We start from the raw sequence: 54,751 nt of genomic DNA on the forward strand, positions 1-54,751 counted from the left end.
GGTGCCCGTAGCCGCAGCGCCTGCGCCTGCCGCCAAGCCGGCCGCAACGGCCGAAACGGCCAAGGCTGCGCCCGTCCCAGCCGCCGCACCGGCAGCCAGGCCGGCAGCCGCCCCCGCCAAGCCGGCCGAGAAGGTCGCCGAGAAGGTGGCCAGCAAGATTGTTGCCGACAAGCCCGCCGTGAAAGCGGCCGAAGCCAAGCCGGCAGCCAAGGGGGAAGCGGCCAAGCCGGCACCGGCGCCCGCCGCCGCGCCGGCGAAAGCGGCCGCCCCCGCACCGGCCAAGTCATTTCCTGCAAGCAAACCAGCTGCCAAGCCGGCCAGCGCCGCCGGCAAGACCGTGGCCAAGGTTGCCGTGAAGCCAGCCGCCAAGCCAGCGCCCAAGGGCGCGCCATCGAAGCAGCTCGACATGCTGGGCGGCGGCAAAGGCAGCAGCCGCAAGTAAGCCGGCAGTCAAGCCTGCAGTTCCAGGCAGCGGCGCCGCATCGCGCAAAACAACGGGCTACGGCCCGTTTTTTGCGTGCCCGTCCACAGCGCGCTTTTCCGCCTTGTTGTATCCTACGCGTACTTTCCGTCCGCGTGCCCGTCCTTCCGCCCCGCGACACCCCATTATTCAAAACAAAAGGTAACCATGAGTTTGTCGAGGCTCATCGCCGGCTTCGTGCGTCAGCATTGGCCGGCGTATGCCGCCGCTGCCGTCATGCTGACAGGCGTGGCAACACTGACCGTCTGGATCCCGCGCCGCGTGGGCGCCATCGTCGACGCGCTGGCCGCGCACCGCATGACGGCGGCAGAACTGTGGCTGGAGCTGCTGACCCTGCTCGCCGTCGGCGTCGTCATCTACTTCCTGCGCGTGGGCTGGCGCATCACCCTGTTCAAGGCCGCCTACCAGCTGGGCGTGATGCTGCGCACGCGCTTCTACACGCGCATGTCGCAGCAGGGCGCGTCGTTTTACCAGAACCAGCGCACGGGCGACCTGATGGCGCTGGCGACGAACGACATCGACGCCATCGAAATGGCCGCCGGCGAAGCCATGCTGGCCGGCTTCGACGGCACCTTGACCCTGCTGATGGTGCTGGGCATCATGCTGCTGGGCGTGGACTGGCGCCTGGCCTGCATCGCCCTCCTGCCCTTCCCCCTGATGGGACTGGCCTTCTGGCGCATCTCCAGCCATATCCATACGGCGTCGACGGATTCGCTGAAACGCTTTTCCGCGCTGAACGACCATGTGCAGGAATCGCTGTCGGGCGTGCGCACCCTGCGCGCGCTGGGCCTGGAAGAGCGCAGCAGCACCCAGTTTTCCACCCTGGCCGGCCACGCGGCCAATGCCAGCCTGACGGCGCAGCGCTGGGAAGCGGCGTACGAACCGGCCGTCGGCCTGACCCTGACGGCCGCCACGGCGCTGACCCTGGGCCTGGGCGGCTACCTCGTGTGGCAGGACCAGCTGACCATCGGCGCGCTGACGAGCTTTTCCATGTACCTGGGCCAGCTGATCTGGCCCATGTTCGCCGCCGGCTGGGTACTCTCCCTGATCGAACGGGGCCGCGCCGCCTGGCAGCGGCTGCAGCCGATGCTCGACGCGCCGCTGGCCATCGACGACCATGGCAGCATCGACACCCTCACGCCCGGCCCCTTGCAATTGCAGGACATCGGCTTTGCCTACGCAGGCCAGACGGCGCCCGCGCTGTCCGGCATCTCGCTGCGCCTGCAGCCGGGCCAGACCCTGGGCCTGGTGGGTCCCACGGGTAGCGGCAAGTCGACCCTGCTGCGCGTGCTGCTGCGCCAGGTCACGCCGCAATCGGGCACGGCCACGTGGAATGGCCAGCCGCTCGACGCCTACACCCTGCATGCGCTGCGCGCGGCCATCAGCTGGGTGCCGCAGGAGTCCTTCCTGTTCTCCGCCACCATCGCCGACAATATCGCGCTGGCCCGTCCCGGCGCCACGCGCGAGGAAGTGGAACGGGCGGCGCAGCTGGCCGACATCCATGCGGACATCCTGCAATTCCCCGACGGCTACCAGACCCACGTGGGCGAAAAGGGCATCACCCTGTCCGGCGGCCAGCGCCAGCGCGTGGCGATTGCCCGCGCCCTGCTGGCCGACAACGGCTTGCTGCTCCTGGATGATGCGCTGTCGGCCGTCGACACGGGCACGGAAACGCGCATCCTGCAGCACCTGGAAGAACTGCGCCGCAAGCGCCCCGAGCGCAGCGCCATCATCGCCAGCCACCGCCTGAGCGCCGTCGTCAACGCGGACCTGATCCTGGTGCTGCGCGACGGCCACGTGACGGAAACGGGCAACCATGACGCGCTGATGCAGCGCGACGGCTGGTACGCCAGCCAGTGGCGCTATCAACAACTGGAGGCCAGCCTCGATGCCATCTAAGAAGAACGAACAAGCCGCCTCCGCCACGCAATCCGTGCGCCGCCAGGCCGCGCAAGCCATCGGCCTGCTGCGCCGCGCCGCCGCGCCCGACCTGCGCCACCTGTACTGGGCCACGTTCTGGCTGATCCTCGCCGCCGCCCTGGAAGTGACGGGGCCGATCCTGGGCAAGGCCCTGATCGACCAGCATCTGCTGCCGCGCAACCTGGACTGGACGCGCATGTCCCTGCTGCTGGGCGGCTGCCTGCTGACGGGCTGGGTCGCGTCCGGCCTGCGCTACCTGCAGCTGGTGCGCCTGTCCGGCCTGGCCATGCGCTCGGTGCAGCGCCTGCGCGAAACCGTCTACCAGCACGTGCTGCGCCTGCCCATGGCCTTCTTCGACCGCGCCATCACGGGCCAGCTGGTCAGCCGCGTCACGAACGACACGGAAGCGGTGAAATCGCTGTATGTGCAGGTGCTGTTCGTCATCCTCGACAGCTCCATCGTGCTGGTCGGCACCATGGCCGCCATGGCCTTCCTCGACTGGCGGCTGATGCTGATCGTGCTGGCCCTGCTGCCGGCCGTGCTGGTCATCGTCTTCCTGTACCAGCGCTGGAGCGCGCCGGCCGTCACGCGCGCGCGCGCCCTGCGCAGCGAAATCAACGGACAGATCGCCGAATCGATCGGCGGCATGAGCGTGCTGCAGGCGAACAACGCGGAAAAGCGCTTCGGCGCGCGCTTCACGGGCATCAACCAGGACCACTACACGGCGCGCATGCAGGAATTGCGCGCCAACGCCTGGCTGCTGCGCCCCGCGCTCGACATGCTCAACATCGTGCTGCTGGCCGTCGTCATCTTCGGCTTCGGCCGGCGCGAGATGGGCGCCGTGGAAGTGGGCGTGCTGTATGCGTTCATCAGCTACATCGCGCGCGTGATCGAGCCGCTGATCCAGATCACCATGCAGTTCAGCCAGCTGCAGCAGTCGGTGGTGGCCACGGCCCGCGTCTCGGCCCTGCTGGACGAAGCGCAGGCGCTCGAACATGCACCGAAAAAGCAAACACCGGCCCTGCGGCATGCGGCGGCAGGAACCGACTCGCCCGCCGTGGACATCGCGCACCTGACCTTCGCCTACGTGGAAAACCAGCCCGTGCTGCACGACCTGTCGCTGACCATCCCGCAGGGCGCGTTCTTCGGCATCGTCGGCCACACGGGCAGCGGCAAGTCGACTTTGCTGTCCCTGCTGCTGCGCTTTTATCCCGTCGCCCAGGGCAGCATCGCCATCAACGGCGTCGCCCTCGACAGCATAGCCAACGAGCGCTTCCGCGCCGACGTGGGCCTGGTGCCGCAAGACCCCTTCCTGCTGGCCGCCTCGGCGCGCGAAAACATCGACATGGGCCGCGGCTACACGCAGGCGCAGATCGAGGCGGCCGCGCGCGCCGCGCATGCGCACGACTTCATCGCCGCGCTGGAACACGGCTACGACACGCCGCTGGGCGAAGGCGGCTCGCGCCTGTCGTCGGGGCAGAAGCAGCTGATCGCCATTGCCCGCGCGCTGGCCGGCCAGCCGCGCATCCTGCTGCTGGACGAAGCGACGTCGCGCATCGATAGCCAGACGGAGCAGATCGTGCAGCTGGCCCTCAATGAATTGCGCGGCAAGGTGACCATCATCGCCATCGCCCACCGCCTGTCGACCATCCGCGAAGCCGACCGGATCATCGTGCTCAACCACGGCCGCATCACGGAAGCGGGGCCGCACGACGCGCTGATGCAGATCGAAGGCGGCCTGTACCAGCGCCTGTATCTGCTGCAGCAGCTGGCGCAATAATATTGTTTTGTCAATGCCGGCAGTGTGCACTTTCGCAAATTTCTGCGCCCCGCATGATATTTCTTGATTGCAACAGAATATAATCAGTTGCAGACAGTGGGTCATTGCGGGGGCGGGAAGTTGGCAGGCAGACAGAGACGGGCATCGTGGCGAAAGGCGCATTGGCTGCTGGTACTGGCCTGCCTGCTGCCGCCTGCCATCCATGCCCAGGTGGGCAACCTTGAACAGCATATCGCCGCCGTGCGCGAGGATGGCCGCTTCGTGCCCGCGCGCGCCCTGCAGCGCCTGCAAGAGGTGGAAACGCAGGCGCGCGGCGCGCCCCTGCCCGTGCGCGCGGAATTCCTTACCCAGCTGAGCACCGTCCGCATGCGCCTGGGACAGAACGACCTCGCCATGCAGCTGGCCGAGGAGCTGATCGCCTACGCCCGCCTGAACAAGAACGATGTGGCGCTGGCGAAAGGCATGCTGTGCAAGGCCTACATCACGTTTGCCCTGAACGAGCGCCGCGCCTCGCACCTGCTGGCCTTTGAAGCGGAACGCATCGCCAACCGCACGGACGACCTGCCCGTGCGCGTGCAGGCGACCATCAGTGCGGGCCAGTCGTGGGCCGAGGAAGGCAATTTCCCGTTTGCGCTGGCCAAGCTGCAGGCGGCCGTCGACCTGGCGCGCCAGAGCAGCTCCCCCACCAGCCTGGCAGCGGCCCTGAATGCCCTCACCCTGCTGTACACGCAGATGCGCGAATACGACAAGGGTTTCGAGGTGCTCGATGAATTGCTGGCCGTGTCCAGCACCCTGGCGTCGCCGGGCCGCATGGCGCAGGCGAAGAATACGGAATACGGGCTGGCGCTCGACGCGCAGCAGCCGCAGCGGGGCCAGCGCGCCCTGCTGGCGGCCCTGGCGCTGGAACGCCAGCTGGACGCCCGCGGCATGGTGGCCGTTACCCTCGTCAACCTGTCGGACAGCTACCTGAAGGAAGGCGACTACGCGCGCGCGCTGCGCTATGCGAATGAAGCCATCACGGCGGGGCGCCTCGTCAACAATGCGCAGGTGGAAGCGACGGCGCGCCTGAACATCGGCCAGGCGCTGATCGGCCAGGGCCGCCTGCAGGAGGGCAAGCAAAGCGTGGCCACGGGCCTGGCCTACTACGAACGCACGGCCAACCAGCCGGACATGCAGGCCGTGCTGCTGGAGTACGGCACGGCGCTGGAAAAGGCGGGCGACCTGCGCGGCGCCGTCACCGCGTACCACCGCGAGCGCGACATTTCCAACCAGCTGTTCGAGAAGCAGCGGCAGAAGGCCGTGTACGAATTGCAGGAAAAATATGAGGCAGAGAAGAAGCAGCGCCAGATCGAGCTGCTGAGCCGCGAAAACCAGCTCAAGAGCACGGAAATCGACAACCGCCGCCTGCAGCAGCGCGTATGGTGGCTGCTGGCGCTGGTACTGGCCATGGCGTCCGTCATCGTCGGCTTGCTGTACCGCAAGGTGCGCCACGCGAACGTGCAGCTGAAAGTCAAGAACCAGGAACTCAAGCGCCAGAGCTCGCGCGATCCGCTGACGGCCCTGTACAACCGCCGCCACTTTCAGGAATTCATGCGCAGCCATGCAGGCAAACCCCAGCAGGCCTACGGCGGCGCCGATGTCGTGGGCGCGCTGTTCCTGCTCGATGTCGACCATTTCAAGCACATCAACGACCGCTACGGCCATGCGGCGGGCGACCTGGTGCTCACCACCATCGCCGAAACCCTGCATGACGTGCTGCGCGAAACGGACATGATCGTGCGCTGGGGCGGCGAGGAATTCCTCGCCTTCCTGCCGGCCGTCGCGCGCGACGGACTCGACGATATCGCACGGCGCATCCTCAACGGCATGGCCGCGCAGGACGTCCACTACCAGGGGCAGGCCATCAAGGTGCACGTGTCCGTGGGATTTGCGCCCTATCCGCTGGCGCCGCTGGGACGGCCGCTCACGTGGGAACGCAGCGTCAACCTCATCGACATGGCGCTGTACCTGGCCAAGGCGCACGGACGCAACCGGGCGTACGGCTTGCGTGGTTTTCAGCAGGTGGAAAGAACGACCCTGGAAGCCGTGGAGCAAGACCTGGAACGCGCGTGGCGCGACGGCTTTGTCGATTTGAGCGTGGTGCTGGGGGGACCGGACGGCTTGGATGATGCAAGCACAGCGACGACGGCGCATGGCAGCCCGGCTGGCGCCAGCGGCGGCGTGGCCGCAGCTGCCATCAGCTGACGGCAGCTGCGGAGGCCGGACCGGCAGCGGCCGGCCCTGGCACGGTCAGTGCGATGATTACTTGTGCGCGGCGTCCTGCATCTTTTCGCCCGCTTTTTCCACTTTCTTGCCCACGGCATCGGCCGCTTCGCTCATTTTCTTGTCGGCGTCAGCGGCGACCTGGTCCATCTTGGCGCCCGTATCGGAAGCGGCCTGGCTCACGGCGGCGTCGGCCTTGCTGGCGGCGGCCTTGATGTCGGCTTCAGCCTTGGCGGCGGCCGCATCGATCTTCTGGCCCGCTTGCTCGGCTGGACCGGCAGCGACATCGTCCTTCTTGTGGCAGGCAGCCAGCGCCACGACCATCATCCCGGCGGCGCACACGGTCATCCAATTTTTGCTTACTTTCATGATATTCCCTTTCATTGTTATCAAAAGACACAGATCAGTTCGCAATATACACCGGCCTAAATTTTTCCAGCGTGCGCTAACGCACATAAAAACACGCTTTGACGACGCATTTGTAAGCAATGGTATCTTGATATCTTTTCAATGTCCCGCTCAATGTGCGGCAGGGGCCGGCCGATAGCCATCCGTCAGGGTGTGCAGGAAAGCGATCACGTCGGCGATCTCGCGCTCGTTCAGGGCGGGCGCCTGGCCCGGCTGGCGGTCGAACGGCGCCTCCACGTTCACGTTTGCTTCCATTCCCGGCGGCATATCGTTGTATTTGCGCACCTTGCCATTTTTATCCTTTGGATACCATTTCTGCGGCGCCGTGTCGCGCTGCACGTAAAAACGCAACACCTGCTCCAGGCTGTCAAAGCTGCCGTTGTGGAAAAACACCTTGCGCAGGGCCACGTTGCGCAAGGACGGCGTCTTGAAGCTGCCGCAGTATTCCTTGTGCTCCGTCAAGTCGGTTCGGTCCGGGCCGCACAGTCCCAGGTCAAAGTACGCGGGGTCCCCATTCGCCGGCAGCTTGCCATTGCGCGGCACGCCGATATTGATCAAGCCATAATCAGTGAATTGGGGGAAGGCGCCGCCGGGGCTGATCCGGCTGATGTGGCAGGACGCGCAATTGCCCTTGTTTTCATCGTTGAACAGGGCCAGGCCGCGCGCTTCCTGCGGACTCAGGCTGGCCTGCTTGCGCAGGAAGGCGTCGTACTTGCTCGTGTACGGATAGAAATCGGCAGGGCTTTCCTGGAACACTTCCAGCGACATCAGCGCCCAGCGCAGGGCCTGATCAGGCTGCTCGAAGATATCCTCGCCATACGTCTGGCGGAACTGCGCCGCCAGGGGGCCGGCCCGCAGCCTGGCGACCACGGCGGCTCCGTCGCGGTTGCCCATCTCGCGCGGCGACAGCAGGGGCGCCAGCGCCTGTTCGTGGCCGGACTGGGCGCGGCCATCCCAGTTGCGCCCGCCCGTGGGGCCCGCGTCGACGCTGTCGTCGCCATCGTCGTCGTGATAGTGCTCGGTAAACGCCGGCGCGTTCTGGATGTAGCGCAGCGACGGCGCGGCGCGCGTGCCCGCGTCCTTCAATTCCGGGCCGCCCAGCTGCACGGCCAGCGCATTCGGCGGACCGTACGCATGTTCGGGACTGTGGCAGCTGGCGCAGGCCAGCTTGCCCGACACGGACAGGCTGGGTTCGAAAAACATGGCGCGCCCCATCGCCGTCATGGCCATCACCGAAGGCTGGCGTTTCAGGGTGGGCGCATACGCGCCCGCCAGGTAGGCGGCCGGTGCGGCGGGCGCGTCTTTCTGCGACGCGGGCCGGCAGGCGGCCAGCAGGCAGGCGGCGCTGATCGCGCCGAGCGTGGCGAGCAGCAGGGAGGGCATCGGTTTCTTCATGGGCTGGCAGCGTAGCAACGGCATATGACAGCTGCGTGACAAGCCCCTGCAAAAAGTAATGTATCAAGTCCGTACATTACGTCATGTAACAGGCCCCGACATGTCACGCAGCTGACATATTGCCTGCCTAGCATGCGACGTTTTCCACCCAGAAGGCATGAACATGAACTTGCACGCAAAAACCTCTTTACGGCCCCTGCCGTTGTTACTGTCGCTGGGCCTGGCCGCCTGCGGCAGCGACTACGCAATCACGCCCGGCACCCAGGGCCAGGTCATCGGCAGCTACTATGAAAACGCCCAGGTGTGCCTGGAGAGCGCCACGAACAAGCTGACGTGCGACAGCGCCTCCGCCGCCGTGCGCACGGCCGCCGACGGCAGCTACACGCTCGACGGCCAGGGCGCCGTGCTGGTGACCATCGGCACGGACGCCATCCGCCACGAAGCCATCGGCGACGCGGGCAGCAAGGTCACGCAAAAACTGCTGCTGCGCGCCCCCAGCGGCCACAGCGCCTTCGTCAGCGCCCTGTCGACGGAACTGGCGCAGATCATGGACAGCAACGGCGGCGACTTCGCGGCCGCCAGCAGCAAGCTGGCCGCGCGCCTGGGCGTGTCGGAAGCGGGCCTGGCGTCCGACTTCAACAAGGCCGCCGGCGACGAACTGGCCAAACTGAAGGCGGAAAACGCCAGCGTGACGGCATTGATCGCCAGCGCCAGCGCCCAGGCGGCGCCCGCCGACGCCCTGGCCGCCCTGAATGGCAGCCTGGCGCTGAACAACATCCAGACCATCGTCGTCATCTACGCGGAAAACCGCGGCTTCGACAATCTGTACGGCCTGTTCCCGGGCGCGAACGGCGTGCCGGGCGTGAACCCCACCTCGACCTCTTCCTATGTGGCGCAGAAGGACATCGACGGCAGCACCCTGCCCGTGCTGCCACCCACCTGGGGCGGCATGGCGGCGGCCGGCCAGAGCACCGTCATCACGCAGGCGCAGTCGGCCAACCTGCCGAACAAGCCGTTCCAGATCGACGACGCCAGCAGCCCCCTGTACATGCCGCAATCGGTGATCACGCGCGACCTGGTGCACCGCTTCTATAACAACCAGATGCAGATCAACGGCGGCGCCAACGACAAGTTCGCGGCGTATTCCGACGCGGGCGGCCTGTCCATGGGCTATTACGACGGCAGCAAGATGCAGCTGTGGGACATCGCCAAGCAATATGCGCTGGCCGACAACCTGTTCATCGGCGCGTTTGGCGGCTCCTTCCTCACGCACCAGTACCTGATCTGCGCCTGCGCGCCCACCTATCCGAACGCCGACACCTCGGTGGCCAAGGGCTCGATTGCCAAGATCGACGTCGATGCCAACGGTAACTTCGTGCGCCTGACGCCGTCCGCCACGGCGCCTGCCACGGTGCTGAACGGCGCGCCCGGCTATGCCAACGACGGCGCGCTGACGCCGGCCGACAGCACCGGCATGTTCTATGCCGTGAACACCATGCAGCCGCCGTTCCAGCCCAGCAGCAATGCCCCGGCCTCGGGCGACAGCAGCAAGCTGTATGCGGACACGGGCAAGGCCACCACCCTGCCGCAGCAGACGCAGACGAATATCGGCGACCTGTTGTCGGGCAAGAACATCGACTGGGCCTGGTATGCGGGCGCCTGGAAGGACACGACGGCCCTGGCCACGGCCAGCGCGCGCGGCAGCAGCTTCCCCAGTCCGCCGAACTTTCAGTTCCACCACCAGCCGTTCAATTACTTTGCCAACATGGACCCCGTGAAGGCACCCGCCTACCGCGCCGCCCATTTGCGCGACTTCGACAGCCAGTTCCTGGCCGATGCCAGCGCCGGCAAGCTGCCGCCCGTGGCCTTCTACAAGCCGCAGGGCAATCTGAACCAGCACGCGGGCTATGCCAGCGTGGCCGACGGCGACGCGCACATCGCCGGCGTCATCGCCCAGCTGAAAAAGAGTCCGCAGTGGAAGAACATGCTGGTCATCGTCACCTACGATGAAAACGGCGGCTTCTACGACCATGCGGCGCCGCCGAAGGGCGACCGCTGGGGTCCGGGCACGCGCGTGCCGGCCATCCTCGTCTCGCCCTACGTGAAGAAGGGATTGGTCGATCACACGCAATACGATTCGGCCTCGATCCTGCGCGCCATCACGCACCGCTTCTCGCTGCCCGTGCTGGACGGCCTGACCACGCGCGACAAGGCGCTGGTGGCCAACGGCGGCAAGCCGATGGGCGACTTCAGCGCCGCGCTGGCGCTGGTGCCGCAAGAGTAATCGCGCCCGCCGGCAGGCGCGACGCCCGCCCGGCTTGGCCGCGGCGGGCGTTTTTCATGCCGGTGCTATTGGCCCGCTCCCGGGGCCGCATCGAGCAGCGAATGCTCGAGCAATTGCGACAAGGCGGCGCGCAGCGCCTGCGTGCGCGCCGCCAGTTCCGGGCGCTTGTAGCGTTCGGCTGCGATCAGGCTGCTTTCCAGGCACACCCGGTCCGACCTGGCCAGGCAGGCGTCGGCCGCATCGAGCTGGGCGCTGGCCTGCGCCACTTTCACCTTGGCGTCGAGTTCCAGGGTATCGGGATCGTCGCCCCAGCGCTTGACATGCGCGGCCAGGCGCGTGGCGGCCAGATCCGGCTTGCCCCCATCGAGGGCCTGGCTGACGCTGTCCTGCAGCGCCGTCCACGCCTGCGCCCGCTGCTGTTGCCTGTCGCAGGCGGCGGCGGACTTGGTGATGCTTGCCTGCAGGCGCTTGATGTGCGCCGCGGGCGCCTTGGCGCTTTTCAGCACGGCCAGCGCGCTGCGCGCCCCGTCCAGGTCGCACCGCGCCGCCAGCGCCGTGGCGGCCTCGACCTGTTCCAGCACGCTGGCCGGCTTGTCGGCGGGCTTGTTAAAGAACCAGATGCCCGTCAGCACCAGCGCCGCCGCGATCCAGGTGCGCAAGCGCACGGGCGGGCGCGGCGGCGGCACCGAACCCCGAGCGGCCGGTTTCGCGGGCGGCGCCTTGGCTGGCGCGGCAGGCGGCGGAGCGGGCTGCGGAGCGGGTGCGGGCTGCGGCACGGGCTGCGGCGTGGCAATGGGAGCAGGCGCAGGAATCGGTGGGGCGACGGGTACCGGCGGCGGCATGCGCGGGACCGGCGGAGGTGGTGGCGCCGCCGCTATTTTCTCGAGCACGGGTGCGGCAGCCCCCTGGCGCGCGCCGCAAAACGGGCAATGCGCCACGCGCAGCAGCAGGGTCCGGCCGCAAGCGGCGTTGATGCAAACTTCATTCACTTTTTCAGACACGTTCCAACCTTTGCTGCTCATGCGGCAAGACAGGGCATACGATCATATCGAGTGCCCTGTCCATTGTGCGAGCTCTGCTTATCTCTGCTGGCGGAGATAGCGCAGTCTTAACGCTCCGCCTTCACCAGCCCTAATGCTCGTTCCTTTTCTAATATTACCTCACGATCACGGTTCAGCAGCTTCGCACGAGCTAACCACTTGGCAGCAGCCCCAAGATCATTCGACGCGGCACTTTTATCAGCCAGTTTGATGTAGTGATCAACTATCTTGCTGGCAAGCCCCTTGACCTCTTCGCCACGGTATTGTCCCTCAGGGTCAATCTGCCGAATTTGATCGAGTGAAGCCTTCGCAGAACTCTCCGGCGGATCGGTGTACTGAGCCTTCTCGATGTATAAAGAGGCACGACGTAACTGATCATCGATGTCAGAACGATCGTTTTCATTGAGCTTAATCGCCTTCGTATCCACAGATCGACTATCACTGACTTGCGCTACTGTACTAGGGGCCGCGTCTTTCGACGGGCGTGTCGCGAAGAAGATGGCTGCACCAATAACAGCAACGGCAACAAGTACCAGTCCCATCTGAGAACCAAGCCATTTTTTTGTATCTGTTGAACGCGATGCTCCGTTTGCTTTGCAAAAACTAGTCACATACTCCTCTGCCACACGCGGATCCAGTCCAACACGTTTGCCAGATGCCGCATTCACTACTTTACTCATTGCCAGACGCTCTTCCTTTTGATCCAGCTTCTTGTCGTTGTCAGTGAACTGATGCAGCAGCCTATCCAGCTCTTCCACGAGCGCACGCTCGGACACTGCGGAATACTCATCTAACTGTTCACGTACTACCAACTCTATTTCTCTGCTCACGATACCGCGTGCAGCGGCTTCTTCTTTAATACGTCTTTCTTCGCCACGATCCAGATAAAAATCATCATCTACAGCTGCAGCCACACGGTTCTTCAACCAGTCCAGATCGGATTGATTCATATATTCCTCGGTGTTTTAAAAATTTTAATTTAAACGATCAAACCAGATCATGCCTTCACTCCCTCACCACTCTACAAAATTTTCCAGCCCCAAATACCTGATCTCTGAGCCACATTATTATTCCGGCAAAAATCGGTGATATATTTTTCCGCGATCTCTGGATCCATACCTTTCACCGCACCTAGACGTGGTTTACAGACACTTTGCAGAGCATCGACACGGCTCTTTTTGTCTAATTTTTTTTCAATGTCGGTAAAAGCGTGCAGCAGTGCACCAAGGTCATCTAGCAACTCTTTTTCATTGACGACATTCAACCGTTGCAAAGTCAATGATAAAATCGACTCCGCCCGCTTGACATCGCCCCCCAAGACACTTTTCCCATACCGCAGCAAAACACCAAAAGTGACGCTATCGCAGTATGAATTTGAAATACTGTCAGCGATGTGAACATTGAATTTCTTCGGCCCATCGTCCAACAAAGCAGGATTTGACAATACTCGTTCCTTCGGTACGCTATGGTTCTGAACTTCGGAATCGGCAATCCTTACCTGCTCAGTTAGAGGTGACGACATATCCTTGTCAACGTTTTGCGCAACGACTACAGGTGCAATTATTTTCACCTTGATAGCAGTTTGCTTCACTCCGCAAAATGGACAAAAACGCACGGACCAAGGAAATGTCGACTGGCAAGTCGACTCCTGGCATTGGTATTCAATTTCCTGATTCACAAAATACCTCTTCATACGTCACCCATGCGCCACAGGGGAGACTACCCAACGATGGCGTTGAAATCCGCATCCATAAAAATGACAATCAAAAACCTTGAATTATCTTTCAAATAATAACGTATTCTTCTCCATCAACACTACTTATTTCCAGCACAGAAAATTTTAGAAACACTGATCCACTTCGCCTGTTTATGAAAATTTCCTATCGCGCTCTGCACAAACGCGCACCATCACAGGCTTGACACTGATCAATCTCCGCTTCGCCGCCCCGGCCTAAGCTACAAGCTCCGGCCAAGGACAAGGAGAACGCCATGCCAGCCCACCTGATCATCGAAGACGGCCAGCCATGGTGGTGGGACAGCGCCGATATCTGGGTCGTGCCGGGCAATGATCCGAATGGCCCGCCGGGCGCCCCCATTGCCGGCACCAGCAATTACCTGTGGGGCCGCGTACACAACACGGGCAACAGCGCCTCGAACGGCGTGCGCGTGGACTTTTACTGGGCCGATCCGTCCGGCCAGATCGCCGTCGGCGCCGCCACGCAGATCGGTTCCGCATTTGCCGACCTGCCGCCCGGCGCCACGCAGGAAGTGCTGTGCCTGGTGCCCTGGGTGCCCGTCATCGTCAACGGCGGCCACGAATGCCTGCTGGCCGTGGCGCACGGGGCCGGCGACATCAACCCGCTGCCCGACCCCTTGCCCAACGGCTTACCCTTCCAGCCCACCTTGCACGAGCAGATCGCCCAGCGCAATGTCACCGTGGTGCTGGCGGCGCGGCGCGCGCAACTGCTGGCCATCGCGGTGGCGGCCCTGCCCCGCGCAGCCAGGAAGGTGGAATTGCTCATCGAACAGGGCGGCGAACTGCCTGCCCGCCTGCTGGCCACCCTGGGCCTGGACAGATGGCAGCCGGCCAGGGAAGCGCAGCTGATAACGGGGCTGGCGCGCACGCCGCACTGCAATGGCGACGCGCCCGGCGAGCAAAAGCTGGCGTTCGAGGTGCCGCGGGGCCAGGCGCAGGCCGCGTACCTGAGCGTGCGCGCCGAGGCCTTGCCGCCACGCCAATATGCGCTGCTGCGCGTGCTCGAGACCCAGGAAGGCAAGGTCATGGGCGGCATCACGTATATCGTCATTAATCTGGAGAAAGATCAAGCGCAAGCGACGCACAGCCCCGAGGAGCAGGCATCATGAGCGACACCCCCATGCAGGTGCTGACGCGGCCGTTCGCAATCGAGCCCGTCACCAATATCATGCTGCCCGATGGCATCTTCGACAATGCCATCTATGGCTTGCGCATCGCCGCCCACGTCACCAACATGTCCAGCAGCGCATTGAGCAATGTCACGGTGTACCTGGAAAGCGTGGGCGATCCCGGCATCGTGCCCGTGGCGCGCACCTTTTTCTTTGCCAGCGTTCCCGCCGGCGCGGCCATGCTGGTGACGTGGGATGCCGACTTCCAGCATGCGGCGCCCGGCAAGCGCCTGGTCAGCTTTGTCGCCAAGGCGGACGGCTACACGCCGCGCCGCTCGATCCAGCAAATCTTCGTCTCGCAGACGCGCTTCGACAGCGCCACCAACACCTACACCTGCACAGTCGAGGAAGGCACCCTGGAACTGTCCAAGCCGCAGGGTCACCTGCCCGGCAAGCGCTGGGGCAGCGCGGGCGGCGACGGAAAAGACTGCCGCTGCCCGCCCGGCCTGGGGCCCATCGTGCCGACCGGCATGACCCTCGTCTGGACGCCGAATCCCGCCTATGCGGGCACGCACGGCGAACTGCCGTTTTCCGACCCGTGGTGGAAGATACTCGCCATCATCATCGCCATCATCGCCGCGCTGGTGGCCATCATTTCCGCCGCGCTCGGCTCCGGCAAGGCCAGCTTCAGCGTGGGCGGCAGCTTCGAGGAAACGGAACCCAGCGTGCATTGCTGTTCGCTGGAAGGGGCCGGGTCGGGCCAGCCCGAGTTCACGGTGGCGGGCGTGGCATCGGCCATCGCCTCGGGCGCCATCGCCGTCGCCTGCTCCGATTTCGCGGACCCGTTCTGGCGTGGCCAGGAAGCCACACCGCCGGCCGTCAGCGAACTGAGCCTGGCCGAGCGCGTCGTGGCGACATGGGTGTTGCCCGAAGCGCCCAATGCGGGCCTGCCCTACACGGCCGACATCAGCTGGCAATACGAGCGCTTTACCACGGGCGCCACCTACCAGCATGCCGTCACCGAAACGCAGGTCAACATCCATGTGGCAGGGCCCGTAGAAACGGATACGCCCGCCGTCGTGCAGGCCTACGAACCGCTGTGGATACGCGCCAGCTTCAAGCGCGACAATGGCATGGTCTTCCGCGGCACGGATCTGTATGCCTTCGTGCTGTTCCAGGCGCCGCAAGGCCTGTATTTCGTGGAATTGCTGACCGACGACGGCCTGGGCTTCGACCTGGGCGCCAACGATGGCGTGTATGCGGGCAGCCTGGACTTGAAGCGGGCTTACCGGACCCTGCTGCAATATGGACAAAAGGTCTTCGGCACCTGGCGCGTGTTTGTCTTCGCGCAAGACGTCAACCTGACCAAGCCCGGTACGCCGCCGGAAATCGCCGCCCAGCACATCGGCGGCATGTTTGTCGCCAGCGCCATCGAAATCACCTTCGACGACAGCCTGCCCTGCCCGCTCAAGGCGCAGGCAAATATCGTCGTGGTGTGATGGGACCAGGCGAGGTCGGATCAGCGGGGCAACGCCACGCGTAATCCGACAATACTGTTGGCGCCGCCTGCACGCCAGGAGCGGCCGAGAAAATGCCCAGGGCCAGGCGCCGCCCCGAAGACAGTACGATTGGTACGGCGAGAGATAGGCTCCCAGCCATGGCATTGCATATGGCTTACTCATACGGCTGTTCGTAGGCATGCCAAGAGCGGCTGAGAAAATGCTCAGGGCTAGGCGCCGCCCCGAAGACAGTACTTTAGTACGGCGAGGGGCAGGCAACAACGCCCTGGGCGTTTTATCAGCCGCTCTTAGACCTTGACAGCGTCAACCTTGGCAATCACCGTGCGGGGGATGATGTCGGTCTCCGGACACGAAGCCATCGCATCCGAATACGCGAGCCAGCGCTGCAGGCTTTCCATGCGGCGGATGGTGATGCCCTTGCCGTTGATGTAGCCGATCTGCTCGAAATTGGCGGGACTGGTGGTCAGCTTCGACACGGTGGGCGCATTGTCGACGAGGCGGTCGTAGGCCTTGCGCGCCTTGTGCTCCCACTTGGCCAGCACGGGATCGTCAAAGCGGTTGCTTTCAAAATACACGGTAATGGTGCGGTCGTGGTTGGCAAAGCCGACGATGGCCGCTCCCTTGCGTATAGTCAACAAGACATCTTCCTTGACGCCCGTGACGGGAACGAACACGGCGGCGCGTCCATCCGCATCAGGCCGCTCCATGGGAATATCTTGTCCGATTATGCTCATCACATCACACTCTTCATCATCGCCTGTTGGCTTGTTGTCCCTGCATCACTGAAAGCGTACCGTGCACATGCGTGCCATTGCCGCTGCGGCTGGCCGCTTCCAGGCTCGCTGCCATACCCGCTGCCATACCATGTATCAAATAATACATTGCCGTAAAGCACTACACAAGATAATCAGGGGCGCGGCAGCGCCGTGTCCTCCGCCGGATGGGGAATGGTGTGCCCAGTGGCAATCACCTTATAATGCTGCGATTACTTCACGCCAGACACCTCCGCACCATGACGCTTCCCGAGAATGACACCAGCCGGCTCGACGCCATCAGCGCCGCCGCCACCGAAGTGGCCGCGCAAAACGTGGCCGACCTGCTGGCCATGGCCATCTGTCACCGCCCGGACGAACCGGCCCTGATCGTCTGCGACAAGCGCAGCTGGCTCAATGTCGTGCTGACGGAAGCGTACCGCCAGGCCTTGCCGGACGCCACCTTCATCGATTTCGACGACGTCACGCCGGACGCCGTACTGGCCGCGTTTGCCGAACTGCCGGCCGGCAGCCTGGTCGTGCTGATCCAGTCGACCAGCTTCCGCCTGGAAGCGTTCCGCATCCGCATCGAGCTGTTCAAACGTGGCCTGAAAGTGATCGAACACGTGCACCTGTCGCGCATGCCCGGCGTGCAGGGACTGCACTACATCGCTTCGCTGGCCTACGACCCCGTCTATTACCGCGGCGTGGGCCATGCACTGAAGGCGCGCATCGACGGCGCCCGCCACGGCATGGTCGACAGCGGCGGCGAACAGCTGGTCTTCGCTTCGCCGTTCGAATCGGCCAAGCTCAATATCGGCGACTACCGCGGCATGAACAATATCGGCGGCCAGTTCCCGCTGGGCGAAGTGTTTACGGAAGCGCAGGACCTGGAAGCGGTGAACGGGCGCGTGCGCATCTTCGTCTTTGGCGACACGCACTTCATGGTCAACCGTCCCGACACGCCGATCACCCTGATCATCGAAAAAGGCAGAGTGACGGGCACGGAAAACGCCACGCCGGAATTTGCCGCCATGCTGGAGATCATCCGCGCCCACGAAGGCGAAGTGTGGGTGCGCGAACTGGGCTTCGGCATGAACCGCGCCTTTTCGCGCGAGCAGCTGGTCAACGACATCGGCACGTATGAACGCATGTGCGGCATCCATCTGTCGCTGGGCGCCAAGCACGGCGTCTATACAAAACCCCAGTTCAAGCGCAAGGATGCGCGCTACCACGTCGACATCTTCGCCGTCACGCAAGCCGTCTACCTGGACGACGAGCGCGTGTATGCGGATGGCGCGTGGACGGTGGAAGCCGTCGCGCTCAACTGAACCTCCATTGAACCTTGGCTGAGACCCTCAGCTGAAAAATCCGGCCGCTGCCAGTTCGCGGTCCCACGGCGGCACGGGCTGGTATTCGGCCACCAGGAAATCGATCAGCGCGCGCACCTTGGGCGATGGCTGGCGGCTGGCCGGGTACAGGGCGCTCAAGTGATTCAGGGGCAGCTCCCAGCCGGACAGCACGGGCACCAGGCTGCCATCGAGCAGATTGCGCCAGGCCAGGAACGTGGTGCTGTAGACGATGCCCAATCCCCGCTGCGCCGCCTGGTGCAGCACCAGCCCGTTATTTGCCGTGAAGCCCGCCTGCACGCGCACGCTGACCTCCTCGCGCCGCTCCCCTTCCCCACGCTGGAAATGCCAGTTCGTGCCATCGGTCAGGTGGCTGAAATGCAGGCACTGATGCTTCAACAGATCCTGCGGCGCCTGCGGCACGCCCCATTGCGCCAGATAGGCGGGGCTGGCGCACAGCACGGCGCGGCAAGGCGCCAGCGGGCGCATGGCCAGCGCGCTGCTGTCCGGGATGCCGCCCACGCGGATGGTCAAATCAAAACCGTGGCGTATGGGGTCGAGCAGGGCGTCGTCGACAAACAGTTCGGCCTGCACCTGCGGGTGCAGCAGGCTGAAACGGGCGACGGCATCGGCCAGCCACGCGCTGCCGAAACTCGATGGCGCCTGGATGCGCAGCGGCCCGGCCAAACCGGCTCCCGCCTGCGCCACGTGCGCCACCATGCGCGCCGCTTCCTGCGCCTGGCTGACGGTGGCCATGCACGGCGCCAGATAGGCGCGGCCCGCGTCCGTCAGGCTCACTTCGCGCGTGGAGCGGTGCAGCAGGCGCGCATCGAGGCGCTCTTCCAGCTGCATGATGGTCTTGCTGACCATGGCACGCGTCAGGCCCAGGCGCTGCCCGGCCACGGTAAAGCTGCGCTGGCGCGCCACTTCGACAAAGATTTCCATCGCTTTTAGTTGATCCATGTCAAAGATTGTCTTCGTTTTGACGACAATCTGTCAACCGTTGGGCGATTGTTTGCGCCCATCGTCCAACCTACAATGACGCCTTCTACCTACTTACGGAGCCGCCGCCATGCTAACGATCGAACAACAAGCACAATACCAACGCGACGGCTACATCATCCTGCCCGGCTTCAAGGGAGCGGACGACATCGCCGCCCTGCGCGCGCGCGCCGAGCAGATTGTCAACGAATTCGATCCCAGCCAGAGTCAATCCATTTTCACCACGCGCGACCAGGCGAAGAACACCAACGATTATTTTCTCGCTTCCGACAACACCATCCGCTGCTTCTTCGAGGAAGAGGCGTTCGGCGCGGACGGCCAGCTGAAGCAGGCCAAGTCCCTGTCGATCAACAAGATCGGCCACGCCATGCATGACCTGGACCCCGTCTTCCGCAGCTTTTCCAGCGACCCGAAACTGGCCGAAGTGGCGCGCGACCTGGGCCTGGCGGACGCGCAGGTGTGGCAATCGATGTACATTTTCAAGCAGCCCGGCATCGGCGGCGAAGTGCGCTGGCACCAGGACGCCACGTACTTCGAGACCACGCCCATCAGCGTGACCACGTTCTGGTTCGCGCTGGAAGACGCGACCCTGGAAAACGGCTGCCTGTGGGCGGAGCCGGGCGGCCACCGCGGCCCCCTGCGCGAGCGCTTCATCCGCAACGGCGACCAGGTGCGCGTGGAAAAACTCGATACCACGCCCTGGCCCGACGACAGCACGGCCGTGCCGTTGGAAGTCAAGGCCGGCGCCCTGGTCTGCTTCCATGGCCTGCTGCCCCATTACAGCGCGCCGAACCGCTCGCCCGTCTCGCGCCACGCCTACACCCTGCACGCGACGGACGGCCAGACCGAGTACGCGGCCCACAACTGGATACAGCGCGACGCAGCGTTCCCCGTGCGGGGCTTCGTCTGATGCGCATCGAAGTCTACGCCGCCCACTGGGGCAATAACGAGCTGGCGCCCGAGGTCTTCATCGACAAGGTGCTGGCGGCCGGTTTCGACGGCATCGAAATGTCGCTGCCGCTGGACGCAGCCCTGCGCGGGGAATGGACGGAGCGCATCGCCAGGGCGGGACTGCAGCTGATCGCCGCGCAGTGGGAAACCGTGTTCCACAGCGACTTCGAGCGGCACCGCGCGGCCCTGGCGGAACTGCTGGAGAACGCCTGTTTGGCGCGCCCCGTGCTGGTCAACACGCACACGGGCAAGGATTTCTATACACCGGCGCAAAACGCGCAGCTGCTCGACCTGGCCGCCGCCATCTCGGAAAAGCACGGCGTGCCCATCGTGCATGAAATCCATCGCAGCCGTTTCAGCGGCCATCCGATGCTGCTGCTGCCCTACCTGGCGCAGTATCCTGCATTGCCATTGACGGCCGACCTGTCGCACTGGTGCTGCGCCTGCGAGTCCCTGCTGGAAGACCAGCCGCACACCCTGGCGCAAGTGCTGCCGCTGGTGCGCCACGTGCATGCGCGCGTGGGCCATGCGCAGGGACCGCAGGTGGCCGACTTCCGCGCGCCGGAAGCGAAGGCGGCGCTCGACGCCCACCTGGCCTGGTGGGATGCCATCGTTGCACTGCGCCGCGCGGCCGGCGCCGAGCGCATGACGTTCACGCCCGAATTCGGCCCCGCGCCGTATTTGCAAACGCTGCCTTACACGCAGCAGCCGGTGGCCGATGCCTGGGAACAGAACGTCGCCATGCTGCAGCTGCTGCGCCAGCGCTATCCTGCGGACTGAGGAAGCTGCGCAAAATTGGCCTGCACGAAATCGATGAAGGCGCGCAGCGGCGCTGGCAGGTGTCGCCGGCCCGCATAGTATAAGAACGGGCCGGGAAAGGACATCGCCCAGTCTTCCAGCACCGGCTGCAGCTGGCCCGCATCGACATACGGCTGCAGCCACTCTTCAAACAGATACACCAGTCCATGGCCGGCGACGGCCATGCTGACCGCGAGGTCGGCCGCCGTCGGCGTGACGATCAATGGGCCGTCCGGCTCCACGCTCACTTTTTGCCCGTCGCGCTCGAACTCCCACGGTGGAATCGCGCCGCTGAGGAATTTCCCCAGCAGGCAGGCGTGCTGCAGCAGGTCGCGCGGATGCATGGGCACGCCCCGCTGCGCCAGGTAGGACGCTGCGCCCGCCACCGCAAAGCGCTGCGTGCGGGGGCCGATCGGGATGGCGATCATGTCCTGCTCCAGCCGCTCGCCATAGCGAATGCCCGCGTCGCAGCCACTGGCGACGACATCGACAAAATTATTATCGACCACCAGCTCGACCCGGATCTGCGGATAGGCGCGCAGGAACTGGTCGACCATGGGCTGCAAGAAGAAGCGCGCCGCGATGACGGGCACGTTCAGGCGCAAGGTGCCGCGCGGGCTGTCGCGCAAGTCGTTCAGCACGTCGAGCGCGCTGCTCACTTCATCGAGCGCGGGGCGCAGGCGCGTCAGCAGCAATGCGCCTGCGGCTGTCGGCGTGACGCTGCGCGTGGTGCGTTCCAGCAGGCGGATGCCCAGTTGCTGCTCCAGCCGGCGCAGCGCCTCGCTCAGCGCCGACGCGGACTGGCCGCTGGCACGCGCGGCCTGGCGAAACCCCTGGTGGCGGGCCACCTGGGCAAAGGCGGCCAGGTCGGCCATGGAAGGACTGTCTGCATGCATGGGAGCTTTCACTGTGCCTATTTCACTGTGCCTATTTCACTGTGCCTATTTCACTGGACGTAATTCACTGTACGCAATTGAGTACAGCCTGTGCCGGATTGACCCGATTATCATACTGCGCAATCGCCGTTACGATGGCTGCTCCTGTCCTCGACCACCACACCGGAGCTTCCATGCACACCTGTACCCCCGCCCGCGCCCCATTCACGCCCGCCCATTGCGACATCGCTTTCAACCGCACCGGCTACGGCGCCATGCAGCTGGCCGGCCCGCACGTCTGGGGCCCGCCGAAGGACCGCGCCGCCGCCGTCGCCGTACTGCGTGCAGCGGTCGAACTGGGCGTCAACCATATCGATACGTCGGATTTTTACGGCCCGCATATCACCAACCAGATCATCCGCGAGGCGCTGCACCCGTACCGCAGCGGCCTGACCATCGTTACCAAGATCGGCTTCGTGCGGGGCGCCGACCAGTCCTGGCTGCCGGCCGCATCGCCACAACAGCTGCGCGACGCCGTGCATGACAACCTGCGCAACCTGGGCCTGGACGTGCTCGACGTCGTCAACCTGCGCGCACCGGGCATCGCCGGCCCGGACGGCTCCTCGCTTGCCGAGCCGCTGTCCGTGCTGGTGCAGCTGCAGCGGGAAGGCCTGGTGCGCCATATCGGCCTGTCGAATGTCGATGCCGGCCAGGTGGCCGAGGCGCAGCGGATCAGCCCCATCGTCTGCGTGCAGAACCACTACAATCTGGCGCACCGCGCGGACGATGCGCTGATCGACACGCTGGCCGCGCAAGGCATCGCCTATGTGCCGTTCTTCCCCCTGGGCGGCTTTTCGCCGCTGCAGTCCGATACCCTGAACCAGGTGGCGGCCGCCATGCAGGCCACGCCGATGCAGGTGGCGCTGGCCTGGCTGCTGCAGCGCGCGCCGAATATGCTGGTCATTCCCGGCACCTCGTCGGTGGCGCACCTGCGCGAAAACATCGCGGCCGGCGCGCTCAGGCTGGACGCGCAGGCACTGGCGGCATTGAATACCCTGTGACGCCGCCAGGCAGGGGGATAGCGGGTAGCGGAGTAGCTTGCAACTAAGTAGCGCGCTATATATACTGTGCCCATGGATACCACCACCGCCCCCAACCCGCTGCACCAGGTGCCGCGCCTGGACAGCCAGCTGTGCTTTGCGCTGTACTCGACTTCGCTCGCCATGAACAAGCTGTACCGGAAGCTGCTGCGCAAGCTGGGCCTGACCTATTCGCAATACCTGGTGATGATGGTGCTGTGGGAACGCGACGGCCTGACCGTGTCGGAAGTGGGCGAGCGCCTGTTTCTCGACTCGGCCACCCTGACGCCCCTGCTCAAGCGCATGGAGCAATCGGGCCTGCTGACGCGCACGCGCGCGGCCAGCGACGAACGCCAGGTCATCATTTCCCTCACAGAACATGGCGACCAGCTGCGCCACGCAGCGGCCCTGCTGCCCGAAGCCATCCTCACGGCCAGCCATTGCAGCGTGGAACAAGTTGTGGACATGAAACAACAACTGAACCAGTTGCGCGACAGCCTGATGAAAAGTGAGTAAACGCCCCGCTTTTCCGAGCAAAATCAGGCAGACACGTGCTTCGGCTGCGCATGGCAAATGCTGGCGCGAAATCTGCCTTTCTTTATTACAAATCGATACAAGGATGGCCCCACCCTGCGTATAGAATAGTTGCCACTATTTCCTTACAACAACATCAGGGTGACTATGCGCAAACCTTTCGGCTCCGTAGCCTCGCTGGCTTTCTGCTTTACCGTCTCGGCCTTCGCTGCAGAGCCATTCGACGACAAGTTCCGCCAGCTCGAAGAGATACTTCCCACCCCGAATACCTACCGCACCGCGTCCGGCGCGCCGGGCCACGCCTACTGGCAGCAGCGCGCCGACTACACGATCCGCGCCACCCTGGACGAAGCCAAGCGCGAAATCGCCGGCAGCGGCAGCATCACCTACCATAACCAGTCGCCCGACACGCTCGGCTACCTGTGGGTGCAGCTGGACCAGAATATCTACAAGCCCGATTCCGACGCGCGCCGCGTGGCCACGGCGCCATCGCGCCAGGCCTGGGCCAGGACGGCAGGCGAAGACACGATGAAGTTCGAAGGCTTGCGCGGCATCCTCGCGCGCGGCGACTTCCAGGGCGGCTTCAATATCCGCCGCTTGACAGGCGCGGATGGCCAGCCCCTGAAGTACGTAATCAACCGCACCATGATGCGCATCGACCTGCCGCAGCCCCTGAAGCCGGGCCAGGATTTCGTCCTCCAGATCGACTGGGATTACCGCATCAACGAACAGAAGGTGCTGGGCGGACGCGCCGGCTATGAAGTCTTCGACGACAAGAACGCCCTGTTCGAAGTGGCGCAGTGGTTTCCCCGCATGGCGGCCTATTACGACGCGGCCGGCTGGCAGCACAAGCAGTTCCTCGGCTCCGGCGAATTCACGCTGGAATTCGGCGACTACGACGTGCAGCTGACGGTGCCGGCCGACCATATCGTCGCCTCCACGGGCGAGCTGCAAAATCCGCAGGACGTGCTGTCGTCTGCCCAGCGCGAGCGCCTGGAAAAAGCCCGCACCAGCGACAAGCCCGTCGTCATCGTCACGCAAAAAGAAGCGGAAGCGGCCGAAAAATCCGTCAGCCGCGCACAAAAGACCTGGCACTTCAAGGCGGCCAACGTGCGCGACTTCGCCTGGGCCTCGAGCCGCAAGTTCATCTGGGATGCGCAGGGCTACAACAAGGGCGGCAGCAAGCTGATGGCCATGTCCTACTACCCGAAAGAGGGCAACCCGCTGTGGGAAAAATACAGCACGCAAGCCATCGTGCACACGATCGAGCAGTACAACAAGTACAGCATCGACTACCCGTACCCGACAGCCATTTCCGTCAACGGCCCCGTGGGCGGCATGGAGTATCCGATGATCTCCTTCAACGGCCCGCGCCCCGTCAAGGACAAGAAGACGGGCGAGCTGACCTACTCCAAGCGCACCAAGTATGGCCTGATCGGCGTGATCATCCACGAGGTGGGCCACAACTACTACCCGATGATCATCAACTCGGACGAGCGCCAATGGACGTGGATGGACGAAGGCCTGAACACCTTCGTGCAGTACCTGGCGCAGCAGGCGTGGGAAGAAAACTACCCGGCCTCGCGCGGCGAGCCGCGCGAGATCGTCGACTACATGCGTAGCCGCGACCAGGTGCCCATCATGACCAATTCCGAGTCATTGCTGCAGTTCGGCAACAACGCCTATGCCAAGCCGGCGGCGGGCCTGAACATCCTGCGCGAAACCATCCTCGGGCGCGAACTGTTCGACTACGCGTTCAAGGAGTATGCGCAGCGCTGGAAGTTCAAGCGCCCGACGCCCGCCGACTTTTTCCGCACCATGGAAGACGCCTCCGGCACGGACCTGGACTGGTTCTGGCGCGGCTGGTTCTACACCACCGCCCCGGTCGACATCAGCATCGACGGCATCACCGAATATGGCGTGAGCTCAAAAAACCCGGACACGGAAAAGGCATGGAAGAAGGCCCAGAAGGATGCGCAGCCGGAATCCGTCACGAGCCGCGCCAACAAGGGCATGCCGCGCCGGGTCGACGCGCATCCGGAGCTGAAGGATTTCTACAACCAGCACGACGATTTCACGGTCACCAACAAGGACCGCAACGCCTACGCCGAAGCGCTGGCCGGCCTGGAACCGTGGGAAAAGGATTTGCTGAAACAGGGCAAGCACCTGTACCTGGTCGACCTGTCGAACCTGGGCGGCATGGTCATGCCCCTGATACTGGAAATCGAACTGAAAAGCGGCAAGAAATACGTGGAGCGCGTGCCGGCCGAAGTGTGGCGCTATTCGCCGAAAAAGATCACCAAGGTCGTCATCACCGACGAGCCGATGGTGGGCCTGGTGCAGGACCCGTACTGGGAAACGGCCGATATCGATACCAGCAACAACGCCTGGCCGCGCAAGATCACGCCATCGCGCCTGGAACTGTTCAAGAGCGAAAAATCGCCCAAGGATAACCTGATGCGCGATTTTAATACGCCGCTGAAAGGCAGGAACGGCGGCGCGGACAAGGGCGACGAAGCGTGATGCGCTGGCGCCTCGTCGCGGCCAGCCTGCTGGCCAGCGCCAGCATGGCGGCCGGCGCGCACAATTTCCACATGGGTATCGCCGACATCAGCTATAACGGGGCCAGCGGCAGCACCGAAGTGGTGCATACCTATACGGGCCACGACGTCGAGGCGCTGCTGACGCAGCTGTACCAGCGCCAGTTCGACCTGGGCCAGGAGGACAGCGAAGCGGCGCTGCGCCGCTATGTCGACAAACAGTTCTACCTCGTGGCGCCGGACGGCAAGCGCCTGCGCCTGGCGTGGGTCGGCATGAAGGTCAATGCCGACAACGTGGTGATCTTCCAGGAGATCGAGCGCACGCGCCTGGCGCCCGCCACGCGCATCCACAACCAGTTGCTGATCGATTTCCTGCCCAGCCAGCGCAACACCCTCAACGTGCAGGACAGCGGCACCATCCAGACGCTGATTTTCGACCGCCAGAATACGGAACTGCCGATCCGCTGACCAGCGGCAGGCAGCCCGCCGGGGCCCCGCCCCGCCACTTCCAGAGACCCATGACGCCACGCCACCTTCCCCTCCTCCTCGCCGCCCTGTTTTTACCTGCCGCCCACGCCGACGACATCTTCCAGCGCGTACTGGTCGACGGTTCGCGCCTGAACCAGCTGGGCGTGGCCGATTCGGCCAACGCGGGCAGCGTCACGCAAAAGCAGCTCGATGCGCGCACCAGCTACCGGCCCGGCGAACTGCTCGAAGCCGTACCGGGGCTGATCGTCAGCCAGCATAGCGGCGAAGGCAAGGCCAACCAGTTTTACCTGCGCGGCTTCAACCTCGACCACGGCACGGACTTGCGCACCACCGTCGACGAGATGCCCGTCAACCAGCGCAGCCATGGCCACGGACAGGGCTGGACGGACCTGAACTTCCTGATCCCCGAACTGGCCATGCGCCTCGATTACAAAAAAGGGCCGTATTCGGCGGCGCAAGGCGATTTTTCCTCGGCCGGAGCGGCCTCCGTCATCTACGCGAACCGCCTGACGCAGGGCATCGCCAGCGTGGGCATCGGGCAGAACGGCTTTCGCCGCGCCCTGCTGGCCGATTCGCCCGATGCGGGCGACGGCAGCCTGCTGTACGCGCTCGAAGCGCAGCACAACGATGGCCCGTTCACGCAGCCGGACCGCTACCGCAAGCTCAATGGCGTGCTGCGCTACAGCGAAGGCTATGCCAACAACGGCTACAACGTCACGGCCATGGCGTACGACGCCAGCTGGAATGCCACCGACCAGATTCCGCTGCGCGCCGTGCAGGACGGCACGCTGGGCCGCTTCGACGCCATCGATGCCAGCGACGGCGGCAAGGCGCAGCGCTACAGCCTGTCCGGCGCCTGGCGCCAGACGACGGACGACGTCTCGTCCAGGGTCAGCGCCTACGTGATCGCCAACCGCCTGGCCCTGTTCTCGAATTTTACGTATGCGATGGAGGACCCCGGCAACGGCGACCAGTTCGCCCAGCCCGACCGGCGCGTGACGGCCGGCCTCGATGCCAGCCACACCTGGCACCGCCACACGGACAGGGGCAGCAGCGACACCACAATCGGCCTGCAGCTACAGAACGACAATATCCACAATGGCCTGTACAACACGCGGCAGCGGCAGATCGTATCGAGCACGCGGCAGGACCATATCGTTGAAAGCAGCATCGGCGTGTATGGCGAAAACAGCACGCGCTGGTCGCGCTGGCTGCGCACCGTGGCCGGCCTGCGCGCGGACGCCTACCGCTTCGACGTGCGCAGCGACCGCGCCGCCAATTCGGGCCAGGCCAGCGACCATTTGTTCAGTCCCAGCCTGAGCGTGATCGCCGGTCCATGGCGCGATACGGAAGCGTATATCAACATTGGCAATGGTTTTCACAGCAACGACGCGCGCGGCACGACGATCACGGTGGACCCGAAGACGGGCGAGGCGGCCGACAAGGTCACGCCCCTGGTGCGCTCGCGCGGCCTGGAACTGGGCTTGCGCAGCGCCGCCATCGCCGGCCTGCAAACGTCGCTGTCGCTGTACCGGCTGGACTTCGATTCCGAGCTGCTGTTCATCGGCGATGCCGGCGCCACCGAGGCGGGCCGCCCCAGCCGCCGCTACGGCGTCGAGTTTTCCAGCTACTACAAGGCGGCCAGCTGGCTGTCGCTGGACCTGGACCTCGCCTATGCGCGGGCACGCTCGCGCGGCAGCGACCCGGCGGGAGACTACATCCCGGGCGCCATCGAAGGCGTGGCCCAGCTGGCCATGACGGTGACGCCGTCCGGACCATGGTCGGGCTCCCTGCGCATGCGCTACTTCGGCCCGCGCCCCCTCATTGAAGACAACAGCGTGCGTTCGGCGGCCAGCGTGGGCTTGAACGGGCGCATCGCCTACCAGGTCGACAAGACCTTGCGCGTGGAGCTGGAAGGCTACAACCTGGCCAACCGGCGCGACTCGGCCATCGATTACTACTATGCCTCGCGCCTGCCCGGCGAAGCGCAGCCCGTCGACGATATCCACTTCCATCCGGTGGAATCACGCTCGCTGCGCCTGACCCTGGTAAAGAATTTTTAACTCAACAAGAATAATTCCTGTCGGACCCAGCACAAGAGTTGCCGCGAAGTCGTAGAATGCCAGGCTGGATAAACTGATACCGGCCGCATGCCGGCCCGCACCGCCATGAGCACTTCCGCACCGATCTTTACCGACCCGTCCCGCGTCAAGGATGCCTTGCGCGATGACGGCTATGCCGTCTTGCGCCCGCAGGACGTGGCCGCGCTGGCCGGCTGCCCGCTGGCCGCGCTGCGCGCGCTCGAGCCCAGCTGGAACGCGCTGGCGCTGGACAATTACCTGAAGGATGGCGGCCGCTACCGCCGCCGGCGCCACTCGTGCTTCGTGCAGGATGGCGGGCGCCTGACGCAGACGGCGCACCGTCCGCACTGGCAACCGGTGGAATACAACGCCCTGCACGGCGGCATGCACCGGCTGTTCGAGCCGGTCGAGCCGTCCGTGGTCGCGCAGGCCGCCTGGCAGCAGCTGATCCGCGCGCTGGGCGACGCCTGCTCCCAGGCCAAGGGACAGCAGCCGTGGTTCATCGAGGCGCACCAGTTCCGCATCGATACGACCGATGGCATCGGCCGCCCCACGCCGGAAGGCGCGCACCGCGACGGCGTCGATTTCGTCGCCGTGCTGCTGATCGGGCGCGAACAGATCAAGGGCGGCGAGACGCGCATCTTCGAAGCCAACGGTCCCAACGGCAAGCGCTTTACCCTGACGGAGCCGTGGTCGCTGCTGCTGCTCGACGATGCCGCCGTGATCCATGAATCGACGCCGATCCAGCCCATCGGCGAACATGGCCACCGCGATACGCTCGTGCTCACCTATCGCGCGGGCCAGTTCCAGGGCGAGAATTGACAAGCGGCCACAGCATTCCCTGTGGCCAAAATAGTTACTTGGAAGTTACTTTTACAGACCTAAATCCGATATAGTCACAGGATGTCGATATTGCGCGCTCACCGCGCCCAGCATCACCACACTGAAATTCTAGGAGAGGTCTGTGGACTCCAACAACCAAATCAAGCCTGACGAAATCGAGATCCTGATCGTCGAGGATAGCCCGACCCAGGCGGAGCGCCTGCGCCGCCTGATCCAGTCCCTGCACTACAATGCGCGCGTGGCGGCCAACGGCCAGCTGGCCCTGGCCGCCATCCGCGAACGCAAGCCGCACCTGGTGCTGTCCGATATCGTCATGCCTGAAATGAATGGCTACGACCTGTGCCGCGCCATCAAGTCCGACCCGACCCTGCGCGACATTCCCGTGATCCTCGTCACCTCGCTCAACGACCCGAAGGACATCATCCGCGGCATCGAGTGCGGCGCCGACAATTTCATCCGCAAGCCCTACGCGGAAGACTACCTGCTCAACCGCATCAGCCACATGCTGATGAACCAGAAGCTGCGCAAGAACCAGAATGTGGAAATCGGCATCGCCCTGTACCTGGGCGACCAGAAGCATTTCATCAATGCGGAACGCCAGCAGATCCTCGACCTGCTCATTTCCACCTATGAGCAGGCGGTGCAGGTCAACGGCGAACTGCAGGCGCGCGAACGCCAGGTGATCGAGCTGAACATGCGCCTGGCGCACCATGCGGCCGAACTGGAAACCATCAACCGCGAGATCGCCCTGAAAAACCTGGAGCTGGCCGAGGCCAGCCGCATGAAGTCGGCCTTCATCGCGAACATGTCGCACGAACTGCGCACGCCGCTCAACGCCATCATCGGGTTTACGGGCGCGCTGCTGATGAAACTGCCCGGCCCCCTGACGTCCGACCAGGACAAGCAGCTCAACACCATCCGCGCCAGCGCGCGCCATCTGCTCTCGCTGATCAACGACATCCTCGACGTGGCCAAGATCGAGGCGGGCAAGCTGACCCTGTCGATCGAACCCGTGCACTGCCAGGAACTGATGGCCGAAGTGGCCGATACCCTGCGCCCCCTGGCCCAGCAAAAGGGCCTGGTCCTGGAAATGGCGCTGGGAGAAGACGGCCAGCCGCCCGCCATCATCGATACTGACCGCCGCGCGCTGACGCAAATCCTCATCAACCTGCTCAACAACGCCATCAAGTTCACGGAACAGGGCACGGTACGCATCAGCCTGGCCCAGCGCGAGGAAGACGACGTGCTGGTGACGGAAATGAGCATCGCCGACAGCGGCGCCGGCATCAAGGAAGAAGACCAGGCCAAGCTGTTCCAGGCCTTCTCGCAGCTCGATTCCACCTCCACGCGCCACGTGGAAGGCGCGGGACTGGGCCTGTACCTGTGCCAGAACCTGGCCAACGCCATCGGCGGCGCCCTGTTCTTCAACAGCGACTACGGCTCGGGCAGCACATTTACGCTGGCCCTGCGCAGCAAAGCCTGACTTTCTGTGCACCGCAACATGAAGTCTGCTTTTTTTACGGCCTGGGAGAGCCTGATACCGTAGTTCTACTGTATTGCACCGCACCATTTTTAGCGCTATAGTGGAACTGTCTCCTCCAATTCGTTCTCCGAACATTGGATTACGCCCGCGAATACAACCGCGGGCTTTTTTTTGCCCGCGTTTTCCTCATCTTCATCTTTCCTTAACTAAATCAAGTGATTTAGTTATATCAAACGTTTGAGATATGTGTTTAAATCTCCGGCATGATTGAAAAGAACATTTCCCACACCCCACATACCGACGACGGGCGCAAACCCCGTTCCGATGGCGAACAATCGCGCGAGCGGCTGCTGCATAGCGCCATCCGCCTGTTTGCCGAACAGGGCTACGCCAAGACCTCCACGCGCGAACTGGCGCAGGCGGCCGGCACGAACGCGGCCGCCATCAGCTACTATTTTGGCGACAAGGCGGGCCTGTACCGCGCCGCCTTCGCCCAGCAGTCGGCCAACCCGCAAGACAATATCGCCCTGTACGAGCAACCGCATTTCACCCTGCGCCAAAGCCTGGAAGGCTTTTATGCGCAGCTGCTGGCCCCCATGCAGCAGGGCGAGATCGCGCGCGACTGCATGCGCCTGTGGTGCCGCGAGATGCTCGAGCCGACGGGCCTGTGGGCACGCGAGATCGACCAGAACATCCGTCCCGAGCACGAAGCGCTCACGCGCGTGCTGGCGCGCCACCTGGGCGCCCCCGACGACAGCGACGACATGCACCGCCTGGCCTTCTCCATCGCCTCGCTGGCCCTGCAGCACATGGTCGGCGCCGAGGTGCTGCACACCCTGCGCCCGCAGCTGCTGGAAACGCCGCGCGCCATCGATACCTGGCTGGCGCGCATGACCGACTATGCGCTGGCCATGGCCGACGTGGAACGCCAGCGCCTGGCCCTTTCCCCCCCTACCGCCCAACGACAAGCAGAAGGACAAGCATGACGACTATTCGATGCACCGTTCAACGCGCCCTGGCCGCCAGCATCGTGCTGGCACTGGGTGGCTGCGCCCTGCAGGGGCCGCCCGCGGCGGTGTCGGCCAGCGCGCCCGCGCAGTGGCAGGCGCCGCTGCCGCATAACGGCAGCCTGACGGACCTGGCCAGCTGGTGGCAGCACCAGGGCGATGGCCTGCTGGTGGAACTGATCGCCGACGCGCAGCAGGTCAGCCCCAGCATCGCCGCCGCCAGCACGCGCATCGTGCAGGCGCGCGCGGACCGGGTCGCCGGCGGCGCCGCGCTGGCGCCCGCGCTGGACGCGACAGGCAGCGTGGTGCGCACCAGCCAGCAGTCGGCGCAGCCCGGCGGCACCACCTCGCAGGCGGCCCTGCAGGCGTCGTGGGAAATCGACGTGTTTGGCGCCAACCGCGCCACGCGCGATGCGGCGCAGGAGCGCTACGACAGCGCGCGCGCGGGCTGGCATGACGCCCGCGTTTCCGTGGCGGCCGAAGTGGCGAACCAGTACTATGCCTTGCGCACCTGCCAGCAATTGCAGGCAGTGGCGGAACAGGATGCCGTCTCGCGCCGCGACTCGGCGCGCCTGACGGAACTGAGCGCCGGCGCCGGCTTCCAGCCGCCTGCCAACGCGGCCCTGGCCCGCGCCAGCGCCGCGGAAGGCGCCAGCCGCGCCATCGAGCAGCGCGCCGCCTGCGACGTGAACGTCAAGGCGCTGGTGGCCCTGTCGGCCATGCCGGAAGCGTCGCTGCGCCAGAAGCTGGCGGCCAGCCCCGCCATCCTGCCCTCGCCCGTGGCGATTGCCGCACTGCCGGCGCAAACCCTGGGCCAGCGTCCCGACATCTACAGCGCCGAACGCGAAGTGGCGGCCGCCAGCTTCGAAGTGCGCGGCGCGCAGGCGCAGCGCTATCCACGCCTGAGCCTGGCCGGTTCCATCGGCAAGGGCAATATCCGCTCCGGCGGCAGCAGCATCACGGCCAGCACCTGGAGCATCGGCCCGCTGGCCGTCAGCCTGCCCATCTTCGACGGCGGCACCCGCCGCGCCCAGGTCGATGCGGCCACGGCGCGCTACGACGAAGCCGTGGTCAAGTACCGCGCCGGCGTGCGCCAGGCCGTGCGCGAAGTGGAAGAGGCACTGCTCAACCTGGCCAGCACGGACGAGCGCAGCGGCCACGCAAAAACGGCGCTGGAAGGCTACCGCGTGTCGTTTGTCGCCACCGAGGACCGCTACAGGAATGGCCTGGCCAGCCTGATCGAACTGGAAGACGCGCGCCGCACGCGCCTGGCCGCCGAAAACACCGTGGTCAACCTGGAGCGCGAACGCAGCGCCGCCTGGGTAGCGCTGTACCGCGCCGCCGGCGGCGGCTGGAACAGCAGCAGCGCCAACGCCATCGCCCACAACGCCCCCTGACGGATACGACAACATGAAAAAACTGACCTTGAAACCCATGGCGCTCGCCCTTGCCGCCCTGTGCGTGGTGCTGGGCGCGGGCGTGGCCCTGTACCCATCGGCCTCCACGGCGGCCGGCGACGCCAAAGACAAGCACGCGGCGCAGAAACCGGCCCTCACCGTCACCACGGCCAAGCCGCAGACGGCCAGCCTGCCCATCAAGCTGAACGCCAACGGCAACGTGGCCGCCTGGCAGGAAGCCGTCATCGGCAGCGAATCGAACGGCTTGCGCCTCACCGAGGTGCGCGTGAATGTCGGCGACGTGGTGCGCGCCGGCCAGGTGCTGGCCGTATTCTCGAACGACACGGTCAATGCCGACGTGGCGCAGGCGAAAGCGGCGGTGCTGGAAGCGGAAGCGAATGCGGCGGAAGCGGCGGCCAACGCGCAGCGCGCCCGCTCGCTGCAAAGCACGGGCGCCATCAGCGCGCAGCAGATCAGCCAGTACCTGACGGCCGAACAGACGGCCAACGCGCGCATCGCGTCCGCCAAGGCGCAGCTGGCGTCGCAGCAGCTGCGTCTGAAATACACGCAGGTGGTGGCGCCCGACAGCGGCATCATCTCTGCGCGCTCGGCCACCGTCGGCTCCGTCGTGGGCGCCGGCACGGAACTGTTCCGCATGATCCGCCAGGGCCGCCTCGAATGGCGCGCCGAAGTGACGGCCACCGAGCTGCTGAACCTGAAACCGGGCACCCTGGCGCAGATCAAGGCATCCAATGGCAGCGTTTTGACGGGCAAGGTGCGCATGATCGCCCCGACCGTCGATCCGCAGACCCGCTCCGCCCTCGTGTACGTGGACCTGCCGGCCAGCAGCGGCAACAATGCGCCATTCAAGGCCGGCATGTACGCCAGCGGCGAATTTGAACTGGGCACGTCGGGCGCCCTGACGGTGCCGCAGCAGGCGATTGCCGTGCGCGATGGCTTCAGCTACGTCTTCCGCCTGAATGCCGACCAGCGCGTCAGCCAGATCAAGGTGCAGGCCGGGCGGCGCCTGAGCGACCGCATCGAGATCACGCAAGGCATCACGGCCGATACCACCATCGTCGTCAGCGGCGCAGGCTTCCTCAATGACGGCGACCTGGTACGCAATGTGGCGACACCAGCGGCGGCCAAGCCCGCTGCGCCGGCCACCGTGGCCGCGAAAAAGTAAGGCCAGCCATGAACTTTTCCTCCCTCTCGATCAAGAATCCGATCCCGGCCATCATGCTGTTCGCGCTGCTGACCCTGGCCGGCTTGCTGGCCTACAAGGCCAATCCGGTGCAGGATTTCCCCGACATCGAACTGCCCATCGTCACCGTCAGCGCGGTGCTGCCCGGCGCCGCCCCGGCCCAGCTGGAAACGGAAGTGGCGCGCAAGATCGAAGACTCCGTCGCCACCCTGCAAGGCGTGAAAAACATCTATACCAAGGTGCTCGACGGCGTCGTCACGGTGACCGTCGAATTCATCCTGGAAAAGCAGATCGCCGAAGCCGTCAACGACGTGCGCGACGCCGTCGCCCGCGTCAAGGCGGACATGCCGGCCGAACTGCGCGACCCCACCGTCACCAAGGCGTCCACGGCCGGACGCGTGGTGCTGACCTTCATCGCCACGGCGAAAGGGGGCGTCGACAATCCGCTCGACGCGCCCGACCTGTCCTGGTTCGTCGACAACACGGTGGCCAAGCGCCTCTTGACGGTGCCCGGCGTGGGCGCCGTCACCCGCGTGGGCGGCGTCTACCGCGAGATCCAGGTGGAGCTCGACGAAGCGCGCATGGCGGCGCTGAAAGTGTCGGCCCTCGACGTCTCGCGCCAGCTGCGCCTGGTGCAGCGCGAAGCGCCCGGCGGGCGGGGCGACATCAGCGGCGCCGAACAATCGGTGCGCACCATCGCCACCGTCAAGACGGCCGATGAACTGTCGCGCGTGGAAGTGCCGCTGCCGGACGGGCGCCACGTGCGCCTGGACCAGGTGGCCACCGTGCGCGACACCATCGCCGAGCCGCGCGCGCTGGCCGAGCAGGATGGCAAGAGCGTAGTCGCCTTCGAGGTGTTCCGCACCAAGGGCGCCAGCGAAGTGGCCGTCGCCAAGGGCGCGCGCGCGGCCATCGCCGACCTGCAGAGGGAAAACCCCAGCGTCGTGCTGCAGCAATCGATCGACAATGCCTTCCCCGTCGAGGAAAACTTCGACGGCTCGATGGAGCTGCTGTACGAAGGCGCGCTGCTGGCCGTGCTGGTGGTGTGGTGGTTCCTGCGCGACTGGCGCGCCACCCTGGTCGCCGCAGCCGCCCTGCCCCTGTCCGTGATGCCGGCCTTCCTCGGCATCTACTGGTTCGGCTACACGCTCAATACCGTCACCCTGCTGTCGCTGGCGCTGGTCGTCGGCGTGCTGGTCGACGATGCCATCGTGGAAATCGAAAACATCGAGCGCCATCTGCGCATGGGCAAGTCGCCCATGGAAGCGGCCATGGAAGCGGCCGACGAAATCGGCATGGCGGTGATCGCCACCACCTTCGCGCTGGTGGCCGTGTTCCTGCCGACGGCCTTCATGAGCGGCATTCCAGGCCTGTTCTTCAAGCAGTTCGGCTGGACGGCCGTGCTGGCCGTGCTGGCCTCGCTGGTGGTGGCGCGCCTGCTCACGCCGATGATGGCCGCCTACATCCTGAAACCGCTGCCGCACAAGGAAGAACAGGATGGCTGGCTGATGACGCGCTACCTGAAGGTCATGCGCTGGTGCCTGAACCACCGCGGCACCACGGCCATCGCCGCAGCCCTGTTCTTTGTCGGCGCCATCGCACTCGTGCCGCTGCTGCCGACGGGGTTCGTGCCGGCCGCCGACCGCGCGCAGACGCAGATCAACCTGGAACTGCCGCCCGGCTCCACCCTGGCCGAAACGCAGGCCGTGGCGGCCATGGCGCGCGATGCGGCCATGCGCACGCCCGGCATCAAGGGCGTCTTCAGTTCGATAGGCGGCGGCTCCAGCGGCGACGCCTTCGCGCCCGGCGCGGCGGCCGAAGCGCGCCGCGCCGTGCTGACCCTGACCACCGTGCACCGCACGGAGCGCAAGGAATCGATGGCGGGCCTGGAAACGCAGCTGCGCCAGAAGCTCGATACGATACCGGGCGCCCGCTTCACGGTGGGGCCACCCGACACGGGCGTCAAGATGCAGCTGGTGCTGCGCTCGGAAGACCCCGTGGCTTTGACGACGGCGGCACAGAAGGTCGAGCGCGAGCTGCGCGGCCTGAAAGGCATCGGCAACGTCAATTCCAGCGCTTCGCTGGTGCGCCCGGAGATCATCGTGCGCCCTGATTTTGCCAAGGCGGCAGACCTGGGCGTGACGGCGGCAGCCATCGGCGAGACGGTGCGCGTGGCCACGGCCGGCGACTACGACACGGACCTGACGAAGATGAACCTGCCCGAGCGGCAGGTGCCGATCCGCGTCAAGCTGCCCAACAGCGTGCGCGCCGACCTGGCCGCCATCGAGCGCCTGACCGTGCCGGGCAAGAATGGCCCCGTGCGCCTGGCGAACGTGGCGAGCGTGACGATGGAAAGCGGCCCCGCGCAGATCGACCGCCTGAACCGCAGCCGCAACGTGACCCTCGACGTGGAACTCGGTTCGCGCACCCTGGGCGAATTGAACGAGGAAGCGCGCGCGCTGCCGTCGATGAAGAATCTGCCGCCGTCCGTGAAGATCGCCGAACTGGGCGACGCGCAGGAGATGGCCTCGCTGTTCGCCAGCTTCGGCCTGGCCATGCTGATCGGCGTGCTGTGCATCTATTGCGTGCTGGTGCTGCTGTTCAAGGACTTCATGCAGCCGGTGACCATCCTGGCGGCGCTGCCGCTGTCCATCGGCGGCGCCTTCGTGGCCCTCCTGATTACGGGCAGCGCCCTGTCGATGCCGTCGATGATCGGCCTGATCATGCTGATGGGGATCGTCACCAAGAACTCGATCCTGCTGGTCGACTATGCGATCCTGGCGCGCCAGGCCGGCATGAACCGCTTCGATGCGCTGGTCGACGCCTGCCACAAGCGCAGCCGGCCCATCCTGATGACGACGATCGCCATGGGCGCCGGCATGATGCCGCTGGCGCTGGGCTGGGGCGCCGACCCCAGCTTCCGTTCGCCGATGGCCATCACCGTCATCGGCGGCCTGATCACGTCGACCTTGCTCAGCCTGCTGGTGGTGCCTGCCGTGTTCACCTACATCGACGACCTCGAGCACCTGCTCAAGCGCGGCATGGCGAAACTGCGCCGCCACAAGGCGCCCCTGCGGCGCGATGAGCAGGTGGTACTGGAAAAATAAGCGCCGCAGTTGTCTACAAAATCGCCCCCTGCGGGCAAGGAAGCGAAGGACCGGCCGGCAGGCCGCGCTCCCTCGCTTCCATCTATCTGGCATACTGCGCCCATTCTCAATGAACGCAATCTGCCCTGCCTATGAATTACCGCACCCCGCTCGCCCTGCTGCTGGCATCCGCACTGCTCGGCGCCTGCTCGGACAAGACCGCCCCCGCCAGCGCCGACGTGGCAGCTGACGTGGCAGCCGACGTCCCCGCCAGCGCTGCCGACGTGGCACCGTCCGGGCACGTGCCGCCGCCGGCCGCCACCGCGCCCAAGACGGACGAAATGAACACGCCGCAGGCGCGCAAGCGGGAAGCGGGCATGATGCGCGCCGTCTTCGGCGACGACTACCGCAGCGACAGCGACGATGCGCTGGCCGACCTGTCCGATCCCGACAACCATGTCGACAAGCTCAGTTACGTCGTCAGCGCCGTCAGCCACAAGCTGCTGCCCGATGGCCGCGCCATCCTGGTGGCGAATGCGGAAACGGCCAACACGGAAGGCACGGCGGAATCGGCGCACGCCTCGTCGGGGCTGTTGAACGTGTTTTTCCTGGCACCCAAGGGCCAGCCGGAAGACGGCCAGTGGCAAGTGGTGAAACGGCTGGAAAACATCGCCGCCCTGGGTTCGTCGGGGCAGCTGGGCGAGGTCCACTGGGTCATGCTGGGTGCGAACAAGCCGGGACTGGCGATCCGCCATGGCTATACGGGCCAGGGCTACACCATCACGCAACTGGCCCTGTTTGAAATCGGCGACGGCAAGGTGACGGCGCTCGATGGCGGCATCGACCTGTACTCGGACAATATGGGCGCCTGCACGCCGGACATGGATGAATGCTGGATGGTGGCAGGCAGCTGGCGCTTTGCGCCAGCGCGCAATGGCGGCAGCTACGATGACCTGCTGATCGATTTCAAGGGCGCGTCCGAGAAGATCAAGCCCAATGTGACGGTCAAGCCGGACCAGGACCCGCCGCGCATCGCCACGCCCCTGAACGGCCACGCGCGCTATGCCTTCGATGGCAAGGGGTATAAATTAGTCGAAGGGAAGAACACGGTGCCTGGCGTATAAGCCAGCCACCGTCATGGGGGCCGGCAACTACCGGCGCGCCGCCTCCAGGCGCGCCAGCAGCGGCGCATACATCGAGCGCGTATGGCTGCTCCAGCGGGCCATGGTGCTGTCGATATCGGCGCACAGGCGCTCGGCCAGCACCTTGTCGCCCTGCTGCAGGGCCCAGATCGCATACTCGGCGCGGCAGTCGAAACTGCCGTAACGGGTCAGCGCATCGTCGAATTCCGCCTTCGCCTCCGGCTGGCGCCCGCTTTGCGCCAGCGCGCGCGCCGTCAGCAGGGACACCAGCTCGGGACGGAAATGGATGTCGCTGCGGCGGATGAATTCCAGGTGCGTCAAGGCCTGGGCGCCGCGCCCGCATTCCAGGTAGGCGCGTGCCGCGCCCAGGCGGATTTCCAGGTCCGAGGAAAAGGCGCCCTGCAGGCAGGCTTCATACGTCGATGCCGCTTCCTGCGCATCGCCCGCTTCCAGCAATGCGCTGGCCAGGCGCATCTGGTTCTGCGCCGTCGGCGTGTACTCGAAGGCGGCCTTCGCCTCGCGCAATTCGCGGTTCGGGTCGAGCACCTGCACGGCCACCGACGCGACCTTGCGCGCGCCTTGCGGCAGGCGCGAATTGGGCAGGTAAATGGCGAAGAAATACACCACGCTGCCCAGCAGCGGGAACATGAATAAAATGAGCAGCCAGTACAGCTGCTGCCCGTTGCGCACCACGTGAATCGCAAAAAACAGCGCGATCAGGATGTGGATGCCTATGCCAAAAATCGTCATCTTGCAACCTCGTTCGTGACGGGAGCCGCTGGCACCATGCCGCAGCTTTCCCTGGCTCAATATTACACCGGCCGCCCCGACAAGCCCGCCGGGGAGACGCGCGAGCGGCGAAAGCAGGACAGCCGCGCGACCGTCCTGCTTCCCTGCTGCGTCTATCGGCGTCAGAACGTGCTGATGGCGTTCAGGAACCAGCCCCGGCTGCGATACGACAGATCCGTCAAGTCGTCCGAGAAGGTCGTGAAGTTGTAGCCGATGCCGATCTTGGCGTGCTTTGCCACATGCCGGTAGACGCCGATCAGGGCGCCGGCGCGCGCATCGCCCGCCTCGCGCGCCTTCAGCCGGCGCGCCTCGATCAGCGCATCCCACTCCTTGACGATATGGAAGTCGGCGCGCAGCACCAGCAATTCCGCGCGGCTGGAGAACCACTCGCCTTGCGTCTTCGACGCCCGCAACTGGCCCGTGCGCACGCCGAACTTGCCGCCCACGGACAGCCACGGCCGCACGTCATAGGTCGTATCGGCATTCAGGATATGGCTTTTCTGCGTGTAGTCGAGCACCCCGCCCGTGACGCCGTCCACCTGGCCTGGCGATGGCAGGTTGTAAAAGTACGTGTACTTGAACAGGGTGTTCCAGCGGTCGTTGTCGACGGGACGGTAGGCCGCTCCCGTCACCACTTCCGTGTAGTCGCCATCGTAGAATGCGCCCCGCGTGGAGCTGCTGCGCGACAGGTTGAACTTGCCCAGCAGGCGCCAATCGCGGTCCAGCTGGTAGCTCAGCGCATTACGCGTCAGCCACACCTTGCGATGTTCGCTGTTTGCGTCCGTGGCGCAGCCGCCGTCGGCCGGCACGGTGGCGCAACTGCCCTCCACGGTCCCCAGCGACTTCGTGCGGTCCGTGCGGAACTCCAGCGCGCTGGAAAATTTCAGCCGCTCGTAGGCATACGCCGCCGTCAGGCCGATGGCGTCGCGCTTCAAGTCGCCCGACAGGGGATTCGACAGGGTGCCCGTCTCGAACTTGATGCCCGTGGTCCAGCGCTCGGTGGGCGCCAGGTCCACGCCGAACGCGTGCGTCAAGCTTTGCGGCCCCGCGCCATTGCCCCAGCGGCTTTCCGCAAACAGGCCCGCCCTGTCGCTCAGGCGATAGCGGCTGCCCGCCGTCAAGGTAGACTGGCGGCCGCTGTAGTTCACATCCGGCGTTTCCGTCTCCATGCGGTAGTTCAGGTAGACGCTGCTGCGTTCATCCATCTGCAGGTTGCCGAACAGCTGACCGCCCGCGCCGCCGCTGCCGCCCGACGCTTCCGCTCCCAGGCGCAGGCGCTCGCTCGCCTGGTAGGTGCCGCCCAGTCCCGCGCGGTCATTCAGGGCGCGGTTGCCGCTGCGCGACAAGGTATGCTGCACGAAGCCGTACATGTCCCACGGCGCGTACAGCAATCCTGCCACGCGCGCCGAAGCCACGCCGGAAGCGAGCGTGGTGTCGGGGCCGTACTGCGGACCGCCGGCCATGCCCGCCTCGCGGCCCTGCGTCACCAGCTGGCCCGTGATGCCGCCCTGCAGTCCCGGCTGCGGCACGGCGTTCGATGCCGGCGTCCTTTCCAGCGCGCCGTCCCGGGCTTGCTGGCCCTGCTGCAGCGGCCGATAGTCGACGCGCAGCACGGCGTCGCTGCGCCCGCCATCCTGGCTCAGGATGGCGCTGGCATTGTCCCTGCCGATCGCATTGTCGCGGCGGTCGTGCCGCATGCCAGCCGACACGCCCCACTCGGCATCGAGCTTGTGGCGCAGCGCCGCTTCCACGGCGCGCGCATCCTGGCTGGTGGCCGTGCGGTCATCCGCCTTCAGCGACACTTCCGTGCGCTCGCCCAGCGGCACGGTCGCCGCCAGGCCCGTTTGCCGCACGGCTTCGCCGTTCAGGGTCTGCATGCCCGGTCCCGCGTAACCGGCTTCGCGGTCCTGCCAGTAGGCGGCGATGCGGCCGCGCGCCGCGCCGCCCAGGTCGGCCAGGTCCAGCGCGCCGTCGAAGCGCTTCGCGTTGGCGGGGCGGCCGCCCGCCGTCGTCTGGTTGAAATCGAAGCCGCCGCTCGATGAACTGAGCACGCTGCTGGCGTCGCCGCTGGAACGGGCTGCCTCGGCCTTGATCCAGGTGCCCGGCCTGTAGCGCAAGGTCAGGTCCAGCTCCTTGAGGGTCTGGTCCGAACCCTGTTCGCCCTGGTGGTAATTGCTGGCGCCGATGCGCACATGGTCGTTGAACCAGTGGCTGGCGCGCACGCCCACCGAGGTGCCGGAAATGGCGCTCAGGCCCGGCACATATTCATACGTCGCCACCAGGTACACGGGGTTGCCGCTCAAGCTCGCGCTTTGCACCAGCGCACCGCCATCGGCCACGGAGGACAGCGGCGAGCGCAAGGTCAGGCGGCCCTGCAGGTAGTTGATCTCATAGTCCTGCGAGGGCGTCAGCTGGATGCGCTCGATCACCAGGCCCGAATCCTTGTCGCGCACTTCCACCCACAGGCGTTCCGACCCCTGCGTCAGGTCCAGGTGGCGCAGATAGTATTGCGAACCGCCCGTGCCGCGAAATTCCTCGCGCGACTGCAGGGTACCCGGCGAAGCGGCAAAGGCGTTGACCGTGCTGGCCTTTTCGCCATGGCTGGTGCTGGCGGCGCCATTCCACAGCAGATTGGCGCCATACAGGCCGCGGCTGTACTGGGCCAGTTCCGAGCCGCTCCAGGTGGTCTGGAAATTCCCCCACATGACGGAGGAATCGCCTTTTTCCAGGCGCACGTAAAAGCGCCCCTGGGTAGGCGCATCGTCGACGGTGGTGCTGTCGTCGCCGTACACGGGATAGTATTTGTCCGGATCGATGCGGCGCAGCAGGTAGTTCGGATCCTTGCTCTGGAAGTTGTGGAACAGGTCGCGCAGCGGCTGTTCGCGCGTGTCGGCGCTGGCCGTCAGCAGATAGTCGCCCTTGATCTTGCCCTTCAGGTAAAACGCGCCGCGGCCGTCGGCCCAGGTCTCGTTCCGGTAGTGCTGCGTGTCGCCCGTGACCAGTTCGGCCGGTCCCTTGGTGCGGTCGCGGCCAATGGTCAGGTCGGCCAGCGCCACATAGAACCAGTCGCTGTCGGCGATGTTCAGGTTGCGGCGGAAGGTCATGCCGGCCCCGCTGCCATCCTTCACGGCCACTTCCACCGTATGCGGGCCAGGACGCATGATCTGGCGCATGGCGAACTTGCCGCCGGCGTCGACGGGCACGACCATCCCCAGCGCCGTCACCTGCTGGCCGGGCTTGATCTTCTCGCCGCTGATGGTGACGCTGCCGCCCGCGGCATCGATATTGCGCAGGATCAGGCTCGACTCGCCCCAGCCGGCCAGGGCGTCGTCGCCGGCCTTCTTGCCCGGCGCTTCGGGCGGCGCCGCATCGAGCAGGCGCAGTGGCTGCAGACGCGTCTCGTCGAACTTGCCGCCACTATCGTACACGCGCAGCAGGTAGCCGATCTGCTCCGGCGCATCGGCCGGCGCCTGCCAGGCCGTCGCTACACCCATCGTCGCAGGCACGATGGCAAATGGCTGCTCCTGCGTGCCCTGCCCCTTGGCAAAGATGCGGATCTCGGCGCGCTGCTGAAAAAAAGCGTAATTGGTGTACGTGCCAAAACGCACGGGCGCCTGGCGCTGCGCGTAGGGCGCCGCCAGCCAGACATTCAAGGCCGGCGCCACATTCAGGGGGTCGTACTTGACCTGGATGTCGGAGCGCTCCAGCGCCACGTCGACGCAGCGCTGGCGGTCCGCCTCCTGCTGCGGCGTATCGGTGTCCTGCGCCACGCCGTCTATGCTGATGGAGAAGGCCGCATCGCGGTTGGCCAGCTGGCTGGCGACGGCGCAATCGTCGACCTGCACCAGCGTCTCGACGCGCCTGGCGGGCGCGCTGGGCACGGCTGGCAGCTCCACGGCTTCCTCGTACCAGGCGCGGATTTCCGTGCGGCGGTTCTGCGCCATGCCCTGCGGCGTGGCGTTCGACGCGATCGCTTCGCTCTCGCCCTTGCCGCTGGCGGAAAAAGCCGATGCCGGCAAGTCCAGTGCACGCATCAGATAGGCCGTGACGGCCAGCGCGCGCGCCTCCGACAGATGCTGGTTCGTGGGGAAGGTCGGCTTCAGCCAGGCGGCGATGCGCTGGTTGTCCGTATGCCCGATCACCTGCACGCGCACCTTCTGCTTGCCGCGCAAACGTGCGGCCAGTGCGTCAAGCCGGGCCGTGGCGGCCGGCAGCAGCACATCGCGGCCGGACTCGAAATTGGTGCCCGACAGCAGGTCGTCGAAGGTCACGCTCTGCTGCGCCGGCACGGCCGGCGGCACCGCTTCCAGGATCACGCGGCGCTCGGCGCGGCTCAGGCCGGACGGCGCCAGGCCGCTGAAAGCGGGCGACTCCTGTTCCCCGCTCGAGGGCTGCTGCGCCCCCATGCTTTGAGCGCGGTCCAGCATTTTTCCCCGCAGCGCGTGCTCGTCTGCCATTTGCGCATGCGCGCCCAGGCAGACAAAGCCTATGCTGCCGAGCAAATACACGAGCCGCTTGGGGGCCGGCCTGGCCGCCGCTTTGAAGGTGCCTTGATTGCTAACGTTCATGGTCATTTTCGGTTTCATTGTGCGCCCTCGATCTCGATGACGAGGGGATATTCGTTTTGCAGTGCCTGCCAGCGCGCCTGCATCTCGCTTTCGATCGCCTTGCTGCGGCGCTGCGCCAGCGCGGCATCGCCGCCAGCGGCATACGCGATGCGCAGTACCGATGGCTTGGCGCGCAGGCTGGCCACCAGTCCTTCGATGCGTGCTGCCCATTCCGGCTGCAAGGCCGTTTCACCCGCAAGGAATGCGGCGTCGCTCAGCTCAAGACGCACGACACGGTGGATGGTGGCGCCGAAGTTCAGCTTGACCACCTTGCCTCGGGTCAGGCGCACATCGCGCGGATTTTCCGTCGTGACGCGGTAGCCGCTCGGCAGGGTACGGTCATCGAGCTTCATGACGAAGTTCGAGCCGCGGTCCGCATTCGGAATCGCCGGACAAGCCACGTGAAAGCGTCCTTCCGCATCCGTCGTCACCAGCAAGCCGCGCGCCGTCGCCATGCGCACGCCGGCAATGCCCGTCTCGCCTTCATCCTGGTAGCCATTCGCGTTCCGGTCGTCGAAAACCTTGCCGATGATGTCGGGACAATCGAAAGTGGCATCCGGCACCACCCGCACCGTGGCAGTGGCCAGGTTGGAAATACGCGTGTCGCCCGTCGCTGCCCAGGCCTGGTTGACGTATTCGCCGTCGCCAACGCCGCTGCCCACCATCAGCATCAGCTTGTAGGTCTTCTTCTCCTTGGGGGCGAAACCGCTTTCCTTCCAGCGCAAGCTGCGGCCATCGACGACCGGTTCCGCCGGCACGCCATTGCGGGTCGCGCTGCCGACGCGGTACTTGAAGCCGGCCGGTATCAGGTCGCGCACTTCCATCGCGCCCAGGGTTGCCGCCTGCGGATTGCTGACCGTGATCGTGTATGGCACCAGGTCGCCGCGCGTGACGTTCAGCATCGGCGTCGTCTTCGTCACCATGATGCTGTCGCTGCCCAGCGGGTCGAGCGGAATATGGTTGTTCAGGATCGGTGCCGAACCGCCGTTCGTGATGACAAAGCTCAGGTAGTACTGCGTGGTCCTGGCGCCTCCGGCGACCAGTCCCGTGCAGTTGTTCGGATCGAGTTCCATCTTCGTCGACAATACCGGCGCCGAATCGCTGGCCTGGATAAAGGCCGGATCCGGCACCAGGCCCACCGTCAGCGGTCCCTTGCAGGCCGGCAGGCTGCCGGACGGCGCCAGCAGGTAGTTCGCCGGCGCCACCACGCTCAGCGTATACACGCCGCTGGGGAAGCCGTTCTGCAGCAGGAACTGGTACATGCCGTCGCTGCCCACGGTTTGCGTCTGCTCGGCAACCCCACCCACCAGGTGCGTGGCACTGTCGAAACCGGCGGGGCCGCTGATCGACACCACGGCGCCGGCCACCGGCTTGCGCGTGACGGAGTCGTACACCACGCCGGCCGGATCGAGCGGCAGATTCTGCTCGACGACACGGTCGCCGTCGCGCAGGGTCAGGTCGCTGATGCGGCTGCCGCCTGGCAGCACCACGCCTTCGCCTCCCGTCGACACGGGCACATTCGGCATGTTGTTGCCATCCTTGAGGAAGGTGATCGCGTAGCCGGAACCCGTCGGCAAGCCGCTCGCCTCGTAGCCGGGGCAGTGCAGGTTGTCGAACTGGTAGAAGCCTTTCTCGTCCGTGATGGCGCGGCAGATCAATTTGCCTTCCTGGTGCAGCTCGGCCGTCCAGCCGGCCACGCCAGCCTGGCTGCCGTCGAGCGGACGCACGCGGCTGCCGTCGCGGTTCAGCCATACGTAGCCGTTGATGATGGGCGGCTTCAATTGCGGGATGCCCTTCTCGCCGAACAGATAGCCGCGCATGTCGTCGCCCGCCGCCAGCCTGATGCCCTTGATCGTATCCTTGTTGCCCACGCCGACAGGCTTGCTGGCATTGGCCGTGCCCACCGATCCCGGCAGCACGGACGTCTTGCCGTCCACATAGCCGGCCGGCTGCGTTTCCGTCAGGGTGTAGCCGGCGGCGTCGCTGACCGGCACCGTATCGAACAGGTAGCTGCCGTCGGCGCCCGTCACCACGCTCAGCTTGACGGGCTTGCCATCGACGGACGCGCCGCTCAGGGCCACCGTCACGCCGGCAATGCCTGGCTCGCCATCGTTGCGGCTGCCGTCGTTATTCAGGTCCGCATACACCACGCCACCGAGCTTGCCCAGCATATGGCGTTCGCCAAACAGGTAGCCGCTCGCCTGCGTCGCCACCGGCAGCACGATGTCGCTGATCGTGTTGTGTTCCGGCGCCGCGCCGAAGCTGGCGTTGTTGACCTTGCCGCCGGCGCTGCCGGCCGTTTCGCGGCCGTCGAGATACACGGCAGGCTGGTTTTCCAGCAGGCTGTAGGTACCGGCCGGCAGGCCGTCGAAGCGGTAGCTGCCATCGCTTCCCGTCACCGCCGTACGGCTAAAGCCGTTCGCGCCGCGCACCGTGACTTCAATGTCGGCGATGCCCGCTTCGCCCGCGTCCATGGCGCCGTTGTCGTTCAGGTCTCGATACACGAAACCGCGCAACGACGACACCTGTTCGCGGAAATCATAGCCGCTGCCATTGCCCTGGGGCGGCAGGACGATGCCACCGATGGCATCGACCGCGCCGGTACCGACCGGCTTGCCGTTGATGCTGCCGACAAAAGTCCCCGTCGCACCCGGATAGTTGCCCAGGCCGGCCGGCTGCGTTTCAGTGACCGTGTAGCCGGCCGGACCCGATGGATACAGGCCAGGGAAGGTGTAGCTGCCGTCGGCGTCCGTGACGACGGTGACATTGACCGGCTTGCCGTGGCTGTCGATGCCGCTCAGCGTCAGGCTCACGCCCGGCAGGCCCTCGCCCTTCTCGTAGCTGCCGCTGTCGTTCGCATCGCCGTACACGCGGCCGGCAATGCTCGCCGCCTGCAGTTCGCCGAAATCAAAAAGCGTATGGCTCTTCGCCGCATCGAATGGAATGCGCGCGATGGTATTGGCCGTGCCGATGTCGCAGGCCGGATTGGCGCAGGAGGCGGCGCCGTCGATCAGGCCCTTGCGCTGGCGTCCGTCCAGATAGGCGGCCGGCTGCGTTTCCACCAAGGTATAGCCGGCCGCATTCGCGTGCGGCAGGTCACGCAGGCTGTAGCTGCCGTCGGCGGCCGTGATGGCCGTGCGGTTGACCGGCGTGACGCCGTCGCGGGCGATGCCGGACAGGCTGACGGTAACGCCGGCGATGCCCGTGGCTTCACCCGCATCGCGTACGCCATTGTCGTTGGCGTCGACATAGACGGCGCCGCTGATGGCGCCCGTCTTCTCGCCGAAATCGTAGCCCGTCAGTTGCGCGCCCGGCGCGAGCGTGATGGCGCTGACCACGTTGGCCACGCCGGTATTGCCGCCGCCGTTGCCGGCCGCTTGCGCCGCATCGGCGTAATTGACCGGCTGCGTTTGCGTCACGGTATAGCTACCGGCGAGCAGGCCGTCGAAACGGTAGGCGCCGCTGGCATCCGTCAGTACCGTCACGGCACCGCCTGCGCCCCCCGTCAGCGTCAAGGTCACGCCCGCCAGCGGCGTGTCGCCGCTGCCGGCCGCGCCATTGCCATCCACGTCGAGGTACACCTTGCCGGCAATGCTGCCCGTCAGTTCGCCAAAATTGTAGTCGCGCGCGCTGCCGCCGTTCGGCAGCACGATGCCGCTGAACTGGTCGAAACGGGGCGCGCTGCCGCCGATGCGGCCTGTCGCGACGCCATTGACCGTGCCCACGCTTTCCGCGCCATCGAGGTAGGCGGCAGGCTGGGTTTCAGCCACGGCATAGCCGTTGCCATCGCTTTGCGGCAGGCCCGTGAAGCTGTAGCCGCCGTCGGCCGCCGTTTGCAGCGTGCACACGGCAGGCACGATCACGCTGCAGACGTCGAAGCCGTCCGCCGTGGTACCCGACAGGGTGAGCGTCACGCCCGCGATGCCCGTCTCGCCCCCGTCCTTGCGGCCGTTGCGGTTCGCATCGATATACACGTAGCCGGACAGCGACTGCGCCACCCCGCCCGACGCGCCTGGCGCCTGGCCGAAATGGTAGCCCGTCGCCGTGGCGCCGGGCAGCAGCACGATGGCGCCGGCAGTGCGGATGGCCGCACCAGGCACGCCCGTGCCAGGCACGCGCACGGCGCCGTCGATCAGGCCGCCGAGGCTGCCGGCCTGCGCACCCGTGTGATACAGGCTGGCCGGCGGCGTGACCGTCACGGCATAGCCGGCCGCATCGCTCGGCGCCAGGCCCGCAATCAGGTAGCTGCCATCGGCGCCCGTCTGGAAGGTGCAGCTCGGTACGGCATTGCCAGGACAGACGGGACGACCGAGATGGTCGTTGCCGCTCAAGGTCAGCGTGACACCGGCCACGCCCGTGCTTTCGCCACCCTGGCGCACCGCATCGCGGTTGCTGTCCATGTAGACGCTGCCGGCAATCGACGCCAGCGCCAGTTCGCCGAAATTGCGCTCGGTGTAGCTCAGGCCCGGTTCGATGCTGCCGATGACGATGCCTTCCGGCGCCGCGCGTCCCGCGCTGTTCGCCACGACATTGCCGGCGCCGTTCTGCTCCTTGCCATCCGCATGGCCTGCAGGCTGGGCCAGTTCCGTCACCGTGTAGGATTCGCCCAGACGGCTAGGCGGGACATTGGTGAAGCTGTATTTGCCATTGGCGTCGGTGGTGGCCGTGCATGCGCTGCCCATCGCCACGCACACGTCGGCGCCCCAGAAGGTCAGTCCGGAGAGCTGCACCTGCACGCCGGCGATGCCATTTTCGCCCGCCTCGCGCAGGCCGTTGTTGTTCCTGTCGGCGTACACGTAGCCGCTGATGGCCGCATGCGCGTATTCCTGGAACAGGTAGCCCGTCGCCGCCGTATTCGGCGCCAGCACGATCTGGCCGATGCTGTTGTGCGCCGCGCTGGCGGAGCAGTTGGCGCCGTTGTCGCAGCTGGCCGGCGGCGGCGTGCCACCGGCCGTGCCCGCGACTTCAAACAGGTCGGCGTAGCTGGCCGGCTGTGTCTCGACGAGGGTGTAGCCGCCGGCCGCGGAGCGCGGCAGGCGGTCGAACAGGAAGTCGCCGCTGCTGGTGCTGAGGGTCAGCGGCGCGCCCGCCGTGCCGATATCGTTGCCCCAGAAATCCTGGCCGTACAGCGAGAACGTCACGCTGCTGGTGATTTTTTCACCGGCATCCATGCCGTTGCTGCGGTTCGCATCGTTATACACGGAGCCGGCGATGCTCGACTTGACGATCTGCACGTCGACGCTGGCACTGTTGTTGCCGGCGTTCGGATCGCGCGAGGTACCCGGCGTCGGCACGATGCTGGCGGTATTCGTGATGTTGCTGGCGAACGGTCCCGTATAGGCCGGGTATGGCGCCTTCACGGGGATGGTGATGGCGACCAGGTTGGCCGTGTCGGCGGCGCCCGAGGCAATCGGCAGCACGCCCAGCGTGCAGGTCACGGTGACCGGCGAACCGCTGCTGACGCAGTTGTTCAAGGCCAGCGCAGCACCCGAGCCGAGGCGCGCCGTCGGTGCGCCCGTCAGCACGAAACCGGCCGGCAGCACATCGGTGACGACCGTGCTGGCCGCCAGGGCGGGACCCAGATTGCCCACCACCAGGGTGTAGCTGAAGGGCTGGTTGATGCTGAACGGCGATGCGGGCGAGACGGTTTTCGACACCAGCATCAGATCGGTCTTCGGCAGCACGGTGGTGGTTTCTTCCACCACGTTGTTCGTCGCCAGCTTGTCGCCGGCAAACGGCGCCGCGCCCGTTTCCAGCGATTCGACGCTGGCGTTGATCTTGTAGGTGATCGATCCCAGCGGTGCATTGCTGACGGGACCCGTATCGAATTTCAGGCCGAACACGCGGCTGGCGCCACTGGACAGCGTGCTGTCGCCGGGCACGCTGGCCAGGTAGCACACCAGGTTCGTGCCCGCGCCGCCCGGCTGGCTGCACGCGGCGCCGGCCGGCAAGGTGCTGCCGGCGGCATTCCACAGCATGGTATACGGCGCGGCCGCGCCATTTTGCGGCGGCGGTACGGGCGTGACGACCAGCTTCAGGCCCGTGGCCAGCGACGGCCCGTTGTTTTGCACGGTGACCCGGTACACGAGCGCATCGCCGAACGGGCTCTGTTCGTAGCCCGTATCGACGGCCGACACGCTCAGGTCCAGCTCCTTGCTGATCACGGTGACGGTGGTGCTGTTGCTGTTGTTGGCCGCATTGCTGTCGTCGGTCGTCGTGCTGATGGTGGCGCTGCTGGCATAGGTCGCGTCGAGCGCATCGGGATACGGGAACACGGGAATGACCGAGAAGATCAGCTGGCGCGTCTCGCCATCGCCGAGCCCGAAGGTCCGGCATTCGATGCCGGACTGTCCCGCGTAGGGCGCGCCGCTGAAGGCGGGCACCAGCGTGCATTGCGCGGCGCTGCCCGCGATGCTGGCCGAGCCGGCCACATACGCCATGCGGGCCGGATCGATGACCTGGCGCAGCACCACGTTGGCCGCGCTGCTGGGGCCATTGTTGCGGATCGAGGTGGTGAATACCAGCGGCACGCCGACGCGCACGGGATTCGGCGCACCGGCCATCGCCGTGACGCCCACGTCGGCCTGCGGCACCACGGTGACGGTGGCGCCGGAGCTGTTGTTGGCCGCATCGGTGTCGATGGCATCCGGGCTCGATACCGTGGCGGTATTGAGCAAGGCGCCGTCCTTCAACGGGCGGTTGAGCGTGATGGTGATGGTGCGCGACGCGCCATTGCCCAGGTTCAGCAGCGTGCACGTGATGGTCGATGCAAAGCTGCAGCTTTCGCCGGCGCCGCTGCCGGCCAGCACGACGCTGCCGCCCGTGGTGCCGCCGCTGCCGTTATACCAGTGCGGCAAGGCGTCGACCACCTTGACGGTCGGTGCGCTGTCCGGACCCGCATTGCTGACCACCAGGGTATAACTGAAGGTATTCGAGGCGGCCGGCAAGCTGGCCAGGGACGCCGTCTTGACGATGGCCAGGTCGACGTTCAACGGCGTCGACGTGACGCTGGCGGTGTCGCAATTGCCCGTGCTCGCATTGTCCGGCGGCTGGTGCGCCGACCCGGCGGCCATGCCGGTACAGGCGGTATTGCTCAAGGTGCCGGAAAAACCCGCTTGCGCGCGCGTGGTCAGCACCAGGGCAGGCAGTTTCGCGCCGCGCGCCAGGCTGCCGGAGATCGTGTAGGTGCAGGTCACCAGCTGTCCCGCCGCGCTGCACGTCCAGCCGGCGCCGCTGGCGCCCACATAGCTTTCCTGCGGCGACAAGGTATCGGTGACGGTCACGGTGCCGCTGGCGGCACTGGTGGAGGTACTCGCATTGGTGACCGTGATGGTATTGGTGATCAGGCCATTGGCCGCGACCAGTCCTGGCGACTTGCTCTTGGTCAGGGTCAGGTGGGCGAATGGCGCGACGATGGTGTAGGTGGCCGAGGCGGGATTGTTCAAGCCGTCGAGCGGAGCGCTGCGTGCCACGTCCACCACGTTGGCGCCGCCCGTCGCGCCCGTGGCGACGGTCAGCGGAATCAGGAACTTGGCAGAGGTGGCGCCCAGCGCCAGCGCGCCGACATTGCAGGTGATCGTCTGGCCAGCCTTGGCGCAGCCGACCGGCAAGGTGCCGATGGTGAAATCGCCGGGCACCGTCGTCTTCACGGTGACGCCGCTGGCGTCCTGCGTGCCGCTATTGACGGCCCACAGATTCAGGCTGACCGCCTCGCCCTCCGTCAACGAGCTCAGGCCGCTGGCGTTCGACACCAGGGTTTGCCGGGCATCGAGGTCGGTGCCCGGCTTCACCGTGACGATGACCTGGCTGGGTCCGTTGTTGCCGTCTTCCGGATCGCCCGTCTGCAAGTCGCTCGATGCCACCGACGCGCCATTGGTGATGGTGCCGGCGATGCTCTTGACGATGCGCCCGCCGATCGTGATGGGGGGAGCCTGCTGCCCGACGCCGATGGCCGCGCCGCTGTAGGTACAGGTCAGCACGGTGCCCGAACGGGCGCACGTCCAGCCCGTGCCTGACGCCGACGCGTAGGTAAAATCTGCGCTGGCCGGCAAGTTATACGTGACCTTGAATTGCGATGCGCTGTCCGGACCGGCATTTGCCACGTCCACCCGGTAGCCCACCGTTGCGCCGGCCGCTGCCGTACACGCGGCGGGGCAGCCGCTCAAGCCCGTCGTGCCGCTGGCGGCGACGCTCAGGTCCGCGCCCTTGATGACGGTGATCGTCTTGATCGAATCGTTGTTGAAACTGTTGCCGTCCGTGTCCACGTTGACAAAGGACACGCTGGCCTTGGTCACCACGGCAGACGCCGCCGCGCCCGTGCCGCTGAAATTGACCGTCCAGTTCGCGGTCTTGCCCAGTCCGTTGCGCGTGCAAGTGAGCAATTGCGGACTGGCGGCCAGATTGAAGGCGCAGCCGGCCGGCGCCGTGCCCGACGCAAAATTCACATTGGCCGGCAGTTCCACCGCCAGGCGCACGGTGCCCGTCGCATCGACCAGGTCCTCATTGTTCGTCACCACCACCGAAAAGCTGGCCTTGCCGCCGCGCGGCACGGGGTCCGGCGCTTGCAGATAGGCGGAAACGGACAAGTCGATTGCCGCCGCCGACGCCGTTCCCGCCGCGCCAAGGGTGCAGCAACAGGCGATCAGCCATAACAAGTGCTGCAGGAGGCCGCGCGACCCTCCCCGCTTGCAGGAGATCAGACAGGAAAAGATCGTGCGCAAAAAGGAGGACATAGGCATGGCAGTCGTCAGGGGGTTGTGCGGTGTGCTGCAACGGCACTTCCGGCCCAGAAAAAACAGCGAACGGCCTGTTTTTTCACCCTGCGGACATGGCAAGGCGGCACGAAAGTCAACAAATACTCAATGTGTAATTTATGACAACATTGATAATTTGCGACATTTTGGTGCATTTTTTAATGCATTACAAGCAATTTAAGTATCAAATAATTAATTAATTGAAATTAGCAAGGAAATACAAAAAACCCGCAAATGCACCTGCCTTCATGTCAATTTATGTGTCTATTTTGTTATTTTTTTTAAATTGGTACTAAGTCAGGATTTTCGTCGTCCAGCCCGGCAGAGGACGAAAAAAGAGGAGAAAAGCGTCAATTTCGGTCTATACGTCACTATGTACGGTATCGGACATATCAAAAAGGAAAGTGTTAGCCATGTGACACTAAAAATAATTGAAATGACAATGTTTATTGGTATCACAGGCGCTGCACGGCAAAAAACGCAAAAAAATTCCATGTGGAAATTTTTTATACGCAGCAACGTGAAAAGAAAGTTGTAAAAATACAACAAGAAGATCGGCAGCGCGCCGCCGCGGACAGGGGAAAAGCGGGGATGTTTCAAGAAAAGCGGCACGGGGGAGACTGCCCCGCCAGCATCCTGGCAAACACCGCGGATGCGGCGGTATCGGGCAGGCAGCGGCAGGCGCCTGCCATGCCCGGCCCCGGGACCGGGCGCTAGTCCCGGCCGATGCAGACATCCGCTGCCGGGGCCAGCGCTAAGGGCGGGCTCCCGCGGACCAGCCGCCGCCCATGGCCCGGTACAGGTCGACCGAGGCGACGAGGATGCGCGTCTTCAGCTGCAGCAAGCCCACGTCGGCGCTGTACAGGGTGCGCTGGGCGTCCAGTTCTTCCAGGTACGAAGCGTAGCCATTGCGGTAGCGGTTGTGCGCGATGCGCAGGGTATCTTCCGCCGTAGCGCGGCGCGCGTCGTTTTCCACGGCTTGCTGCTTGAGCCGGTAGATGGCGCCCAGGCTGTTCTCCGTTTCCGCGAAGGCGTTGCGCACCACGTTTTCATACGTGTACGCGAGCTGGTCGCGCTGCGCGCCGGCCGCATCGGTCTGCGCCTGCACGCGCCCGCCGTCGAACAGGGGACCGGCCGCCAGCGCCGTCAGCCGCCACAGGGCCGTGGGCGCATGCAGGAAATCCGTCAGCGTCGTGGCTTGCCCGCCGCCCACGGCCGTCAGCTTGAACGAGGGCAGCAGCTGGTCGCGCGTGGCGGCCAGGCTGGCATTGGCGGCCGCCAGGTTGTGTTCCGCGCGCGCGATGTCGGGCCGCCGGCGCAGCAATTCCGACGGCAGGCCGGCAGGCACGCCAGGCGCCGCCAGGTCGGCCAGCGGCAAGCCGCGCGCGATGGGACCGGGATTGCCGCCGACGAGGACGGCCAGCGCGTTTTCCTGTTCAAAGATCTGCCGCTGCAGCTGCGGCACCTGCTCGGCCGCCGCATGGTATTCCGATTGCGCCTGCAGCCATTCCAGCCGCGAGCTGTAGCCCACCTCGAACTGCTTGCGCGCCAGCTCGCGCGACTGTTCGCGCAGCTGCAGGGTCGATTGCGCCAGCGCCAGCTGCGCGTCCAGGCCCCGCAGATTCAGATACGCCGTGGCCACGCTGGCGGCGATCGACAGGGCGGCCGCGTCGAGGCTGGCCTGTTCGGCGCGGTAGCTCTCGCCCGCCGCGTCGCTCAGGCTGGCCAGCCGGCCCCACACGTCGATTTCATAGCTGGCCTGCAGTTCGGCCTGGAAGACATTCGTCACATACGGCTTGCCGCTGGAGGCCAGGGTGCGCGTGCGCGTGGGCGAACCGTCGAAGGCCAGGCTGGGTGCGCGGTTCGCATCGGCCTGCGCCAGCCGCGCGCGGTATTCCTGCACGCGGGCGCGCGCCACGCGCAAGTCGCCATTGCGCGCCAGCGCCTCGCCCACCAGGTCGCTCAGCACGGGGTCGCCGAAGGCCTGCCACCACAGCTGCTCCACCTGCGCGCCACCCGCCGCAGGCGCGCCGGC

General features: G+C 65.5%; 34 protein-coding genes. 22 read left to right on the forward strand and 12 right to left on the reverse strand.

Annotated elements, in window-relative coordinates; genetic code table 11:
- The 4 genes from GCN74_RS28895 to GCN74_RS21830 all read left to right on the forward strand — a co-directional run.
- On the forward strand, positions 1–442 hold a 442-nt coding region (locus tag GCN74_RS28895), incomplete at its 5' end, for a hypothetical protein (RefSeq protein ID WP_413541559.1).
- 186 nt (positions 443–628) lie between these two features.
- Positions 629–2,380, forward strand: coding sequence for an ABC transporter ATP-binding protein (locus GCN74_RS21820; RefSeq protein WP_152258618.1), 1,752 nt, complete (start codon positions 629–631; stop codon positions 2,378–2,380).
- Positions 2,370–4,181 (forward strand): ABC transporter ATP-binding protein, encoded by a 1,812-nt coding sequence (locus GCN74_RS21825; RefSeq protein ID WP_152258619.1) that lies wholly within the window; start codon positions 2,370–2,372, stop codon positions 4,179–4,181. Before GCN74_RS21820 ends, GCN74_RS21825 begins: the two co-directional genes overlap by 11 nt.
- Positions 4,182–4,574: 393 nt before the next feature.
- Entirely contained in the window at positions 4,575–6,425 is a 1,851-nt protein-coding gene (locus GCN74_RS21830) for a GGDEF domain-containing protein (RefSeq protein ID WP_152258648.1), read from the forward strand.
- A gap of 57 nt (positions 6,426–6,482) precedes the next feature.
- Here the strand turns inward: GCN74_RS21830 and GCN74_RS21835 are convergent, their stop codons facing one another.
- Together GCN74_RS21835 and GCN74_RS21840 are read right to left on the reverse strand one after the other, a co-directional pair.
- Positions 6,483–6,812 carry a hypothetical protein gene (locus GCN74_RS21835; RefSeq protein ID WP_152258620.1) on the reverse strand — a complete coding sequence of 110 codons (330 nt, stop codon included), beginning with the start codon at positions 6,810–6,812 and terminating at the stop codon, positions 6,483–6,485.
- Positions 6,813–6,962: 150 nt separating this feature from the next.
- Positions 6,963–8,234, reverse strand: a complete 1,272-nt coding sequence (locus tag GCN74_RS21840; protein WP_152258621.1) for a cytochrome-c peroxidase — start codon at positions 8,232–8,234, stop codon at positions 6,963–6,965.
- Between the two features lie 175 nt (positions 8,235–8,409).
- Here GCN74_RS21840 and acpA point away from each other — a divergent pair, with 175 nt between their 5' ends.
- The gene (acpA, locus tag GCN74_RS21845; RefSeq protein ID WP_152258622.1) at positions 8,410–10,530 is read left to right on the forward strand and encodes an acid phosphatase; all 2,121 of its coding nucleotides are present in this window, start codon (positions 8,410–8,412) and stop codon (positions 10,528–10,530) included.
- Positions 10,531–10,595: 65 nt separating this feature from the next.
- Here acpA and GCN74_RS21850 read toward each other — a convergent pair whose 3' ends face one another.
- From GCN74_RS21850 to GCN74_RS21860, 3 genes are all read right to left on the reverse strand, one after another.
- Positions 10,596–11,519, reverse strand: coding sequence for a hypothetical protein (locus GCN74_RS21850; protein WP_152258623.1), 924 nt, complete (start codon positions 11,517–11,519; stop codon positions 10,596–10,598).
- A 119-nt stretch (positions 11,520–11,638) separates the two neighbouring features.
- Positions 11,639–12,520, reverse strand: coding sequence for a hypothetical protein (locus GCN74_RS21855; protein ID WP_152258624.1), 882 nt, complete (start codon positions 12,518–12,520; stop codon positions 11,639–11,641).
- Between the two features lie 71 nt (positions 12,521–12,591).
- Positions 12,592–13,248, reverse strand: a complete 657-nt coding sequence (locus GCN74_RS21860) for a hypothetical protein (protein WP_152258625.1) — start codon at positions 13,246–13,248, stop codon at positions 12,592–12,594.
- Positions 13,249–13,559: 311 nt separating this feature from the next.
- Between GCN74_RS21860 and GCN74_RS21865 the strand changes: the two genes are divergently transcribed.
- On the forward strand, positions 13,560–14,435 hold the full coding sequence (locus tag GCN74_RS21865; protein ID WP_152258626.1) for a hypothetical protein: 876 nt from the start codon (positions 13,560–13,562) through the stop codon (positions 14,433–14,435).
- A complete protein-coding gene (locus GCN74_RS21870) occupies positions 14,432–15,934 on the forward strand; it encodes a hypothetical protein (protein ID WP_152258627.1) in 1,503 nt (500 codons plus the stop codon). The genes GCN74_RS21865 and GCN74_RS21870 overlap by 4 nt, the downstream gene beginning before the upstream one ends.
- Before the next feature lie 308 nt (positions 15,935–16,242).
- Here the strand turns inward: GCN74_RS21870 and GCN74_RS21875 are convergent, their stop codons facing one another.
- Positions 16,243–16,662 (reverse strand): hypothetical protein, encoded by a 420-nt coding sequence (locus GCN74_RS21875; protein ID WP_152258628.1) that lies wholly within the window; start codon positions 16,660–16,662, stop codon positions 16,243–16,245.
- A gap of 305 nt (positions 16,663–16,967) precedes the next feature.
- On the opposite strand from GCN74_RS21875, the gene GCN74_RS21880 reads away from it, so the two are divergent.
- Complete coding sequence (locus GCN74_RS21880) at positions 16,968–18,038, forward strand: hypothetical protein (protein WP_152258629.1); 1,071 nt, start codon at positions 16,968–16,970, stop codon at positions 18,036–18,038.
- A gap of 27 nt (positions 18,039–18,065) precedes the next feature.
- Here the strand turns inward: GCN74_RS21880 and GCN74_RS21885 are convergent, their stop codons facing one another.
- The gene (locus GCN74_RS21885) at positions 18,066–19,019 is read right to left on the reverse strand and encodes a LysR family transcriptional regulator (RefSeq protein WP_226939165.1); all 954 of its coding nucleotides are present in this window, start codon (positions 19,017–19,019) and stop codon (positions 18,066–18,068) included.
- A 109-nt stretch (positions 19,020–19,128) separates the two neighbouring features.
- Here GCN74_RS21885 and GCN74_RS21890 point away from each other — a divergent pair, with 109 nt between their 5' ends.
- Positions 19,129–19,968 (forward strand): phytanoyl-CoA dioxygenase family protein, encoded by an 840-nt coding sequence (locus tag GCN74_RS21890; RefSeq protein ID WP_152258630.1) that lies wholly within the window; start codon positions 19,129–19,131, stop codon positions 19,966–19,968.
- A complete protein-coding gene (locus GCN74_RS21895) occupies positions 19,968–20,789 on the forward strand; it encodes a sugar phosphate isomerase/epimerase family protein (RefSeq protein WP_152258631.1) in 822 nt (273 codons plus the stop codon). The genes GCN74_RS21890 and GCN74_RS21895 overlap by 1 nt, the downstream gene beginning before the upstream one ends.
- On the opposite strand, the gene GCN74_RS21900 is transcribed toward GCN74_RS21895, so the two are convergent.
- Complete coding sequence (locus GCN74_RS21900; protein WP_152258632.1) at positions 20,774–21,703, reverse strand: LysR family transcriptional regulator; 930 nt, start codon at positions 21,701–21,703, stop codon at positions 20,774–20,776. The two genes, GCN74_RS21895 and GCN74_RS21900, sit on opposite strands and share 16 nt — an antisense overlap.
- A gap of 173 nt (positions 21,704–21,876) precedes the next feature.
- On the opposite strand from GCN74_RS21900, the gene GCN74_RS21905 reads away from it, so the two are divergent.
- From GCN74_RS21905 to GCN74_RS21960, 12 genes are all read left to right on the forward strand, one after another.
- Positions 21,877–22,743, forward strand: a complete 867-nt coding sequence (locus GCN74_RS21905) for an oxidoreductase (protein ID WP_152258633.1) — start codon at positions 21,877–21,879, stop codon at positions 22,741–22,743.
- A gap of 72 nt (positions 22,744–22,815) precedes the next feature.
- The gene (locus tag GCN74_RS21910; protein WP_152258634.1) at positions 22,816–23,277 is read left to right on the forward strand and encodes a MarR family winged helix-turn-helix transcriptional regulator; all 462 of its coding nucleotides are present in this window, start codon (positions 22,816–22,818) and stop codon (positions 23,275–23,277) included.
- A 165-nt stretch (positions 23,278–23,442) separates the two neighbouring features.
- Positions 23,443–25,818 (forward strand): M1 family metallopeptidase, encoded by a 2,376-nt coding sequence (locus tag GCN74_RS21915; protein WP_152258635.1) that lies wholly within the window; start codon positions 23,443–23,445, stop codon positions 25,816–25,818.
- A complete protein-coding gene (locus GCN74_RS21920; protein ID WP_193317199.1) occupies positions 25,818–26,303 on the forward strand; it encodes a DUF6702 family protein in 486 nt (161 codons plus the stop codon). The genes GCN74_RS21915 and GCN74_RS21920 overlap by 1 nt, the downstream gene beginning before the upstream one ends.
- Positions 26,304–26,353: 50 nt before the next feature.
- Positions 26,354–28,387, forward strand: a complete 2,034-nt coding sequence (locus GCN74_RS21925; RefSeq protein ID WP_152258637.1) for a TonB-dependent receptor — start codon at positions 26,354–26,356, stop codon at positions 28,385–28,387.
- Between the two features lie 105 nt (positions 28,388–28,492).
- Positions 28,493–29,227: a 2OG-Fe dioxygenase family protein gene (locus GCN74_RS21930; RefSeq protein ID WP_152258650.1), complete on the forward strand. Its 735-nt coding sequence runs from the start codon at positions 28,493–28,495 to the stop codon at positions 29,225–29,227.
- Between the two features lie 142 nt (positions 29,228–29,369).
- Positions 29,370–30,731 carry a hybrid sensor histidine kinase/response regulator gene (locus tag GCN74_RS21935; RefSeq protein ID WP_152258638.1) on the forward strand — a complete coding sequence of 454 codons (1,362 nt, stop codon included), beginning with the start codon at positions 29,370–29,372 and terminating at the stop codon, positions 30,729–30,731.
- Between the two features lie 263 nt (positions 30,732–30,994).
- Positions 30,995–31,717 carry a CerR family C-terminal domain-containing protein gene (locus tag GCN74_RS21940; RefSeq protein WP_152258639.1) on the forward strand — a complete coding sequence of 241 codons (723 nt, stop codon included), beginning with the start codon at positions 30,995–30,997 and terminating at the stop codon, positions 31,715–31,717.
- Positions 31,714–33,135, forward strand: a complete 1,422-nt coding sequence (locus tag GCN74_RS21945; protein ID WP_152258640.1) for an efflux transporter outer membrane subunit — start codon at positions 31,714–31,716, stop codon at positions 33,133–33,135. The genes GCN74_RS21940 and GCN74_RS21945 overlap by 4 nt, the downstream gene beginning before the upstream one ends.
- A 13-nt stretch (positions 33,136–33,148) precedes the next feature.
- Complete coding sequence (locus tag GCN74_RS21950) at positions 33,149–34,321, forward strand: efflux RND transporter periplasmic adaptor subunit (RefSeq protein WP_152258641.1); 1,173 nt, start codon at positions 33,149–33,151, stop codon at positions 34,319–34,321.
- Positions 34,322–34,329: 8 nt separating this feature from the next.
- Entirely contained in the window at positions 34,330–37,446 is a 3,117-nt protein-coding gene (locus GCN74_RS21955) for an efflux RND transporter permease subunit (protein ID WP_152258642.1), read from the forward strand.
- A gap of 131 nt (positions 37,447–37,577) precedes the next feature.
- Positions 37,578–38,549: a hypothetical protein gene (locus GCN74_RS21960; protein WP_152258643.1), complete on the forward strand. Its 972-nt coding sequence runs from the start codon at positions 37,578–37,580 to the stop codon at positions 38,547–38,549.
- Positions 38,550–38,576: 27 nt separating this feature from the next.
- Here the strand turns inward: GCN74_RS21960 and GCN74_RS21965 are convergent, their stop codons facing one another.
- From GCN74_RS21965 to GCN74_RS21980, 4 genes are all read right to left on the reverse strand, one after another.
- Positions 38,577–39,317, reverse strand: coding sequence for a tetratricopeptide repeat protein (locus GCN74_RS21965; RefSeq protein ID WP_152258644.1), 741 nt, complete (start codon positions 39,315–39,317; stop codon positions 38,577–38,579).
- A 161-nt stretch (positions 39,318–39,478) separates the two neighbouring features.
- Positions 39,479–43,924 (reverse strand): OmpA family protein, encoded by a 4,446-nt coding sequence (locus tag GCN74_RS21970; RefSeq protein WP_193317200.1) that lies wholly within the window; start codon positions 43,922–43,924, stop codon positions 39,479–39,481.
- A gap of 14 nt (positions 43,925–43,938) precedes the next feature.
- Positions 43,939–52,701, reverse strand: coding sequence for an SdrD B-like domain-containing protein (locus GCN74_RS21975; protein ID WP_152258646.1), 8,763 nt, complete (start codon positions 52,699–52,701; stop codon positions 43,939–43,941).
- Positions 52,702–53,470: 769 nt separating this feature from the next.
- Positions 53,471–54,751 (reverse strand): efflux transporter outer membrane subunit (locus tag GCN74_RS21980; protein ID WP_152258647.1); only part of this gene is annotated, 1,281 nt, incomplete at its 5' end.

This window comes from Janthinobacterium sp. FT14W, from assembly GCF_009208755.1.
Lineage (GTDB): Bacteria > Pseudomonadota > Gammaproteobacteria > Burkholderiales > Burkholderiaceae_D > Janthinobacterium > Janthinobacterium violaceinigrum.

Bases quoted from the DNA above. Each gene is read 5' to 3' on its own strand.
- GCN74_RS21940 (WP_152258639.1), top strand. From the start codon at position 30,995: ATGATTGAAAAGAACATTTCCCACACCCCACATACCGACGACGGGCGC.
- GCN74_RS21870 (WP_152258627.1), top strand. From the start codon at position 14,432: ATGAGCGACACCCCCATGCAGGTGCTGACGCGGCCGTTCGCAATCGAG.
- GCN74_RS21865 (WP_152258626.1), top strand. From the start codon at position 13,560: ATGCCAGCCCACCTGATCATCGAAGACGGCCAGCCATGGTGGTGGGAC.
- GCN74_RS21855 (WP_152258624.1), bottom strand. From the start codon at position 12,520: ATGAATCAATCCGATCTGGACTGGTTGAAGAACCGTGTGGCTGCAGCT.
- GCN74_RS21950 (WP_152258641.1), top strand. From the start codon at position 33,149: ATGAAAAAACTGACCTTGAAACCCATGGCGCTCGCCCTTGCCGCCCTG.
- GCN74_RS21965 (WP_152258644.1), bottom strand. From the start codon at position 39,317: ATGACGATTTTTGGCATAGGCATCCACATCCTGATCGCGCTGTTTTTT.
- GCN74_RS21905 (WP_152258633.1), top strand. From the start codon at position 21,877: ATGCACACCTGTACCCCCGCCCGCGCCCCATTCACGCCCGCCCATTGC.
- GCN74_RS21955 (WP_152258642.1), top strand. From the start codon at position 34,330: ATGAACTTTTCCTCCCTCTCGATCAAGAATCCGATCCCGGCCATCATG.
- GCN74_RS21970 (WP_193317200.1), bottom strand. From the start codon at position 43,924: ATGAACGTTAGCAATCAAGGCACCTTCAAAGCGGCGGCCAGGCCGGCC.
- GCN74_RS21825 (WP_152258619.1), top strand. From the start codon at position 2,370: ATGCCATCTAAGAAGAACGAACAAGCCGCCTCCGCCACGCAATCCGTG.
- GCN74_RS21910 (WP_152258634.1), top strand. From the start codon at position 22,816: ATGGATACCACCACCGCCCCCAACCCGCTGCACCAGGTGCCGCGCCTG.
- GCN74_RS21840 (WP_152258621.1), bottom strand. From the start codon at position 8,234: ATGCCCTCCCTGCTGCTCGCCACGCTCGGCGCGATCAGCGCCGCCTGC.
- GCN74_RS21900 (WP_152258632.1), bottom strand. From the start codon at position 21,703: ATGCATGCAGACAGTCCTTCCATGGCCGACCTGGCCGCCTTTGCCCAG.
- GCN74_RS21885 (WP_226939165.1), bottom strand. From the start codon at position 19,019: ATGGATCAACTAAAAGCGATGGAAATCTTTGTCGAAGTGGCGCGCCAG.
- GCN74_RS21820 (WP_152258618.1), top strand. From the start codon at position 629: ATGAGTTTGTCGAGGCTCATCGCCGGCTTCGTGCGTCAGCATTGGCCG.
- GCN74_RS21920 (WP_193317199.1), top strand. From the start codon at position 25,818: ATGCGCTGGCGCCTCGTCGCGGCCAGCCTGCTGGCCAGCGCCAGCATG.
- GCN74_RS21830 (WP_152258648.1), top strand. From the start codon at position 4,575: ATGCAGCTGGCCGAGGAGCTGATCGCCTACGCCCGCCTGAACAAGAAC.
- GCN74_RS21930 (WP_152258650.1), top strand. From the start codon at position 28,493: ATGAGCACTTCCGCACCGATCTTTACCGACCCGTCCCGCGTCAAGGAT.
- GCN74_RS21880 (WP_152258629.1), top strand. From the start codon at position 16,968: ATGACGCTTCCCGAGAATGACACCAGCCGGCTCGACGCCATCAGCGCC.
- GCN74_RS21915 (WP_152258635.1), top strand. From the start codon at position 23,443: ATGCGCAAACCTTTCGGCTCCGTAGCCTCGCTGGCTTTCTGCTTTACC.
- GCN74_RS21975 (WP_152258646.1), bottom strand. From the start codon at position 52,701: ATGCCTATGTCCTCCTTTTTGCGCACGATCTTTTCCTGTCTGATCTCC.
- GCN74_RS21925 (WP_152258637.1), top strand. From the start codon at position 26,354: ATGACGCCACGCCACCTTCCCCTCCTCCTCGCCGCCCTGTTTTTACCT.
- GCN74_RS21875 (WP_152258628.1), bottom strand. From the start codon at position 16,662: ATGGAGCGGCCTGATGCGGATGGACGCGCCGCCGTGTTCGTTCCCGTC.
- GCN74_RS21960 (WP_152258643.1), top strand. From the start codon at position 37,578: ATGAATTACCGCACCCCGCTCGCCCTGCTGCTGGCATCCGCACTGCTC.
- GCN74_RS21895 (WP_152258631.1), top strand. From the start codon at position 19,968: ATGCGCATCGAAGTCTACGCCGCCCACTGGGGCAATAACGAGCTGGCG.
- acpA (WP_152258622.1), top strand. From the start codon at position 8,410: ATGAACTTGCACGCAAAAACCTCTTTACGGCCCCTGCCGTTGTTACTG.
- GCN74_RS21945 (WP_152258640.1), top strand. From the start codon at position 31,714: ATGACGACTATTCGATGCACCGTTCAACGCGCCCTGGCCGCCAGCATC.
- GCN74_RS21890 (WP_152258630.1), top strand. From the start codon at position 19,129: ATGCTAACGATCGAACAACAAGCACAATACCAACGCGACGGCTACATC.
- GCN74_RS21835 (WP_152258620.1), bottom strand. From the start codon at position 6,812: ATGAAAGTAAGCAAAAATTGGATGACCGTGTGCGCCGCCGGGATGATG.